48 protein-coding genes (2 of these 48 running past the window's edge) are annotated in these 57,211 nt (G+C 70.8%); 24 read left to right on the top strand and 24 right to left on the bottom strand.

Going from position 1 to position 57,211, the window contains the following annotated elements:
• On the bottom strand, positions 1–744 hold the 5' end (the start) of the coding sequence (locus ACIQLK_RS01335) for a DUF5107 domain-containing protein (RefSeq protein ID WP_400362277.1). Its footprint begins 2,478 nt before the window's first position; 744 of the gene's 3,222 nt are visible here — the first part of the coding sequence; its start codon is at positions 742–744; the stop codon falls past the left edge of the window.
• Positions 745–837: 93 nt separating this feature from the next.
• Here ACIQLK_RS01335 and ACIQLK_RS01330 point away from each other — a divergent pair, with 93 nt between their 5' ends.
• On the top strand, positions 838–1,701 hold the full coding sequence (locus ACIQLK_RS01330; RefSeq protein ID WP_400362276.1) for a helix-turn-helix domain-containing protein: 864 nt from the start codon (positions 838–840) through the stop codon (positions 1,699–1,701).
• Between the two features lie 47 nt (positions 1,702–1,748).
• Here ACIQLK_RS01330 and ACIQLK_RS01325 read toward each other — a convergent pair whose 3' ends face one another.
• Positions 1,749–2,531 carry an alpha/beta fold hydrolase gene (locus tag ACIQLK_RS01325; RefSeq protein ID WP_400362275.1) on the bottom strand — a complete coding sequence of 261 codons (783 nt, stop codon included), beginning with the start codon at positions 2,529–2,531 and terminating at the stop codon, positions 1,749–1,751.
• A 177-nt stretch (positions 2,532–2,708) separates the two neighbouring features.
• On the opposite strand from ACIQLK_RS01325, the gene ACIQLK_RS01320 reads away from it, so the two are divergent.
• The gene (locus tag ACIQLK_RS01320) at positions 2,709–4,841 is read left to right on the top strand and encodes a beta-galactosidase (RefSeq protein WP_400362273.1); all 2,133 of its coding nucleotides are present in this window, start codon (positions 2,709–2,711) and stop codon (positions 4,839–4,841) included.
• A 187-nt stretch (positions 4,842–5,028) separates the two neighbouring features.
• On the opposite strand, the gene ACIQLK_RS01315 is transcribed toward ACIQLK_RS01320, so the two are convergent.
• From ACIQLK_RS01315 to ACIQLK_RS01285, 7 genes are all read right to left on the bottom strand, one after another.
• Positions 5,029–5,988 (bottom strand): serine hydrolase domain-containing protein, encoded by a 960-nt coding sequence (locus ACIQLK_RS01315; protein WP_400362272.1) that lies wholly within the window; start codon positions 5,986–5,988, stop codon positions 5,029–5,031.
• Positions 5,985–7,433 carry an aldehyde dehydrogenase (NADP(+)) gene (locus ACIQLK_RS01310; RefSeq protein ID WP_400362270.1) on the bottom strand — a complete coding sequence of 483 codons (1,449 nt, stop codon included), beginning with the start codon at positions 7,431–7,433 and terminating at the stop codon, positions 5,985–5,987. The genes ACIQLK_RS01315 and ACIQLK_RS01310 overlap by 4 nt, the downstream gene beginning before the upstream one ends.
• The gene (locus ACIQLK_RS01305) at positions 7,430–8,521 is read right to left on the bottom strand and encodes a mandelate racemase/muconate lactonizing enzyme family protein (RefSeq protein WP_400362269.1); all 1,092 of its coding nucleotides are present in this window, start codon (positions 8,519–8,521) and stop codon (positions 7,430–7,432) included. Before ACIQLK_RS01305 ends, ACIQLK_RS01310 begins: the two co-directional genes overlap by 4 nt.
• Positions 8,518–9,417, bottom strand: a complete 900-nt coding sequence (locus ACIQLK_RS01300) for a 5-dehydro-4-deoxyglucarate dehydratase (RefSeq protein WP_400362267.1) — start codon at positions 9,415–9,417, stop codon at positions 8,518–8,520. Before ACIQLK_RS01300 ends, ACIQLK_RS01305 begins: the two co-directional genes overlap by 4 nt.
• Positions 9,414–10,346 (bottom strand): NAD-dependent epimerase/dehydratase family protein, encoded by a 933-nt coding sequence (locus ACIQLK_RS01295; RefSeq protein WP_400362265.1) that lies wholly within the window; start codon positions 10,344–10,346, stop codon positions 9,414–9,416. The genes ACIQLK_RS01300 and ACIQLK_RS01295 overlap by 4 nt, the downstream gene beginning before the upstream one ends.
• On the bottom strand, positions 10,343–11,704 hold the full coding sequence (locus ACIQLK_RS01290) for a Gfo/Idh/MocA family protein (protein ID WP_400362264.1): 1,362 nt from the start codon (positions 11,702–11,704) through the stop codon (positions 10,343–10,345). The genes ACIQLK_RS01295 and ACIQLK_RS01290 overlap by 4 nt, the downstream gene beginning before the upstream one ends.
• A 133-nt stretch (positions 11,705–11,837) precedes the next feature.
• Positions 11,838–12,830, bottom strand: a complete 993-nt coding sequence (locus tag ACIQLK_RS01285; RefSeq protein WP_400362262.1) for a LacI family DNA-binding transcriptional regulator — start codon at positions 12,828–12,830, stop codon at positions 11,838–11,840.
• A gap of 171 nt (positions 12,831–13,001) precedes the next feature.
• Between ACIQLK_RS01285 and ACIQLK_RS01280 the strand changes: the two genes are divergently transcribed.
• On the top strand, positions 13,002–13,958 hold the full coding sequence (locus ACIQLK_RS01280; RefSeq protein WP_400363838.1) for a M24 family metallopeptidase: 957 nt from the start codon (positions 13,002–13,004) through the stop codon (positions 13,956–13,958).
• Between the two features lie 128 nt (positions 13,959–14,086).
• Here the strand turns inward: ACIQLK_RS01280 and ACIQLK_RS01275 are convergent, their stop codons facing one another.
• The 3 genes from ACIQLK_RS01275 to ACIQLK_RS01265 all read right to left on the bottom strand — a co-directional run bounded on the left by ACIQLK_RS01275 (position 14,087) and on the right by ACIQLK_RS01265 (position 17,495).
• Positions 14,087–14,761: a rhamnogalacturonan acetylesterase gene (locus ACIQLK_RS01275; RefSeq protein ID WP_400362261.1), complete on the bottom strand. Its 675-nt coding sequence runs from the start codon at positions 14,759–14,761 to the stop codon at positions 14,087–14,089.
• 69 nt (positions 14,762–14,830) lie between these two features.
• On the bottom strand, positions 14,831–16,114 hold the full coding sequence (locus tag ACIQLK_RS01270) for an ABC transporter substrate-binding protein (RefSeq protein WP_400362259.1): 1,284 nt from the start codon (positions 16,112–16,114) through the stop codon (positions 14,831–14,833).
• 250 nt (positions 16,115–16,364) lie between these two features.
• Positions 16,365–17,495, bottom strand: coding sequence for a hypothetical protein (locus ACIQLK_RS01265; RefSeq protein WP_400362258.1), 1,131 nt, complete (start codon positions 17,493–17,495; stop codon positions 16,365–16,367).
• A 125-nt stretch (positions 17,496–17,620) separates the two neighbouring features.
• On the opposite strand from ACIQLK_RS01265, the gene ACIQLK_RS01260 reads away from it, so the two are divergent.
• A complete protein-coding gene (locus ACIQLK_RS01260; RefSeq protein ID WP_400362256.1) occupies positions 17,621–18,556 on the top strand; it encodes a carbohydrate ABC transporter permease in 936 nt (311 codons plus the stop codon).
• Entirely contained in the window at positions 18,546–19,463 is a 918-nt protein-coding gene (locus tag ACIQLK_RS01255) for a carbohydrate ABC transporter permease (protein WP_400362254.1), read from the top strand. The genes ACIQLK_RS01260 and ACIQLK_RS01255 overlap by 11 nt, the downstream gene beginning before the upstream one ends.
• A 272-nt stretch (positions 19,464–19,735) precedes the next feature.
• On the opposite strand, the gene ACIQLK_RS01250 is transcribed toward ACIQLK_RS01255, so the two are convergent.
• From ACIQLK_RS01250 to ACIQLK_RS01240, 3 genes are all read right to left on the bottom strand, one after another.
• Positions 19,736–21,694, bottom strand: coding sequence for a DUF6807 family protein (locus ACIQLK_RS01250; RefSeq protein WP_400362252.1), 1,959 nt, complete (start codon positions 21,692–21,694; stop codon positions 19,736–19,738).
• Between the two features lie 64 nt (positions 21,695–21,758).
• Positions 21,759–22,142, bottom strand: coding sequence for a fluoride efflux transporter CrcB (gene crcB / locus ACIQLK_RS01245; protein ID WP_400362250.1), 384 nt, complete (start codon positions 22,140–22,142; stop codon positions 21,759–21,761).
• Positions 22,139–22,624 carry a fluoride efflux transporter FluC gene (locus ACIQLK_RS01240; RefSeq protein ID WP_400362248.1) on the bottom strand — a complete coding sequence of 162 codons (486 nt, stop codon included), beginning with the start codon at positions 22,622–22,624 and terminating at the stop codon, positions 22,139–22,141. The genes crcB and ACIQLK_RS01240 overlap by 4 nt, the downstream gene beginning before the upstream one ends.
• A 193-nt stretch (positions 22,625–22,817) precedes the next feature.
• Here ACIQLK_RS01240 and ACIQLK_RS01235 point away from each other — a divergent pair, with 193 nt between their 5' ends.
• The 6 genes from ACIQLK_RS01235 (at position 22,818) to ACIQLK_RS01210 (ending at position 29,671) form a co-directional block, all read left to right on the top strand.
• Positions 22,818–24,593: an ABC transporter ATP-binding protein gene (locus ACIQLK_RS01235; RefSeq protein WP_400362246.1), complete on the top strand. Its 1,776-nt coding sequence runs from the start codon at positions 22,818–22,820 to the stop codon at positions 24,591–24,593.
• Positions 24,590–25,483, top strand: a complete 894-nt coding sequence (locus tag ACIQLK_RS01230; RefSeq protein ID WP_400362244.1) for a hypothetical protein — start codon at positions 24,590–24,592, stop codon at positions 25,481–25,483. The genes ACIQLK_RS01235 and ACIQLK_RS01230 overlap by 4 nt, the downstream gene beginning before the upstream one ends.
• A 223-nt stretch (positions 25,484–25,706) precedes the next feature.
• A complete protein-coding gene (locus ACIQLK_RS01225) occupies positions 25,707–26,993 on the top strand; it encodes an ABC transporter substrate-binding protein (RefSeq protein ID WP_400362242.1) in 1,287 nt (428 codons plus the stop codon).
• 70 nt (positions 26,994–27,063) lie between these two features.
• Complete coding sequence (locus ACIQLK_RS01220; RefSeq protein ID WP_400362241.1) at positions 27,064–28,056, top strand: carbohydrate ABC transporter permease; 993 nt, start codon at positions 27,064–27,066, stop codon at positions 28,054–28,056.
• Entirely contained in the window at positions 28,053–28,988 is a 936-nt protein-coding gene (locus ACIQLK_RS01215) for a carbohydrate ABC transporter permease (RefSeq protein ID WP_018187507.1), read from the top strand. Before ACIQLK_RS01220 ends, ACIQLK_RS01215 begins: the two co-directional genes overlap by 4 nt.
• Before the next feature lie 2 nt (positions 28,989–28,990).
• The gene (locus ACIQLK_RS01210; RefSeq protein WP_400362239.1) at positions 28,991–29,671 is read left to right on the top strand and encodes a hypothetical protein; all 681 of its coding nucleotides are present in this window, start codon (positions 28,991–28,993) and stop codon (positions 29,669–29,671) included.
• Here ACIQLK_RS01210 and ACIQLK_RS01205 read toward each other — a convergent pair.
• From ACIQLK_RS01205 to ACIQLK_RS01185, 5 genes are read right to left on the bottom strand one after another with little or no spacing between them, the layout of a single operon-like run.
• On the bottom strand, positions 29,649–31,352 hold the full coding sequence (locus ACIQLK_RS01205) for a hypothetical protein (protein WP_400362238.1): 1,704 nt from the start codon (positions 31,350–31,352) through the stop codon (positions 29,649–29,651). The genes ACIQLK_RS01210 and ACIQLK_RS01205 overlap by 23 nt on opposite strands.
• Positions 31,349–34,408: an alpha-mannosidase gene (locus tag ACIQLK_RS01200; RefSeq protein WP_400362237.1), complete on the bottom strand. Its 3,060-nt coding sequence runs from the start codon at positions 34,406–34,408 to the stop codon at positions 31,349–31,351. Before ACIQLK_RS01200 ends, ACIQLK_RS01205 begins: the two co-directional genes overlap by 4 nt.
• Entirely contained in the window at positions 34,408–35,301 is an 894-nt protein-coding gene (locus ACIQLK_RS01195; RefSeq protein WP_400362234.1) for a carbohydrate ABC transporter permease, read from the bottom strand. The genes ACIQLK_RS01200 and ACIQLK_RS01195 overlap by 1 nt, the downstream gene beginning before the upstream one ends.
• Positions 35,295–36,245: a carbohydrate ABC transporter permease gene (locus ACIQLK_RS01190; protein ID WP_400362232.1), complete on the bottom strand. Its 951-nt coding sequence runs from the start codon at positions 36,243–36,245 to the stop codon at positions 35,295–35,297. Before ACIQLK_RS01190 ends, ACIQLK_RS01195 begins: the two co-directional genes overlap by 7 nt.
• A 22-nt stretch (positions 36,246–36,267) precedes the next feature.
• Positions 36,268–37,533, bottom strand: a complete 1,266-nt coding sequence (locus ACIQLK_RS01185; protein WP_400362230.1) for an ABC transporter substrate-binding protein — start codon at positions 37,531–37,533, stop codon at positions 36,268–36,270.
• Between the two features lie 408 nt (positions 37,534–37,941).
• Here ACIQLK_RS01185 and ACIQLK_RS01180 point away from each other — a divergent pair, with 408 nt between their 5' ends.
• The 11 genes from ACIQLK_RS01180 (at position 37,942) to ACIQLK_RS01130 (ending at position 49,212) form a co-directional block, all read left to right on the top strand.
• Positions 37,942–39,069 (top strand): Gfo/Idh/MocA family protein, encoded by a 1,128-nt coding sequence (locus ACIQLK_RS01180; protein WP_400363836.1) that lies wholly within the window; start codon positions 37,942–37,944, stop codon positions 39,067–39,069.
• A 3-nt stretch (positions 39,070–39,072) separates the two neighbouring features.
• A complete protein-coding gene (locus tag ACIQLK_RS01175; RefSeq protein ID WP_400362228.1) occupies positions 39,073–40,275 on the top strand; it encodes a dihydrodipicolinate synthase family protein in 1,203 nt (400 codons plus the stop codon).
• Positions 40,272–41,141, top strand: a complete 870-nt coding sequence (locus ACIQLK_RS01170) for a sugar phosphate isomerase/epimerase family protein (protein WP_400362226.1) — start codon at positions 40,272–40,274, stop codon at positions 41,139–41,141. Before ACIQLK_RS01175 ends, ACIQLK_RS01170 begins: the two co-directional genes overlap by 4 nt.
• 98 nt (positions 41,142–41,239) lie before the next feature.
• Entirely contained in the window at positions 41,240–42,091 is an 852-nt protein-coding gene (locus tag ACIQLK_RS01165; protein ID WP_400362224.1) for an ABC transporter permease, read from the top strand.
• 26 nt (positions 42,092–42,117) lie between these two features.
• The gene (locus tag ACIQLK_RS01160) at positions 42,118–43,137 is read left to right on the top strand and encodes an ABC transporter substrate-binding protein (protein ID WP_400362222.1); all 1,020 of its coding nucleotides are present in this window, start codon (positions 42,118–42,120) and stop codon (positions 43,135–43,137) included.
• 6 nt (positions 43,138–43,143) lie between these two features.
• Positions 43,144–43,965 (top strand): ABC transporter ATP-binding protein, encoded by an 822-nt coding sequence (locus tag ACIQLK_RS01155; RefSeq protein ID WP_400362221.1) that lies wholly within the window; start codon positions 43,144–43,146, stop codon positions 43,963–43,965.
• A gap of 74 nt (positions 43,966–44,039) precedes the next feature.
• A complete protein-coding gene (locus tag ACIQLK_RS01150) occupies positions 44,040–45,083 on the top strand; it encodes a LacI family DNA-binding transcriptional regulator (protein WP_400362219.1) in 1,044 nt (347 codons plus the stop codon).
• Positions 45,080–46,186: a glycerate kinase gene (locus ACIQLK_RS01145; protein WP_400362217.1), complete on the top strand. Its 1,107-nt coding sequence runs from the start codon at positions 45,080–45,082 to the stop codon at positions 46,184–46,186. Before ACIQLK_RS01150 ends, ACIQLK_RS01145 begins: the two co-directional genes overlap by 4 nt.
• Positions 46,187–46,196: 10 nt before the next feature.
• Positions 46,197–48,086 carry a DUF2264 domain-containing protein gene (locus tag ACIQLK_RS01140; RefSeq protein ID WP_400362216.1) on the top strand — a complete coding sequence of 630 codons (1,890 nt, stop codon included), beginning with the start codon at positions 46,197–46,199 and terminating at the stop codon, positions 48,084–48,086.
• A gap of 176 nt (positions 48,087–48,262) precedes the next feature.
• Positions 48,263–48,673, top strand: coding sequence for a DUF4383 domain-containing protein (locus ACIQLK_RS01135; RefSeq protein WP_400362214.1), 411 nt, complete (start codon positions 48,263–48,265; stop codon positions 48,671–48,673).
• Positions 48,673–49,212, top strand: coding sequence for a hypothetical protein (locus tag ACIQLK_RS01130; RefSeq protein ID WP_400362212.1), 540 nt, complete (start codon positions 48,673–48,675; stop codon positions 49,210–49,212). The genes ACIQLK_RS01135 and ACIQLK_RS01130 overlap by 1 nt, the downstream gene beginning before the upstream one ends.
• A gap of 174 nt (positions 49,213–49,386) precedes the next feature.
• Here the strand turns inward: ACIQLK_RS01130 and araA are convergent, their stop codons facing one another.
• The 4 genes from araA to ACIQLK_RS01110 form a co-directional block, all read right to left on the bottom strand.
• Positions 49,387–50,889: an L-arabinose isomerase gene (araA, locus tag ACIQLK_RS01125; RefSeq protein WP_400362210.1), complete on the bottom strand. Its 1,503-nt coding sequence runs from the start codon at positions 50,887–50,889 to the stop codon at positions 49,387–49,389.
• Positions 50,886–52,553: a xylulokinase gene (locus ACIQLK_RS01120; RefSeq protein WP_400362207.1), complete on the bottom strand. Its 1,668-nt coding sequence runs from the start codon at positions 52,551–52,553 to the stop codon at positions 50,886–50,888. Before ACIQLK_RS01120 ends, araA begins: the two co-directional genes overlap by 4 nt.
• Entirely contained in the window at positions 52,550–53,260 is a 711-nt protein-coding gene (locus ACIQLK_RS01115) for an L-ribulose-5-phosphate 4-epimerase (RefSeq protein WP_400362205.1), read from the bottom strand. The genes ACIQLK_RS01120 and ACIQLK_RS01115 overlap by 4 nt, the downstream gene beginning before the upstream one ends.
• A 221-nt stretch (positions 53,261–53,481) precedes the next feature.
• Positions 53,482–54,474, bottom strand: a complete 993-nt coding sequence (locus ACIQLK_RS01110) for a LacI family DNA-binding transcriptional regulator (RefSeq protein WP_400362204.1) — start codon at positions 54,472–54,474, stop codon at positions 53,482–53,484.
• Positions 54,475–54,602: 128 nt separating this feature from the next.
• On the opposite strand from ACIQLK_RS01110, the gene ACIQLK_RS01105 reads away from it, so the two are divergent.
• Positions 54,603–56,393: an alpha/beta fold hydrolase gene (locus ACIQLK_RS01105; RefSeq protein WP_400362202.1), complete on the top strand. Its 1,791-nt coding sequence runs from the start codon at positions 54,603–54,605 to the stop codon at positions 56,391–56,393.
• A gap of 36 nt (positions 56,394–56,429) precedes the next feature.
• Positions 56,430–57,211, top strand: partial view of a M13 family metallopeptidase gene (locus ACIQLK_RS01100; protein ID WP_400362200.1) — the beginning only. Its footprint extends 1,201 nt past the window's final position; 782 of the gene's 1,983 nt are visible here — the first part of the coding sequence; its start codon is at positions 56,430–56,432; its stop codon lies beyond the right edge, outside the window.

Genomic DNA, 57,211 nt, shown 5'->3' with positions numbered 1-57,211 from the left:
GCGGGGGAACGCGGTGATGGCGCGGCGGGCGTGATCGGCGACGTAGCTCACATCGTCGGGGAAGAACGACTGGTACCGGTCATGCGACCGGGCGGCGACGTTCGCCCACCACAGGAAGGTCTGCGGCACGTCGGTGCGGTTGTGCAGGCGCACGTCGAGCTCGATCAGCGAGGAACCCGGACGCAGTCGCACGCCGTGGACGCCCCGCATCCGCTGCAGCGGGTCGAGGTCGCTGTGCCAGACGATCGCCGCGCCGTCGTCCTCACGCTCGATGCGGCTGTCGACCGGCAGGAACGTCGCCGGGCGGTGGTGCTGCGGCCAGTTGAACTCGACGCCGCCCGAAATCCACGGGCCGGCCAGCCCGACGAGGGCCGGTTTGATGACGTTGTTCCGGTAGAAGAAGTCGTAGCCGGCGATCTTGTCGTACCCGATGTGGATGCGTCCGCCGAGCTCGGGCAGCAGCATCAGCCGGACGTAGGCGTTCTCGAGGTGGATCGCCCGCCACGCGCGGGGCCGCTTCTCGTGCGAGATCGACTCGATCATGGGCAGCGGATAGACCCGTCCGCTCGAGCCCTGGTACACGCGCCGGTCCAGGAACGCCGGGTACGGGTCGGGGTCGCCGGGCTCGTACGTGTCGATGACGACGTCCTCGGACCAGCACGCGACCCCGCCGTCGTCAAGCAGCGCCTGCTGGTCGGCGGGTGCGTCGGGGAGCAGGATGCGGCTGGGCGCGGCGTCGGGCATGGGGCGAATCTATGCGGGGCGGCGAGTTCGGGCCATGGGTTCGCGTGCGGTCGACATGGACGATTCGACGATGCGGTGCGGCAGGATGAAGGGATGCAGCGCGCGGAGGGGTTCGAGCGGCAGCGGCTGAGCGTCGTGCCGCGTCCCGTCGTCGAGGCAGCCCTCGCCAAGCCGGTGACCCGGCGGATCGTGGTGACGGATGCCGGCTACTTCCCACGCGCGGTGGGCCACGGCCGGCATCGCCCCACGGGTGCTCCCGAGACGATCGTCATCGTCTGCGTGTCGGGTGCCGGATGGGTTGAGACGGCCGGCCAACGGACGCGCGTCGGGTCGGCGACGGCGATCGTCATCCCGGGCGGTCTGCCGCACTCCTATGGGGCGGATGCCGGGGATCCCTGGACGATCTGGTGGTGCCACGTGCGCGGCTCAGATGTGCCGGAGCTGGTCGAGGCTGTGGGCGTGTTGGCGGACCGCGTGGTGCTGCCGCTGCGCGCCGTCGAGCGGGCGACCGCCCTGCTCGACGAGATCTCGACCTCGCTGGCGCGAGACACGACGCCGGCGCGGATGGTCGCGGCATCCGGGATGGCGTGGCGGTTGTTCACGCAGCTCGCCGTCGACCGACTGCTACCGGAGCACGGGACGCCCGTCGAGCGGGCGCTGCGGTACCTCGAGGAGCGCGTCGACGGCATCGTGCACGTGGGTGAGCTCGCGGCGATGGTCGGGGTGTCGCCCTCGCACCTCGCCGCCTTGTTCCGCGATGCGACCGGCGGCGGGATCATCGCGCACCACCTCGCATTGAAGATGGCGCACGCCCGGCACCTGCTCGACACGACCGACCTTCCTGTCGCGGAGATCGCGCGCCGCGTCGGCATGGACGATGCGTTCTACTTCTCGCGGAGGTTCCGCGTCGCCCACGGGGTGTCGCCGACGGCGTACCGCGGGCAGGGGAAGGGGTGATCGGTCCATTTCGCGAGCGCAGTCGTCGTCTGAGCAGGCCGCCGATGCTAGTGGGTGCCGTCGAGAATGAGTCGGGTTGCTTCATCCGCTGCGTCCCATTGAGGGAAGTGGCCGCAGCGGTCGAACCAGTGCAGGACGGCGTCCGGGAACAGTTCTGTGGCTCGAGAGGCCTGACGGGGTACCGTCACCAGATCACGCCGCCCCCACCCGATCGTGACCCGGCCAGGTACCGAACCGGCCGGGGCGCCCTGTTGCTTGGGTCCTTTTGTGAGGGCGTTCATGGCGGCCCCGGTCGACGGCGAATCGGCCAGTCCGCGCACGTCCGGCAGCACGGTCTCGGGCGAGAGGGCCCAGGGCCGCGCCGACAACTGCGCGAGCAGCACAGTCCTTCCGACAGCGTTGCCCAGCAGGGCCGGCAGCATGCCTCGCAGCGCTCTGACCAGAGCAATCGAGGGCCGCAGCGTTGCGCCGAAGACGACGAGCTCGCGGTGACTCCAGAAGCCGCCCGGGTCCAACGCCACAGCGTCACCGCCGACCCCTCGCCGCGCGAGCTCGAGCACGATTCGGCCGCCCATCGACTGGCCTGCGGTCGAGACCCCGTCCAGCCCCTGCTCGCGGATGAAGTCCGCGACAGAGTCGGCCAACGTGGCGATCGAGACCTCACCGGCCAAGGGCGGAGTCTCACCGAACCCGGGTAGGTCGACGGCGATGACCTCACGGTGTTCCGCCAGTCGGTCGAGGATCGGGGTCCAAGACCGCAACCCTGCGCCCAGACCGTGTACGAGCAGCAGAGGGCTGCCGTTCCCGCGTCGAATGTGGTTCAGCGTCACCCACGCAACGCTATCCCGCGTGGATCCAGGGAGGGCCGGATCGCCTCGGGCATCCGCCGACGGGGCGTGGAGGACGACCGCCGCCGACGGCATGCCTGGACGATCCGACGACCTCGACTCGCCGCGTCCGCATGGGCTCATAGGCTCGGACCCGTCCCCGCCCCCGTTGGAGTCTCGATGACGCGCGTCCACGCCCTCACCGTCCACCCGCCCGCCACGACCGAGCTCGCGGGCATCCGCCCATCGGCGGGTGATGACTCCGGCGTCGACGTCACCGCGCAGTCGGTGCGCCGCGACGGCGCTCCGGTGTTCCCGATCTCGGGCGAGATCCACTACTCCCGCATCCCCCGCGAGAAGTGGATGCCGGTGCTCACCGCCGCCCGCGCCGGCGGCCTGACCCACGTGTCCACCTACGTCCTCTGGAACCACCACGAGCCCGAGCGCGGGCGGCCGGACTTCACCGGCGGACTCGACGTGGGCGCCTTCCTCGAGACGGCGCGCGGGGTCGGGCTCGGGCTCATCCTGCGGATCGGCCCGTATGCCCACGCCGAGGCGCGCAACGGCGGTCTGCCCGACTGGCTCGTGAACTCGGGACTTCCCCTCCGCACGAACGATGCGGCCTATCTCGCCGAGGTCGAGCGGTGGTACACCGAGCTCGCACGGCAGGTCCGCGGCATCCCCTTCTTCTCGATCCAGGTCGACAACGAGCTGTACGACGGTGCCGACCACCTCACCCGGCTGCGCGAGATGGCGGAGGGGCTCGGCCTGCACGCGCCGATGTGGACCGCGACCGGGTGGGGCGGCGCGCAGCTGCCGGACGGTTTCCTGCCGGTCTACGGCGGATACCCCGAGTCGTTCTGGGTCGACGCCGACGTCGAGCCCGACCTGCGCAGCCACGCCAACTTCTACCCCTCGCCCCGCCGCGACGACGACTCGATCGGCGCCGACCACCGTGCCGGTGCGGCGGTGGTCGAAGCGGTGCGGCCACCGCATCCGTTCACGACCTGCGAGCTCGGGTCGGGCATGACCTCGGCCTACCATCGCCGTCTCGACGTGCCCGCCGGGGACGTCGCCGCTCTCGCGATGGCCAAGCTCGCCTCGGGAAGCGTCTGGCAGGGGTACTACATGTACGCCGACGGCCGGAATCCGCGGCGCGGGCTGCAGGAGTCGCACGCCGCGGCCGGACCGAACGACTTTCCGGAGATCGCCTACGACTTCGGCGCGCCCGTGCAGGTCGATGGTGCCGTCCGGCCGAGCTGGGCGGCGCTGCGGCGCCAGCATCTGATGCTCGCGCAGTGGGGGTCGGCGCTCGCCGCCATGCCTGCCTTCTTCGCAGACGACGCCGTCGACTCGCCCGACCTCACGGGGTTGCGCTGGTCGGTCCGATCCGACGGGCACCGCGGGTTCGTGTTCGTCGTGAATCGGCATCCCGGGGTCGACCTCCCGCGGCACGAGGGCGTGCGGTTCGAGGTCGGCGACGTCGCCCTTCCCGAGGTGGACATCCCGAGCGGTGCAGTTTTCGCGTGGCCGTTCGGGATGCCGCTCGGCGACGCGACCGTGCACTGGCTCACGGCGCAGCCGGTGACCGAGGTGACGTGGCGCGGGACGCCGCTGCTGGTCGCGGCGGCGACCGACGGCATCCCGCCGCAGGTCTCGGCCGACGCGGACGTCACGGAGATCGCCGCGGACCGTGGGCGCATGTGGGAGCTGACGCGTGACGGTGGGGTGGTCGCGCGGGTGCTCGTGCTCGACGAAGCGGATGCCGGTGCGATCGCGGTCGCCAGCGGGCGGCTCGTCTGGGCTCCGGGCGCAGTCGTCGCGGCGGACGGCGAGGTGACCTTCGCGGGGGATGCCGCGGTGACGCCGCGCGTCGAGGTGCTCGGCGAGGACGGGTGGTCGGCGGTCGACGTCGCGCCCGGACATGCGACGGAGGTCGCGGTGACGCTCGAGCGGTCTGCCGGGGCGCCGCCGGCCGGTGCTGCGCAGGGCGGTCGCGCGTCGATCCCGACGGAGTGGGGTGCCGCGGCGGTCGTGACGGTCGCGGTCGACCCGGCCGACGAGCGCACCCTGCGCCTGGAGTGGACCGGCGATGTCGCCCGCGCGTGGGTCGGCGATCGGCTCGTCTCCGACGCACTCTGGACGGGGCGTCCCTGGCGCATCCCCGCCGACGCGCGTGGCGACGCAAGCGCGCTGCGCATCGAGATCCTGCCCGGGCCGCCGTCTTCGCGCGTGCGGTTCCCGAGCGCGGCGCCTGACGGCGCCACGCTCACGCGCGCGGAGTTCGAGCCGCGGACGGGCGCGCACATCTGACGCGCGCGCGAGAGCGCCGTCGGCGTCTGCCCCCCCGGCATCCACATCATGTGCTCCGGTCGAGAACACACGCTGTGGACGGTTCACGACGTGTGACCTCGGTGGGAGCACATGATGTGGACGGGGGAGGACGCCGGCACGCGCCGGACGCCGACGCGCGCGCGGACCCCGACACGCGGCCCGCGCCTCAGCGCCCGGACACTACCGCGTTGTCGATCGCGTCGAGGTCGACGCCGGGGCGCGAGACGGCGTTCGTGAGCAGGACCCAGGCGATGCGGGCGCCCGGGTGCACCCAGAACTCGGTGCCTGCCCAGCCGCCGTGGCCGTAGACGTCCTGGTCGATGAGGCCGGGCGCGCGCGAGCGGAGGTTCCACGTGAACCCCCAGTCCTGCCCGCGCTCGGCGATGTACGGCTCGAGTCGCGGGATGTCGCCCGTCAGCGGTCGCCGCATCATCGCGAGCGTCGCCGGCTGCAGGATGCCGCCGGTCGCCCCGCCCTCGATGCGCAGCAGTTCCGAGCCCAGCCGCAGCAGGTCCTCGGCGCGGCCGACGAGCCCGGCACCCGGATGCCGCAGCGCGGCGAACCGGGCCATGTCGACGCCCGACGCCGCAGCGTCGACGACCTCGACCGAGCCGGCGTGGTCGAGGCTCAGCCCGTCGGCGCCGATCTCGCCCGCCCACTGGCCGACGGCATCCGCCCAGTCGTGGCCGGTCGCGTGCTCGACGAGCGCCGCGATGCCCTCGAACGCGAGCGACGAGTAGCGCGAGGCGCTGCCGGCGACGAAGTCCCGACCGCGGCTGACGAGCTCGGTCCGCAGCGGCGTCACGGGATCCAGCGGCGGCTCCGCGATCCCGGACGTGTGCGATGCGAGATGCCGCAGCAGCACGACGTCGTCGCGCCCCGCGCCGAATTCCGGCACAGCGTCCCGAAGCGGCGTCTCGGTCGTCAGCAGCCCGCGCTCGATCGCCCGCGCCGCGGCGATCCCCAGCAGGGGCTTGGTGATCGAAAAGAGCGGGTATCGATCGGATGCCGCGGCCCCGAACCCCTCGAGCGCGACCGTGCCGTCGGCCGTGGCCACGCCGAGCACGGCCGACGGCAGACGGCCCGCCTCGACGTGCCCGCGGGCGAGGTCGAACGCCGCGCTCATACGGTGGGCACCTGCAGCACGCCGTTGCGGCGGTGCGGCAGCCGCGCCAGCGATGCGTCGCGCAGCGGCTCGGGCAGCAGGGCGTCGGGAGCATCCTGGAAGGCGACCGGGCGGAGGAACCGGCGGATCGCCGTCGCGCCGACGGAGGTGTGCAGCGACGTCGTCGCGGGCCACGGTCCGCCGTGCTGCTGCGACCACGTCACGGCGACGCCGGTCGGCCACCCCGCGAACAGCACGCGCCCGGCGCGCAGCTGCAGCAGCTCGAGCACCTCGGCGACGTCCTCGCCGGACTCGCTGTGCAGCGTCGCCGTGAGGCTTCCCGGCACCGCGCGCAGGGCGCGGACCAGCTCGGCCTGGTCGCTGTAGCGGACCAGCAGGGTGACCGGCCCGAAGACCTCTGCGATGAGCGTCCCGGGACGCTCGGCGACGGCCGCGGCATCCGTCGTCAGCACGACGGGGCGGGCGCCGTCCGGCGTCTCGGCGCCCTGGGCGAGAACCTCGACCGACGGGTCGGCCTCGAGGTCGCGGATGCCGTCGGGGAAAGCGGTCGTGATGCGCTCGGTGAGGAGCGGTCCGCCCGCGGCGCCGGCGACGGCGTCGGCGACGAGCTGCTCGACGCCGGCATCGCGCGGAATGAAGACGACGCCGGGCTTCGTGCAGAACTGACCGGCGCCGAGGGTGAACGAGCCGACGAGACCCGTCGCGAGCGCCGAACCGCGTGCGGCGGCCGCGCCGGTCGTGACGACGACGGGGTTCACGCTTCCGAGCTCGCCGTAGAACGGGATGGGGTCGGGCCGTCCGTTCGCGAGATCGAACAGTGCGCGGCCTCCCGAGAGCGACCCGGTGAAGCCGGCCGCCTGGACGACGGGGTGCTGCACGAGCGCGTTCCCCGCCTCGCGGCCCTCGATCAGCGCCAGTGATCCGTCGGGCGCGCCGGCCGCCGCCAGGGCCTCGATCGCGATCGCGGCGGTGCGCTCCGACAGCTCGGGGTGCCCGGAGTGCGCCTTCACGATGACGGGGTTGCCCGCCGCCCACGCCGAGGCGGTGTCGCCGCCGCAGACCGAGAACGCGAACGGGAAGTTGGATGCCGAGAACACGGCGACCGGGCCGACGCCGACGAGCAGGCGACGCAGCTCCGGGCGGGGCGGGGTGGCCGCGGCATCCGCGTCGTCGACCGTCAGCTCGAGGTACGAGCCCTCGCGGACGACCGAGGCGAACAGGCGCAGCTGTCCGGTCGTGCGACCGACCTCGCCGCGCAGGCGCGCGGCGCCGAGGCGCGTCTCGCGGTCGGCGATCGCGACGAGCTCGTCGGCGTTCGCATCGAGCGCGTCCGCGACGGCGCTCAGCCAGCGGGCGCGGTCGTCGGCGGACGACGTGCGCCAGATCGGCGCGGCCGCCGCGGCGGCGTCGGTGAGGCGGGTGAGCTCTTCGGGCGAGGTGGTCATCGCTGTCCTTCCGGGTGGGTGAAGCGCAGTCCGAGGCCCTCGTGGGTCACCTCGGTCAGGGTCCCGTCGACGATGGCGACGGGGGAGGGGCCTTCGAGCGCACCGAGGGCGCCGAACGCGGCATCCTCGATGTCCTCGACGAGGACCTCCTGGGGCAGGACCAGCGCGAGCTGGCCCGACAGTTCGGGCAACAGGTGCGGGTGCAGGGCTGTGCCCGCGGCGTCGGCGTCGCCCGCGATCTCGAGGAACGGCGTGATCCCACCGACGCGGACGATGTTCGGCTGTACGACCTGCGCCGCGCCCGAGCTCACGAAGTCGTCGAAGCGGTAGCGGTTGTGGACGTTCTCGCCGAGAGCGATCGGCACGCCCGATCCGGCCCGCAGGCGCCTCGCCAGCTCGATGTGGCCGGCGAGGTCGTCGGCGCGCAGCGGCTCTTCGATCCAGGCGATGCCGGATGCCGCGAGGGCCTCGACGGCGGTCGTCGCCCGATCGAGGTCCCACCGCTGGTTCGCGTCGACCATGAGCGCGCGATCCGGCCCGATCACGTCTCGCACCGCCGCGACGCGCTCGACGTCGCGGGCGAGGTCGGGGCTGCCGACCTTCATCTTCACGGCGCCGAAGCCGGCATCGACCCAGCGCTGCGCCTGGGCGAGCAGGTCGTCGAGCTCGTAATGGAGGTTGATGCCGCTGCCGTAGGAGCCCACCGATTCGCGGCGGCGACCGATCGAGGTCGATACCGAGACGCCGGCGGAGCGGGCCGCGGCATCCCACAGCGCGAGGTCGAGGCCCGCGATGGCGATCGTCGTGAGACCGCCGCCACCCGCTTCGTGCAGGTGGCGCCACAGCTCGGGCCAGATCTCCGCCGCCTCGGCCGAGCGGCCGACGGTGAAGGCCGGGATGTCGTGCTGGAGCAGCGCGAGCACCGCCTCCGCGCCGATCTGCGGGGTCCATGAGAAGCCCCACCCCTCGGCGCCGTCCGACCGCACGACGTGCGTCGCGATGACGCCGACCGAGGTGACGTCCGCAGCCCACGGGCGCGTCAGCGGCACCCGGATCAGCTGGGCGTCGAACGAGGCGATCGTGGTCACAGCAGTGCGCGACCGGCGGCGAGGATCTCGGTCAGCCGGGCCTCCTGCGCCGGGGTCGGGTCGGCCAGCGGAGCGCGGACCGAGCCGACCGGCAGACCCTCGAGACGCAGGCCCGCCTTGATGAGCGAGACGCCGAAGCCGGGCGTCTCGTCGCGGAGCGCGACGAGCGGTGCGTAGAAGCCGTCGAGGATCGCCAGGCGCCGTGCCTCATCGCCGTCGACGTACGCGCGGTAGTACGCGTTCGCGACGTCGGGGATCATGGCGAAGGCGGCCGACGAGTACAGCGGCACCCCGATGCCCCGGTACGCGCCCTGTGTCAGTTCGGCGGTCAGCAGACCGTTGAAGAACGCGAAGTCCTCACGCCCGGCATCCGCAACCGCACGGACGATCAGCTGCGTCGCGCCGATGTCGCCGACGCCGTCCTTGAAGCCGACGACCTTCGGGTTCGTCGCGAGCGTGCGGATCGACTCGGCCGTGAACGCCGCGTTGCCGCGGTGGTAGATGATGACGGGCAGATCGGATGCCGCGGCGATCGCCTCGACATAGGCGATGAGCCCGCGCTGCGGAGCGCCCACGAGATAGGGCGGCAGGACCAGCAGGGCGTCGGCGCCGGCATCGGAGGCCGAGCGGGCGACCTCGATCGCGTGGCCGAGCGGGCCACCGGCTCCCGCGACGACGGGGACGCGGCCGGCGACGGCCTCGACCGCCGTGCGGACGATGAGTTCCGACTCGCTCGCGGACAGGGCGTGGAACTCGCCCGTGCCGCATGCGGGGAAGACACCGCCCGCACCGGCATCCACTCCTGCGGTGACGTGCTGTGTCAGAAGGTCGGTCTCGACGCGGTCGGCGGAGTCGAACGGGGTGACGGGGAAGAAGAGGATGCCGCTGAAGTTCATACCGGCACGTCCTTTCGGTCGAGGGTGGACGGCGCTGCGGCGAGCTCGCCGCGCCAGGAGTGCTGCGGCCGCCAGCCGAGCACCCGCGCCGCCTTGGCGTTGGAGAAGGCGGGCGAGGTGCCCGTTAGTGCGCGGGCAAGGTCATCGGTGCCGGGCACGAAGCGCGGCAGGAGGTCGGCCAGCGGGGCGTCGGCGAGGGCGTCGTCGGCGCCGACGAAGAACACCTCGGCGTTCGGGATGTCGGGCAGGGCGCCCAGCAGAAGGTCGGCGAACGACGCGACGTCGCGCGCGTCGACGTAGTTGAACAGCGCTGGAGCCGACAGCGCCGGGTCGGCGATGCGCTCGGCGACCGTGTGGCCCTGCTGGGTCGGGGCGCCGCGCCACTCCTCGGGCGCGATGACGTAGCAGGGGCGGAACGTCGCGTAGCGGACGTCGTCTCCCGTGCGGCGATGCAGCATCGACACGGTCTGCTCGATCATGAGCTTCGACAGCGCGTACGCGTTCCACGGCCGCGGGGCGGACGTCTCGTCGAGCGGCAGGGACTCGGGCAGCCAGCCCGACGGGTTGCCGTAGCCGAGGACGGTGGGGCTGGATGCCGCGACGATGCGCCCGATACCGGCCTCCACCGCTCCGCCGAGCACCGAGACGGCGAGCCCGGTGTTCGTGCGCATGATGACGTCCTCCGGGGCGCTGAACGGCACGGCGATCGCGGCGAGGTGGACGATCGAGTCCGCCTTCGCTCGGGTGAGCACGTCGCGGGTCGCCGCGGCGTCGAGGAGGTCGATCGAGATCTGCTCGACCCCGTCCATGCGCAGGTCGTCGGAGGGGGCGCGGTCGAGCGAGACGACCTCGTGCCCGCGCGCGGCGAGCCCGGCGACGAGGTTGCGCCCGAGCCGGCCGGAACCGCCGGTGACGACGACGCGGCTCACCGGGAGTCCCCGGGGGTCTGATCGGCGGGGGTCTGATCGCGCAGGATCGCGACGCCCAGGTCTGCGACCTGCACGGGCATGCCCGTCTCGAGCGAGCGGTTGCCCGCGATGCCGACGGCGATCGAGCGGACCCCGTCGGTCCAGTCGGCCGGGCGGCCCAGCGGATCGTCGACCGGGCCGGCGAAGACGTCGGCGAGCAGCAGGGCGTCGCCGCCGCCGTGAGCGGATTCGCCCGAGACGATCGGGACCAGGGCGGCCTCCTCCCAGTGACGCTGCACCAGCAGGCGCTCGCCCATCGGGCGCAGGCTCGAGTGGGCGGCATCCTGCACCGCGCTCGGGTCGACGACCGGGTGCAGCCCGTCGCCGACGAGGACGGCGCCCCGCTCGACGACCTCGAGCTCGGCGCGGCCCTCGGTGCCGTTGATCGCGACGCGGTACCCCTCCCAGGGGGCGTGAGCGTTGAGGGAGTACGACAGGGTCGCGCCGCCCGAGTAGTCGACGACGAGGGCGAGGTTGTCCTCGATCGTGATGCCGGGACCGAACACGTCGCGGTCGCGGACGTAGCCGTCGTGCTGCTCGGCGTCGAGGTACAGCGCGCGCAGGCGCTCGTCGCCGCGCAGGTCGAGCTCGAATGGGTCGCGGTCGCCGTCGTGCGTGCCGCGGTCAGGGCGGTCGCCGAGACCGCGGGCGGCGGCGTTCTCGGCGCCGTAGAAGCGGAGGGCTCCCGAGGCGAAGACCCGCCGCGGGCGCTGCCCGATCCACCAGTTGACGAGGTCGAAGTGGTGGCTGGACTTGTGGACGAGGAGCCCGCCGGAGTGCTCCTTCTCGCGGTGCCAGCGGCGGAAGTAGTCCGCGCCGTGCTGCGTGTCGAGCATCCAGGAGAAGTCGATGGAGGTGACGCGACCGATCCGGCCCTCGGCGATGACCTGGCGGAGGGCGGTGTTGCGCGGCGCGTACCGGTAGTTGAAGGTCAGGACGACCGATCGCCCCGTGCGTTCGGCGGCCGCCTCGATCGCGGCGGCGCTCGCCGCGTCGATGGTGAGGGGCTTCTCGACGACGACGTCGGCCCCGGCATCCATCGATCGGACGATCAGTTCGGCGTGCAGGTCGTCGCGCGCCGTCACGATGACCCGCTCGATGCGCTCGGCGCGGATCATCTCCTCGAGCTGGTCGGGGTGCCAGGTGCTCGGAGCGGCGAGGCCGTGGTCGACGAGGCGGTCGACGTAGAACTGCGCGCGGGTCGGGTTCGGCTCGCAGATCGCGACGAGGTCGGCGCGGTCACGGTAGTCGTCGGCGACGGCGTCCACGTACATCTGTGCGCGGTGGCCTGCGCCGACGAGGGCGTACCGGGTGGTCATGGCTCTCCTTCGTGCCGGACTCCTCCGAGCCGGGAAACAGGCTCAGGAAACGTTTTCTCAGACGGTAGCACGGATGCCACCGGCTCCGCGAGGAATGTTCTCCAGCGGGAGTGGATCGTTTCAGCCGCGCGGCTCAGCGCCTGGGCGCGGCGGTGGTACCGCGGAGGATGACCTCGGGGACGACGGTGTGCGTCGCGTCGGGCGACTCGCCCTGCAACAGGGCGCGCAGCGCCCCCCAGGCGAGGGCGCCGAGCTCCGCCGTGGGAACGGCGGCGGTCGTCAGGGCGGGGGAGGTGTACCGCGCGAACGGGATGTCGTCGAAGCCCGCGATCGATAGATCGCCCGGCACCGACAGGCCGCGCTCGGTGGCCGCGCTCAGCAGCCCCATCGCGGAGAGGTCGTTGAACGCGAGGACGGCAGTAGCGCCGGAGTCGAGCACGGCGTCGAGGGAGCCGGCGCCGGCCGCGAAGTCGACGCCCGCGGGGATCTCGACGATCTCGCAGCCGTCGAGCGTCGCGCGGGCGTCGTCGAGGGCGGCGAGACGCTGCGCGTTCGACGCGCTGCGCTTGGCTCCGGCGAGGTAGGCGATGCGGCGGTGCCCGAGTCCGTAGAGGTGGTCGATGACCTCCCGCAGCGGCGTGCGGTAATCGGCGGCGACGCTCGGGGCGTCACCGGCGCGGTTCACGAGCACGACGGGGGCGACGTCGGCGAGGACCTCGGCGAGAGCGGCATCCGACATGCGCGGAGCGCAGAGCACGAGGCCGTCGGACCGGCGACGGGACTCGAGGGCCAGCAGGCGTTCCTGCTCCTCGTGCTCATCGGAATCGGCGACGAGCACGTGATAGCCGTCGGCGACGGCGGCTCTGCTGAGCCCGCGGAGCATGCCCTGGAACGTCGGGTTCGAGAGGTCGGGGACGACGACCGAGATCGTCTGGGTCCTGCCGAGGACGAGGCTGCGGGCGAGCGGATTCGCGGAGTAGCCGAGTTCGGCGGCCGAGGCGCGGACCCGTTCGGCGAGTGCGGGGTCGACGGTCGCGTTGCCGTTCATCACGCGGGAGACGGTGGCCAGCGAGACACCAGCGTGCTTGGCCACGTCGGTGATCGTGGTCTGTTTGGCTCCTGCCATCGGCTCCCCCTCGCGCCTGACCGGCGTGCGCATCGCGCGTGTCGGTGTGGCCATACTATGCGAGGAAACGTTTTATGACGGGAGACGACGATGTCCGGATCTGCTGCTGACCGAGCCGCGAAACGTGAGCGACTGACCGGTGTGCGGCGGGATGCCGGCGGTCGCCCGCTCGTGCTCTCGTCGCACGAAGCGCTCGCCTGGTACCTCGAGGGCGCCCGCACGCACGTCTCGCTCGCGGGACCTCCGGTGCTGGCCGTGCGCGTCGACGATGACGGCGACACCCTGTTCGTGAGCGCCAACGAGGCCGAGCGTCTCATCGCCGAGGAGCTGCTGCCGGAGGATGCCGACCGCGTCGTCCGGGTGCCGTGGCACCAGCCCGTGCTCGACGCCGCCGGTGACGCGCTGACCGAGGCGGAGGTCGCTCCGGCGCTGCGCGCGGCGCGGGCGTCGCTGCTTCCCGCCGAGGCGGATCGCTACCGGGCGCTCGGGCGCGAGACGGCGGAGGTGCTGACGGCGGTCGCCCGAGGTCTGCGTTCGTCGACGACCGAGCGGTCGGCCGCCGCTGGGCTCGCCGAGGGTCTCGCCGGGCGGGGCATCGACCCGCTCGTGATCCTGGTCGCGGGGGAGGAGCGGGTGCCGCACCGGCATCCGCTTCCGACTGACGAGCCGCTCGGGCGTCGGGCGATGCTCGTCGTGTGCGGCCGGCGACACGGGCTCATCGCCAACGCGACCCGGTGGGTCGGCGAGGCGGGCGCCGACGACGACCGGATCCTCGACGTCGAGGCGGCGTTCTTCGCCGCGACCCGCCCCGGTGCCCGGCTGAACGACGTCTTCGCGGCCGGGGCGGCCGGGTACGCGGCATCCGGTTTCGACGCGGACGAGTGGACGAAGCATCACCAGGGCGGACCGACCGGGTACGCGGGACGCGACCCCCGCGCGACGACGCTGACGACGGATGCCGTCGTGTCGAATCACGCGTTCGCCTGGAATCCGAGCGCCCTGGGAGCAAAGGTCGAAGACACGGTGCTCGTGACCGAGTCGGGTATCGAGGTGCTGACGGTCGACCCGTCGTGGCCGACGGTGGAGTTCGCCGGGCTGGCGCGGCCAGTGGCGCGCGCCTTCGGCTGACGCGCGGGCTCGGATTCGGAGGAGGACGTCGGGTTCGGATCAGAACCGGCCCGGCCGTCCGGATCCGAGCCACATCTCCGAGTCCGACGCGTGGGCCGTCAGGCCGGCACCTCGGGCGCGCGCCCGAGTCAGGCCGTGAACGTCGACCCCTTCGGCGGCTGATCGCCGTCGCAACGCTCGATCGCCCGCAGGCTCTTCGCCACGAATCGTGCGATCCGCCGTGCGCCCTCGAGGCGGAAGTGCGTGTCGTCGACGAGACCCTCCGGCCACGCGGCGGTCTCGCCCGGCGCGTAATGCGACAGCAGACGAGCGGATGCCTCGTCCCCGAGGTCCTCGTAGAGCCAGGTCGTGAATGACGTGAGGTCGATCAGATCGACGCCGTCGGCGACGGCGAGGTCGCGCACGGCATTGGGGTAGTCGCCGTGCGTCGGCGTAACGCGCTCGCCGTCGAACCACCGCCGCTCGCACGAGGTGCACAGCACCGGGCGGGCACCATGGTCGCGCACATCCGCGACCATCCGCCGCAGCCGATCGGTGTACCCGCCGCGCGAGGCGAGCACCTCCGGCTGCTTCTGGTCGTTGTGCCCGAACTGGATGACGATGATGTCGCCGGCGACGACACCGGACAGCAGCGCATCCCACGTCCCGGTGGCGAAGAACGATTCGGTCGTCGCCCCGCCGAACGCGTGGTTCCGCACCGGATCGGGCATGAAGTCCGAGAGGCACTCGCCCCAGCCCGCCATCGGCTCCTCACCCGCCCTCATGGGCGCGACGGTCGAGTCTCCTGCCAGATGATAGGTCATCCGCATCCTCCGATGGTCCGGGACATGGCGATGCGGCGGTCGGGAGATCCCGACCGCCGCATCCGTCTGTCAGCTCGCGGCGAGTGCCGTCTCGACCTGCGAGACGAGCTCCTTCGCGGCATCCGCGGGGGTCGTCTTGTCGAACGTGACGTCGTCGAGCAGCTTCGTGATGATCGGGCCGAGCTGCGAGGTCGGCAGCGCGATCGGGTTCTGCGGCGTGCCACCGGCCTTCGACAGGCGGTCGATGAAGGCCACCTGCTCCTTCTCAGAGTCGGTCAGGTCGGGCGTGATGGCGTCGAGCACCGTCGGGTCGGCGGGGATGCCGAGCGTCAGCTTGTTGAGCGGACCGGCCTGCTCGCTGTTGAGGAGGAAGTCGATCAGCTTCGCAGCCTCCTTGGGGTGCTTCGACTTCGAGTAAACCGCGTACTGCACGGTCGGCTGGATCACGAGACCCACCTTGCCGGCGCTGTCACCGGGCACGTTGAGGATCTTCAGCTCCTGACCCGAGGCGCCGGCGTAGATGCCGATGAAGTTCAGCGGCGCGAACGTCATGCCGACCTTGCCCTGGCCCATGAGGCTCTGCTCGAGCGACGCCGATGCGTCCTCAGCAGCGGTCGACGCGTCGGGCGAGCCGCCGGAGTCCTGCAGGTCCTTCGAGAACTCGAAGAACTTCTGCGCCGTGGCCTCGCTGACGCCGAACTCACCGTCGGCGGTGTAGAGGTCCTCGCCGTTCTGACGCGCGAAGGCCATGAGCGACTGGTCGTTCGAGATCGCCGACGAGCCGTAGGTGCCCTTGCCCGCCTTCTCGGAGATCTCCTTCGCGACCTCGATGTAGTCGTCCCACGTCCACGTCGTGTCGTCGGGGATGGCGACGCCCGCCTTCTCGAAAACGGCGGGGTTGATGATGATTCCGCGCGAGCCGACGCCGGTCGGCAGGGCGTAGAGCTTGCCGTCGATGATCCCGGCATCCAGCGAACCCGCCTGGAACTTCGATTGGTCGATGTCGCCCGTGATGTCGGCGATCGCGTTCTTGCTCTTGTAGAGAGGCAGAGCGTCGTACGTGATCTGCAGCGCGTCGGGTGCGCCGCCGCCGGCGACCTGGGTGGCGAGCTTGTCGTAGTAGCCGTTGTACTCGCTGGGCTCGCCCTCGACCTTGATGCCCGGGTTCGCCTTCTCGAACAGCTTGATCTGCTCGGCCTTGATGGCGTTCAGTTCATCGCTGCCCCACCAGGCGAACCGAAGGGTGATCTCGCCGTCGCCGTTGCCGGCTCCGGATCCACCGCCGCAACCGGTCAGCGTGACGGCCAGCGCTACGCCGGCAGCGGCGAAGGCGAGGAGGCGTCGGTTCTTCATGGGGTTCCTCTCAGACGGTGCGGCGGCGAAGGGCGCGCAGCAGGACAGGGATGATCCGGGCGGAGTGGAGGGTCGATCGACCGGCAGCCGTGCGTGCGTGTCGGGTAGGGCCGGGGGTGATCGAGGTCATGCCGCTCCTTCGCGGATCAAACGTTTTCTCGGGCGTTCCCTCACCACTGAGAAAACGCTTACTGACGGACCGTAGCGCCGCGGCCGCGAGGTTGTCAACGACCGCCTGGTCTCGCTTGGGTCACGCCGTCAGCGTCGCGGCGAAGAACGCCCGTGCCTCGTCCTGCATCGCGCGACTCGAGACGTGGCCGTCCTCGAAGAAGGTTCCGCGGTACCCCGGAGTCCCCGTCAGGGCCTGGTCGGCGTCGCGCATGCCCTCGAGTGGGAACAGCGGATCCTGCGTTCCGTACTGCACCAGAAGCTCACGAGGAGCAGCGGATGCCGCGATCTCGGGCAGGTCTCCCGCGGTGCGGATGCCGGGGCTGTTCAGCAGCCACGAATGCGTGTCGAGCTCACGCGGCACCAGCGAGGCGAACGTCGCCATCATGCACGTGACGACCGTCGCCCGGACCCGGTCGTCGAGCGCGCGGAGGAGCGCGGCGCGCCCGCCGCCGCCCGACAGTCCGAACGTGCCGAGACGATCGGCATCCACTCCGTCGAATCCGGCGAGGACGTCGAGGGCCGCGATGTCCTCGGTCATCACGGCACCCGCGAGCGACGTGCCGAGCATGCCGGCGGCCTTCGCGAGCGAGTCCTCGTGCAGCGACGAGACGGCGTCGAACCGCTCGGCATCCGTCGGGGTCACGCCCTCCTCGCGCCAGAGCGCCTCGCGGGCGGCGATCAATCCCGCGAGCCGAGGCGTCGGATGCGACAGGTCGAAGGCCCGGCTCCCCCACGAGAACGTGTCGTGGGCGAGGACGACGAAGCCGTCGCGCGCCAGGTCGTTCGCGGGAGCGAGGCCGCCGTAGACGTGCTCGCGCAGGCGGGATGCCGAGGGGTGCGGCGCCTCGTCCGTCTCGAGCAGCTGCTCCGCTCCCACCGACCGGACGCCGCCGTGGCAGTGCAGTCCGAGCAGGCCCGGGAGTTCCTGCCGGTCGTCGTCGGGGCGCAGCACCCAGGCGCGGGTGCGGGGGCCGTAGGGCAGCTGCCATGAGAGCGCGCGGCCGTGCACGCCGTCGGCGCGCCACTCACGCTCGACGCGGATGTCGCCCGCGACGGCGCGGCGCAGGCCCAGCGCCGAAGCCAGGCTCCGACGGAGGGCGGGCCCGGCCTGCGGCACGCTCTCGCGCTCGAGGAAGGCCGGCCAGTCGGGGTATCCCGCGATCGGGCCGAGGCTGTGCGGCTGCTCGTCGGCGCGGGCGGAATCGGCCATGGCGGCTCCTCGTCGTCGGGGACCGCTTGTGCGCTCCGTTCGATAGTGTATCGTCACAGAAAGCGCTTTCTGAGCGTGGTCACGACGGTCGCGGATGACCGTCGGAAGTGTCGAGGAGGACCCGGATGAGCGCGATCAGTGAGCTGTCGCAGATTCGCCGAGGCGGCGGCAAACGCGGCCCGCGCGAGCGACCGAAGGACACGAAGGCGGCCCTCGTCTTCCTGGCCCCGTGGCTGCTCGGGCTGATCCTCGTCACGGTCCTGCCGATCCTCGCGTCGCTGTACCTGTCGTTCACGAAGTACGACCTCTTCAACGCCCCCGAGTGGATCGGGCTCGACAACTACGTGCGCATGTCGCAGGATCCCCGACTCGGGGCATCCCTCGGCGTGACCTTCGTCTACGTCCTCGTCGGGGTCCCGCTCGCGATGGCCGCGGCACTCGGCGTCGCGCTGCTGCTCGACAAGGGCCTGCGCGGACTCGCGTTCTACCGGTCGATGTTCTACCTGCCGTCGCTGCTGGGGTCCTCGGTCGCTGTGGCGATCCTGTGGAAGCAGATCTTCGGCGTCGACGGCATCGTCAACCAGTTCCTCGCGGTCTTCGGCATCGAAGGGCCCGGCTGGATCTCGAACCCCGACACGGCCCTGTCGACCATCATCCTGCTGAGCGTCTGGGGCTTCGGCGCTCCGATGGTGATCTTCCTCGCGGGACTGCGGCAGATCCCGGTCATGTACTACGAGGCGGCCTCGGTCGACGGTGCCGGTCCCGTGCGGCAGTTCTTCTCGATCACGCTGCCGCTGCTGAGCCCCATCGTCTTCTTCAACCTCGTGCTCTCGATGATCGGCGCGTTCCAGGCGTTCACGCAGGCCTTCATCATCTCCGGCGGCTCCGGCGGCCCGTCGGACTCGACCCTCTTCTACACGCTGTACCTCTACCAGAAGGGGTTCACGGCGTTCGACATGGGCTACGCCTCGGCCATGGCCTGGCTGCTGGTCGCCATCATCGCGGGCTTCACGGCCGTGAACTTCGCTCTCTCCAAGCTGTGGGTGTTCTATGACGACTGAACTGATCACGACCCGCGACCGGCGCTTCGCCCAGGAGCGGCAGCGCATCCGGCGGCGTCAGAACGCCGGCCTCGGCGGACGCTCGAAGGTGAGCGTCGTCGCGCGTCACATCTTCCTCATCGCGACGTCCGCGCTGATGCTCTACCCGCTGCTGTGGATGGTCGTCAGCTCGCTGCGTCCGAACGACGAGATCTTCCGTCTGCCGGGCCTGTGGCCGCTGTCGTTCGAGGTCTCGAACTACACCGAGGGCTGGAACGCCCTGTCGCCCTCGTTCGGCACCTACCTGTGGAACTCGATCGTCGTGGTCGCCGGCTCGATCATCGGCAACCTGATCTCGTGCTCGATGGCGGCGTACGCCTTCGCGCGGCTCAACTTCCACTTCAAGCGCACGATGTTCGCGATCATGCTCGTCACGATCATGCTCCCCGTGCACATCGTGATCGTGCCGCAGTACATCATGTTCAGTCAGCTCGGCATGGTGAACACGTTCTGGCCGCTCATCCTCCCGAAGGCGCTCGCGACCGACGCGTTCTTCATCTTCCTGATGGTGCAGTTCATCCGCGGCATCCCTCGCGACCTCGATGAGGCCGCGCGCATCGACGGCGCCGGCCATGCGCGCATCTTCTTGCAGATCCTGCTGCCGATGATGACCCCCGCCCTCGCGACGACCGCGATCTTCACCTTCGTGTGGGTGTGGAACGACTTCTTCGGCGCCCTCATCTACCTGAACAACCCCGACCTTTTCACCGTGCCGCTGGCGCTCCGGCAGTTCATGTCGGCGCAGGGTGCCTCGAACTTCGGCGGGATGTTCGCGATGTCGGTCGTGTCGCTCGTCCCGGTGTTCCTGGCCTTCCTGTTCGGTCAGCGCTTCCTCATCCGCGGCATCGCCACCACCGGCATCAAATAAGCCCGAACGCGACGGCGGCGCCCCCTCGGGGTCGCCGCCGTCGTCGTGCGCGGGTGCCGGGCGCGCTGCGGGGTGCGGGGTGTGCGGTGTGCGCGGCATCCTGCTGGCCACATCATGTCCTCTCAACGAGAGCACACGTCGTGCGCGTGCCGGAACGTGTGTTCTCGGTGGGAGCACATGATGTGGACAGCGGAAGGCCGGGCGCGCGCCGCCCCGGCCCGCGCCGCCCCCGCCGCGCGCGCCGGTCCCGGCACGCACCCTCGCTGCGCGGTTCAGGCGAGACGCAGGGCGGCGACGACCTCGGCGTCCGGCAGGCGGCCGTCGGCCACGAGCAGGCGGTACGAGCGCGAGACGGGGATGCCGGGCGCCAGGGTGACCGCTCGGTCCCAGGCGAGGGCGGCGCCGATTCCCGGGTAGCCCGCGACCCGGACGAACCAGGGATCCGCGGCCGAGGCTTCGTCGAGCGGTGCCATCGCGACGGTCGCCGTGCCGGTCGGGAACTCCGCCGACCAGGCGAGCCAGGGAGCGACGGTGCCGTGCACGGCGTCCTCGCCCCGCGCCGTCGCGGTCCGGACGTCGACGTCGGTGGCGGCGGGCAGCCGCCAGGCGAGTCCGCCGTAGCCGCCGCCGACCCGGCCGTTGCTGCCCGGTCCGCCGAGGTGCAGCGTGCCGGCCCGCGTCGCGAGCGAGAACGTGAGATCGATCGCGGTAGCGGCGGGCCCGGCATCCGCCACCGTCATCCGGCGCTCCTCGGTCAGCATGTGCGCGCCGTCGCGGCCGATCCACGCGAACTCGGCGTCGAGAGCGGATGCCGCCCCCTCGACGCGCGTCGCGACGATGCGTCCGTGGTCGTCGCGCCATACGTAGTCCCGCCCGGGGGTGTAGGTGCGGCCGCCCCAGAAGTTCACGCCCGAGACGTCCTGCAGCGTGACGCTGATGCCGAGGTGCCAGTCGTGGTCGGCGGGATGCGTGTCCGACACGACCACACCGCCGGGAGTGCGCACCGGGTGCAGGTAGGGGCGCGGGCTCGACGAGCGGGTCACGTCCGCGCCGTCGACGAGGGCGGCGACCGGATGCCGCGGCTCACCGGGCGTCGCCAGGTCGGCCAGCACGGCGGGCTCGGTCCTCGCCGCCCACGGCAGGTGCAGCTCGGAGAAGGTCGCCTCGGCATCCACCGCCCGCTCGACCGCGTCGCGCACGTCCCTGATGACGGCGCGCGGCGACGGGCCCGCGTCGTTCCAGGTCACGTGGGTCGCGTCGATCGCGACGGGCTCGGTGTCGGCGACGGCATCCATCACACGGACGAACGCACCCGTCTCGTGCAGCGGCGCGAGCAGCGGCGTGCCGTGGTCGCGATGGTCGAGCAGGTTCTCCACGAGGTCGATCCGGCCGAACTCGACGCGGCGATCGGCGGTTTCGACGACGTCCTCCGTGTAGAAGAACTTCGCCGATCCGCGGGTGCCGCGGATGAGGACGTACGGGTCCTCATCCTGCTCGGCGCACAGGGTCAGGGCGGAGGTGACGCGGATGCCGCGCCCGGTCGACAGGCGGATGACGCTCGTGTCGTCGCCCTCGATCGCATTGGCGCGGTACAGGTCGGCGGTGACCTGGTTCACGTCCGATGCGGAGGTCGACTGTGCGACGGCGAGAGCCGTGGCGGTGGCGTGAGCGAGCGGGTTCGCCACGACGCCGTCGAGAACCGGGAAGCCGTCGAGGGTGCGGTGGCCCGCCCAGCGGCTGCGCGACCAGTAGGCGAGGTCGCGGCACCAGAGCCCCGCGGCGCCGATCGCCTGGATCGGTCCGAGGCCGAACTCGTCGGCGACGAGGGCGGGGATCGCGAGCGATCCGAGGCTCTGGAACCCGACCTGGACGCGCGCGCCGGTCGCCGCGGCGGCATCCGCCAACACGGCGAAGTCGGCCGACGACAGCACGGGCGGCTTCTCGAGGTAGAGGTCGATGCCGCGCGAGACGACGAGACCCGCGAGGGCGGCATGCGTGTGCAGTGGCGTCGCGACGATCACGACGTGGATGTCGTCGGAGGCGTCGAGCGCGTCGGCGAGCGAGGCGAAGGCCTGCGTGCCCGACGGCAGGTTCTCGGGCGGCACGGGGGTCGGGTCGGCGACGGCCACCAGCTCGACCCGGTCGCCGAGGCGGCGCAGGTTCTCGAGGTGGACGGTGCCGAAGCCCTGGGCTCCGGCGAGGACGATGCGGGTTCGTCGGGGGACGGTCACGGGGACTCCTTCGTCGGCTGCTTCGAGTATGCCAGCAAGCGCTTTCCCGTGCGCGGTCCCGTCGTCATCCACCGACGACTCGGCCGAGAAGCATGCCGAGCAGCCCCGCCCCGACGGCGGCCACCAGCATCCCCACCGCGTTCACCGCAGCCAGCGTGTACCGGCGCTCCTGAACGAGGCGCACCGTCTCGAAGCTGGCCGTGCTGAAGGTCGTGAAGCCGCCGCAGAGCCCGGTCCCGACGACGAGTCGCCAGGCATCGTCGAGGATGCCGCCGAGGGCGAGCTGCGTCACGAAGCCCAGCGCGAGCGAGCCCGACACGTTGATGAGGAGCGTCCCGATCGGGAAGGTCGTGCGTGCGCGGGCTCTCACGGCGCCGTCGACGACGAGGCGGAGCGCGGCGCCGATCCCGCCCGCGACGGAGAGCACCACGAAGAGCAACGGCGTCATCGACCGGCCGATTCTCGACAGCGCGCGGCGGCGAGGGCGATGCCCGCCACCGTCGCGAGCGCGCCGACGACGAGGGTCGCGACCCCGTAGGCGATGCCGGCCAGCGCGTCGCCGCTGGTCGACAACAGGCCGGTGTCGACCGCGAGGGCACTGTAGGTCGTGAAGCCGCCTGCGAAGCCGGTCCCGAGCAGCAGCCGAAGCCCGCGCCGACGGCCGGTGTCGGGGCCGCGACGGGCGAGCCCCTCGAGGAGAGCGCCGAGGAAGAGGGCGCCCCCGATGTTGATCGCGAAGATCGCGACGGGGATGCCGCCGATCGCCGGGATCGCGAGCGAGAGCGCTTCGCGGGCTGCGGTCCCGACGGTCCCGCCGACGAGGACGAGCAGGATCGACGACCAGGCGAGGTGTGCAGGCGGCCTGGGCGCCGCGTCGCCGTCGACCGGGAGTTCGCCGTGCGGGTCGTGCGCGGGTGCTGGCGTGGTCATCGGTTCCCGGGGTCGTGGGCGTACGGGCGGTTCCACGATAGACCCGGGCGTGCGCGGCATCCGTTCGCGGTCTGTGCGGCGCGGGGTTCCGGGGACGCGTCCGGTCGCTGGGATCGCGGGTGGCGGCATCCCGGGTCCCCGGAACCGGCGCGAGGGGGTTCCGGCTCAGAACCCTCGCGCCTACGATGGACACATGACGCGGAAAACGCTTTCCCATCTGGACGGCCTCATCGATGGCGACCGTCCCGCCCGGTCGGTGCTGCGTCTGCTCGCTCGTCGGCCGGGACGGATGACGGTTGCCGTCCTCGCGTTCGCGGCGAAGGAGATCCCGCTCTGGTTCCTGCCGGTCATCACGGCCGCGGTCATCGATGTCGTGGCCGGCCGCGGCGACGTGGCTCAGGTCATGTGGTGGTTCGTGCTCGCGGCGGTCCTCCTGCTGCAGAACTATCCGAACCACATCCTCTATACGCGCAGCTTCATGACCGTCGTCCGCGACACCGGCGCAGACCTCCGCAACGCCCTTGCCGAGCGGCTGCAGAGCCTGTCGATCGGCTATCACACGCGCATCAGTTCGTCGATCGTCCAGACGAAGGTCGTCCGCGACGTCGAGAACGTCGAGCTCATGCTGCAGCAGGTCACGCATCCGCTCCTGTCCGCGACCATGGTCATGATCGGCGCGATCTCGATGACGGCGATCGCCGTCCCCGCGTTCCTGCCGGTGTACGCACTCGCCGTGCCGATCGCCATCGGCATCCGCTACGCGATGCGCCGCCGGTCGCACGCGCGCAACGCGTCGTTCCGCCGCGAGGTCGAGACCCTGTCGGCCCGCGTCGGCGAGATGGCCTCGCTGATCCCGGTGACCCGCGCGCACGGTCTCGAGCAGACCGCCGTCACGCGCGTCGCGACCGGCGCCGACGGCGTCCGTCGCGCGGGACTGCACCTCGACATGCTCAACGGCCACGTCGCATCCGTGTCCTGGGTCGCGATGCAGCTCCTGGGAGTGGGATGCCTCGTGCTCGCCGCGACGTTCTCGCTCACCGGCATCCTGCCGATCACCCCGGGTGAAGTGGTGCTGCTGTCGACGTACTTCACGCTGCTCACCCAGGGGCTCACGCAGCTGCTCATGCTCATCCCGGTCGGCGCCCGTGGACTGGAGTCGGTCCGTTCGATCGCCGAGGTGCTGCAGGACCCCGACCTCGAGCAGAACGCCGGCAAGCGCCGCGTCGACGCCGTCACGGGAGACCTGGTGCTCGCGCGCGCCTCGCACCGCTACGCCGGTGCCGGCGAGGACGCCCTCCACGAGATCGACCTGCGCATCCCCGCCGGCGCGACCGTCGCTTTCGTCGGGTCGTCCGGCTCGGGCAAGTCAACGATGCTCAACCTGATCCTCGGCTTCCTCCGTCCCACCGGAGGGCGCATCCTCCTCGACGGCCACGACATGCAGGAGCTCGACCTGCGCACCGTCCGCAGATTCGTCTCGGTCGTGCCCCAGGAGTCCGTCCTGTTCGAGGGGACCATCCGCGAGAACGTCGCGTACGGCCTCGGTGACATCGACGACGCCCGCATCGAGCGGGCACTCCGCGACGCGAACGCGTGGGCGTTCGTGCAGGACCAGCCGCAGGGGTGGGACACCGTCGTCGGCGAACGCGGCGCGCGTCTGTCGGGCGGTCAGCGCCAGCGGCTCGCGATCGCCCGGGCGCTCATCCGCGATCCGCGCATCCTGCTGCTCGATGAGGCGACCAGCGCCCTCGACCCCGAATCGGAGGAACTCGTGAAGGATGCCCTCGGTCGCCTCATGACGGGGCGCACGACCCTCGTCGTCGCGCACCGGCTCTCGACCGTCCGGCAGGCCGACGTCATCGTCGTCCTCGAGCGCGGCGAGATCGTCGAACGTGGATCGCACGAGGAACTCCTCGAGCACGGCGGCCGGTATGCGCAGCTGCACCTCACGCAGGCGGGTCTCGCATGATCGAGGTCTACCGCGACCCCGTGTACGACGGCGCGACCGATCCGCTCGTCGTCATCAGCGGTCCCGGCGACTGGTGGATGTTCTACACCCAGCGCCGCGCGACCCACCCCGACCCGGGGCCGGGCGTCGCCTGGGTGCACGGGAGCCGCATCGGCGTCGCACGTTCGTCCGACGGCATCCGCTGGTCGTACGTCGGAACCCTCGAGCCGGCCGCCGACGGACTGCAGGTGGATGCCGCGGGCCCGCCCGCGCGCACGGATCGCACGCACTGGGCGCCCGAGGTCGTCTTCGACGGGCACCTCTGGCGGATGTACCTGACCGAGATCGACGGGATCCCCGACCGGTGGCCGGGGCACGCGCGCCACATCGTCGAGTATCGCTCCGCCGACCTGAGCCGGTGGCACCGGATCGGTCCGCTCGCCCTCGACAGCGATCGGGTCATCGACGCGGGAGTCGCCCGCACTCCCGACGGGCGGTGGCGGCTCTGGTACAAGGATGAAGCCGCCGATTCGGTCACGAAGGTCGCGGTCTCGCAGGACCTGGCCTCATGGGAATCGGCCGGCACTGCGATCGGCGGACGGCCGCACGAAGGTCCGACGGTGTTCGAGCTCGGCGGTTACTGGTGGATGATCGTCGACGAGTGGCGCGGCATGGGCGTCTACCGCTCGAGCGATGCGATCGCGTGGCATCGCCAGGGCGGAGCGGATGCCGTCATCCTGGGCGCGGGCACGGGTCCGATCCGGGGGTTCGGCCACCACGGGGCGCCGGTCCGCGACGCGGAACGCGTGTGGTTCTACTTCTTCACCCACCCGGGTGTGCCCGACGAACGTCGCTGCGCCGTCCTGCGTGTCGAGCTGGTCGTCCGGGACGGCGAGCTCGTCGTCGCCTGATCCGGCCAGCACCCGCGCGCACAGCCTGATTCCGGGACCCCGTGGACCCGTACGATGGAGCCTGGGACCGGTAACAGGTACCTCTTGAAAAACGTTTCAATTCTCGCTACTGTCATGGCAAGCGCTTTCCTGTGGGCATCGCCCACGGCACCGATGGAAGCCGCAATCACGGGCCACCGCGTCCGACAGCACTCGCAACACGGACGTTCGAGAGAGGACAAAGATGTTCAGCAAACGAGCACTCGCCGCCGTCGCACTCGCGACGGGGTCGGTCATCGCCCTGGCCGGCTGCGCCGGCTCGCCGGAACCGGCAGGTACCTACGACCCCGACGAGAAGGTGTCGCTCGACCTCGCCTTCTGGGGCAACGACGTCCGCGCCGATCTCTACAACAAGGCGATCGACGCGTTCAACGAGAAGTACCCCAACATCGAGGTGAGCACGAGCTTCCTCGCCTTCCCCGAGTTCTGGGAGAAGCGGCAGACCGAGGCGGCGGGCAAGAACCTGCCCGACGTCATGCAGTTCGACTACTCCTACCTGCGTCAGTACTCCGAGAACGGGCTGCTTCTCGACCTCGACCCGTACCTGGGCGGCATCATCGAGACCGACCCGCTGCCGCAGAACATCCTCGACGTCGGCAAGGTCAACGACACGACCTACGGCATCGCGACCTCCACCAACGCGTGGGGCCTGTTCACCAACCCGGTCCTGCTCGAGAAGGCCGGCGCCGACGAGTTCCCCGGCGGGTCCTGGGACGACTACACCGCGTGGATGAAGACCATCACCGATGCGGGTGGCGGAGAGTACTGGGGTGGCGGCGACTACACCGGCCGCATCCAGAACTTCGAACTCCAGCTCCGCTCCGAGGGTGGCAACCTCTTCACCGAGGACGGCAAGCCCGGCTTCGACGAGGCGCGCCTGAAGGCGTTCTGGGAAGAGGGTCAGTCGATCCGTGACGGTATCGGCATCCCGCAGCAGGACGTCGAAGAGGTTCTGCCTCTCGGCGGCTTCGACACGGCCCTGACGGCCAGCGAGCTCACGTGGGACAACTTCGGCGCCGGCTACCTCGGCAACCTGGGCGAGGGCTACACGGAGCTCGGCCTGGTCGCACCCCCGGTCACCAAGGAAGGCGCCAAGGACCTCTACCTGAAGCCCTCGATGCTGCACTCGATCGCGGCCAACACCGACCACCCCGAGGCGGCGGCAACGCTCGTGAACTTCCTGGTCAACTCTCCCGAGGCCGGTGAGATCTTCGGCACCAACCGCGGCCTCCCCGCGTCCGAGACGGCGCTTGCCGCCGCCGACCTCGACCCGCTCAGCGAGCAGGTCAAGGCCTACGAGGAGTCCATCGCCGATCGTCTCGGCGACGCACCTCCCGTCCCGATCGTCGGCTATGGCACCCTCGAAGAGAAGTTCCGCCAGCTCGGTGTCGAGCTCAACTTCGGCACCATGACCGTCGATGACGCCGTCTCGCAGTTCTTCACCGAGATGGACGTCGCCCTCAACTCGTGACCGATCGCGGGGTCCGGATGCTGCGGCATCCGGACCCCGCACCGTCCCCCCCCGACACCTGGAGCAGCCCGTGAGCACCACCGCGACGAGAGTCATCGTCACCGGCGACAAGCGGCGTCGCGCACTCGCGAACACGCGCAAGCCCGAGAATCTCAGCCGTCCGACCCAGCGCTCACGCGCCCGAAAAGAGACGCTCGCGGGCTACGGGTTCCTCGTCCCGTGGCTGCTCGGCTTCTTCGGGCTCACGATCATCCCGATGGGGTATTCGCTGTACCTGTCGTTCACGCGGTACAACATCTTCACGCCTCCCCGTTGGATCGGGCTCGACAACTACATCCGCCTGTTCACCAACGACCCGCAGTTCATCCAGTCGGCGCAGATCACGCTGATCTACGTCTTCGTCGGAACGCCGATCACCCTGATCGCGGCGCTGCTCGTGGCGATGCTGCTCAACTACCGCGACAAGGGCGCCGGCTTCTTCCGCTCGGCGTTCTACGCGCCGTCGCTCATCGGCGGATCGGTGTCGGTCGCGATCGTCTGGCGCGCGATGTTCGGCTCGGAGGGGCCCGTCGACTCGTCGCTCTCAGCCATCGGCATCGACCTCGGCGGATGGATCGGAAACCCGAGCCTCGTCCTGCCCGCCATGATCATCCTGTCGATCTGGCAGTTCGGCGCGACGATGGTCATCTTCCTCGCCGGGCTCAAGCAGGTGCCCAAGGAGCTCTACGAAGCGGCCGAGATGGACGGCGCCGGGCCCTGGTACCGCTTCCGTGCGGTCACCCTGCCGATGCTGTCGCCGGTCATCTTCTTCAACCTGCTGCTCGGCCTCATCGGCGCCTTCCAGGTGTTCGCCTCGGCGTACATCATCTCCAACGGCTCCGGCGGGCCCGCCGGTATGACGAACTTCGTCACGATCTACCTCTACAAGCGGGGCTTCAGCGACGGCCAGATGGGCTACGCCGCCGCCATCGCCTGGGTCCTGCTGGTGGTCGTCGCGATCATCGCCTTCATCCTCTTCCGCACCCAGCGCTCCTGGGTGCACTACGCCGGAGACAACCGATGAGCACCTCCAACGTCGCCACGACCTCGGGCGCGGCATCCACCCCGGTCTTCGCCGCGCAGCAGACGATCGCCGCCCCGCCCCGTCGTCGGCGCGTGAAGCGCAAGACCTGGCAGACGGTCATCTGGCTCGTCGTGCTGATCGCGCTGACCGCCCTCGTCCTGTACCCGCTGGTGTGGCTCGGCATCTCGACGCTGAAGCCGAACTCGGAGTTCGGTCAGAACCCCGGACTCATCCCGCAGCAGCCGACGTTCGACAACTATCTGAAGGTCTTCGACGGCATCGCCGGCGTGCCGCTGTGGCAGTTCTTCGGCAACTCGCTGATCCTCGCGGTCCTCGCCGTCGTCGGGACCGTGTTCTCCAGCGCGCTCGCTGCCTACGCGTTCGCCCGCATCCAGTTCAAGGGACTCGGCATCCTCTTCGCCGCGATGATCGGCACGCTGCTGCTGCCGTTCCACGTCGTGATCATCCCGCAGTACATCCTGTTCAACAATCTTGGCCTGGTCGACACGTTCTGGCCGCTCGTGCTGCCGAAGTTCCTCGCCACCGAGGCGTTCTTCGTCTTCCTGCTCGTGCAGTTCATGCGCCAGATGCCGCGCGACATGGACGAGGCGGCCCGCATCGACGGCGCCGGGCACGTTCGGATCTTCTGGGCGATCATCCTGCCGCTCGTGAAGCCCGCGCTGATCACCTGCGCGATCTTCGCCTTCATCTGGTCGTGGAACGACTTCCTCGGGCCGCTCCTCTACCTGACGAGCCCGGAGAACTATCCGCTCCCGATCGCCCTGCGCCTCTACAACGACCAGTCGTCGACGAGCGACTTCGGCGCGACGGTGACGGCCTCCTTCCTCGCGCTCGTCCCGGTGCTGCTGTTCTTCCTGGTGTTCCAGCGGTTCCTCGTGGACGGCGTCGCGACGCAAGGGCTCAAGGGCTGACGATGGTCACGACGCGAGCGGATCGGCGGGCGGCGCGTGCCGCGGTGCGCGCCGACCGTTCCGGCAGCGGCCCGGTCCTCGAGGAACGGGCTCCGTCCCGCTTCCCCGGCGCGGCCGCGAAATTCGCGCTCTTCGGCGAGGTGCTGCTCGTAGGGCTGCTCGTCGTGCTCGTGGGTGTTCTGGTCGCGACCCTGCCCATCGCGCTGGCGGCCGGCATCCGTCACCTGGCCCGGTACATCGCAGCGGAGGACTCACGGCTCGGCCTGTTCTGGCGCGATGTGCGCGCCGGGATCGCGGGCGGCAGCGTCGTCGGGCTCATCGCCGCGGTGATCGCCGTCGTCCTGATGATCGACATCGATCTCGCGCGATCCGGATTCCTGCCCGGCGGTGCCGTCATCGAGGCCGTCGGCTGGACCGGCCTCGCGGTCCTCGCCGTCGGGCTGCTGATCGCGGCGGGCGCGTGGGACCCGCGACGCGGTTGGCGCGGCGCGGTGCGCAGCGTGCCCGCGATCGTCCGCAGCGACCTGCGAGGGCTCGTCTTCTACGTCGCGGCCGTCGCGCTCGTCGTGATCCTGACGTGGATGCTGCCGCCCCTGCTGCCGGCTGCGCTCGGCTGCGCGGTGCTCGCCGTCGTCGCGGTCCCGGAGCGGCAGCGCCGCGTCAGCGCACGCGACGAACGGTGACCGTGGCCCGACCGGGTGTCGTCCCGGTCACGTAGAGACGCGGACCGCCGAGGGCGTCGGTGCCGCCCAGGTAGTCGTAGTCCTCGCCGGGGAGGTACGCCGCCGGTGCGGACGAGCCCGTTCCCGGGCCGATCTCGAGGACGTCGTCGCCGACGACGTACCGTGCGGTCCCGTCGGTGAGGAGAGCCGTGCCGTCCGCTTTCGTGTCGACGCCGTCGAACGCGCCGCCGGGGCGGAACGCGAGCTCGAGGCTCCACGCGCAGATCGGGCCGTCGGTCTCGATCGTCAGTCCCACGCCGTCCTCCGTCGGAACGACGTCGATGCGGGTGTGGAGCGACACCTCGTGGCGCGGGCGCTCGTCGAACGACATCGCGGCCGAGAAGCGACCCTCGTCGACGACGCGGTAGTCGCCGTCCGGACGGCGACGCGCGGCATCCAGGGGTCCGAAGTAGGCGGGGGAGAGCCGTTCCTCGAGCACGATCCGATCGTCCCGGACGGTCATCTCGTCGGCGCGGAACGGACCGAGGCCGAAGAAGTGCCGTGAGAGGCGGACCGAGTCGAGAATGGCGTCGCCGGCGAACAGGCGAAGGAACGTCGGGTTGCTCGCCAGGCCCGAGCGGATGCGCCCCGCGACGGCGTAGTCCGACCCGCCGAACACGACGAGCGAGCGTTCGGGGGTGCGGTCGACGACGAGTCCCGAGACCGGCCACGCGAGGCGCGCACGCTCGGCCGGAGCCTCGGCCGCGGGAAGGGGGTCGCGCAGCGCGGGGTGCAGGATCATGTCGGCGAGGGCCGTCTGCGGGTCGATGACGGGAGCGGATGCGGCGACCCGCGCCGCCCACGCGAAGTCAGCGCGTCCCGTCTCGAGGGCGAGACGCCGGTAGTGCAGGGCGTACGGCGCGAGCGGGAACCGTGTCTCGCGCTGATCCTGACGACGCGAGTGGACGGTCTCGAGCGAGCCGTCAGGATGGACGAGCCCGAGGGTGGCGGCGAGGTTCCGCTCGACGACCCGGTGCAACTCGGGGAGGCCGAGGACGTCCCCGATGACCAGGAGCGACGGGTTCGAGACGTAGACGGCGTAGTTTACGCTCCGTTCGGAGTACAGGCCGTCGGCGTCGATGTCGATGCCCTCCGCGAGCCACTCGCGCGCCCGCGCCTCGAGCCGCGGGTCGGGGCTGTGCCGGTGCAGGCGGACGAGCGCCGCACTGAGCTCCCAGCGGTGGTTGGGGGTGTGGACACCGCCCGCGAGCAGGGCGGGCGCGGCGCGGTCGGCGATGCCACCGAGCACCTCGGCGACACGGTCGAGTCGGGAGTCGCCGGAGCGGCGGGCGAGCTCGAGGATGTCGCCCACGTCATTGATCGTGAAGCCGGTGTCGGGCGGGGATTCGACGTTGTCGCCGCCGAGGAACAGGCCCGTCGGCGACTGCAGGTCGTGCAGGATCGCCGCGTACTCCTCGGCGAGGGCCACGACGGCGGAGTCGCCCGCGAACGCGGAGGCCTGCTCGAGGAAGACGGCGACCAGCAGCTTCGCGCGCCGCATCGACTCGCGGTGCGGTCCGAGCGGGGCGAGCGACACGTCGGTCGACGCCTGCAGGAGGGCGGCGGCCTCGGCGTCCGCCGCGGCGATCACCTCCGCGACGAACGTGTCGGTGTCGTCGGTGGCGGTGCCGGACGGGGTCATGACTGCTCCGGATTCTGCAGGCGGACGCGCAGGGTGACGACCTCGAAGGCGCGCAGGTCGAGGGCGACGGCGCGGTCGTCGATCAGCGACGCGGCGTCGGTGCGGCCGCGCCCCGGGGTCTCCACGAGATCGCAGACCTCGAGCGACGAGGTGGGGATGTCAAGGTGCAGGATGCCGCCGGTGCGGGCACCGCGCTGCTCGAACACCCGCACGACGAGGTCGCCGCTGCCGTCGGCCGCGAGCTTGACCGCCGAGACCACGATGCCCTCGTGAGAGCTCGTCACGAGCGGCTCGACCGGCTCCGCGCCGGTGACCTCGCGCAGGGGCGAGCCCACGATCGTGCCCCAGCGTGCGGCATCCGTCGTCGTCTCGGCCGGCGCGAAGACCGACGTGAACTCGTGAACGCCCTGATCCGCGTCGGGGTCGGGGAACATCGGCGCGCGCAGCAGCGACTGCCGCACGGTCGTGACGGTGCCGCTGTCGTCGCTCGAACGCGTCGCGTCGTGACCGTACATGCCGTCGTTCACGATCGCGGCACCGGTCCCGGGCTCGCCGACGTGCACCCAGCGGTGCGCGCAGACCTCGTAGCGCGCCGCGTCCCACGACGTATTCGTGTGCAGGGGACGGCGGACGTGCCCGAACTGGGTCTCATAGGCCGCGTCCTGGGCGTGGACGGCGACGGGGAAGGCGAGCTTGAGCAGGCGGTGCCGCTCGTGCCAGTCCACGCGGGTTCGGATGCGCACGGCGCCGCCCTCGGGATGGATGTCGATCCACTGCTCGACGGTCCCGTTCGGCAGCGGATGGACGACGTGGACGACGCCGTCGACCAGCTCCGCGGTGCCGCCGTCGACGTCGGTCGTCGCCAGCCGGTACGAGGCGTCGAGCTCCCACGCATCCCACTTCGAGGGTGCATCGACGTGCAGCTGCAGAAGGCCGCCGCGGTGACCGGCGGGGATGAGGTCGCGCCCCGTGGCGAGCTCGACGACGCTCCGGAGGGTGCCGTCGGGGCCGACGTGCACGTCGATGAGGTCGGACCGCAGCCGGAATCCGTCGTCGACCGGCTCGGCCGAGACCGCGGCGGGAACGGGCGCGGGCCCCGAACCGCCGGCGGGGATCGCAGCGACGGGTGCCGAGCCGGGGTTGAGCGCCAGACGCTGCGAACCGTCGCCCGCGAGGGCGGCGACGGCATCCGCGACGATGCGCTCCAGCCGCGCCGTCGTCTCTGCATGCGAGCGCTCGGCTTCGCGGTGCACCCAGGCGATCGCGCTGCCCGGGAGGATGTCGTGGAACTGCAGCAGCAGGACCTCGCGCCAGAGCTCCTCGAGCTCGGCCGCGGGATAAGGGATGCCGCGTCGCACCGTGGCCGCCGCGCTCCAGTGCTCCGCTTCGACGAGGAGTGCCTCGTTGCGGCGGTTGCCGCGTTTGGTCCGCATCTGCGACGTGAAGATGCCGCGGTGGAACTGCAGATACATCTCGCCCGACCAGACCGGCGGGTCGGTGGGTTCGGCGGCCGCGTCGAGGAAGAACTCGCGAGGCGTGCCGAAGGCGACCGCGGGGGAGCCCTCGAGGTCGGCCTGCAGGCGGGCGTCGGCCATCATCTCGCGCGTGGGTCCGCCGCCGCCGTCGCCGAAGCCGAAGGGCATGAGGGATCGGGTGCTCGCGGCGTGGTCGGCGAAGTTGCGCACGCTCCGCGCGAGCTCGGTGGGCCGCATATCGCCGCTGTACGTGTTGTTCGGCGGGAAGTGCGTGAAGATCCGGGAGCCGTCCAGGCCCTCCCACACGAAGGAGTGGTGGGGCATCGTGTCGAGGTCGTTCCAGCACATCTTCTGCGTGAAGAACCACTCGAGTCCGGCACCGCGGAGCAGCTGGGGAAGGCCGGCGGGGAACCCGAACGAGTCCGGCAGCCAACCGACGTCGCTGCGCGCGCCGAAGTGCTCCTCGAAGAAGCGCGTGCCGGTCAGCAGCTGACGTGCGAGCGATTCACCCGAGGGCATGTTGACGTCGGATTCGACCCACATGTTGCCCACGGGGATGAACCGGCCCTCGGCCACGCGTGCCTTCACGCGCTCGAAAAGAGCGGGGTCGCTGCGGCGGACCCACTCGAAGTGCTGGGCGGCGGAGCTGACGAACACGGCGTCGGGGTCGGCATCCATGAGCTCGAGCACGTTCGCGAACGTGCGGGTGACCTTGCGCACGGTCTCGCGGCTCGGCCACAGCCACGCCGAGTCGATGTGCGCGTGGCCCGTCGCGACGATGCGATGAGCGGATGCCGCAGCGGGTGCGGCGAGCAGCGGTGCGAGGATGCCACGGGCCGCATTCGCGCCGTCCGCGGGCGAGTCGGGGTCGACCGCGTACAGCGCGCGCTCGAGACCGTCGAGGATTCGCGCCCGGCGCGGGTCGGAGTCGACGAGTTCGCGGGCGAGGCCGACGAGGACGATGACCTCGCGGCGGAGGCGTTCCACGGTCTCGTCGACGAGGCGCAGCTCCATCCGTCCGAGGCGGTACAGCGAATCCGCGCCCGCCGTCGCCGGGTCTCCGAGGGGGGTGGGGCCGAAGGCGAGCGGGCTCCTGAAGTCGTCGCCGCCGGAGAGGTCCGGGTTGGCGGCAGCCTCGACCGTGAACGAGAACTGCTCGCCGGGCCCACTCGTCACGGGGACGTGGTGGTTCCGCGGCTCGAGGCCCTTCACGACGGCGCCGTCGGGCGTCCGCACGAGGCCCTCGCACTGGAACCCGGGTTTGGCCTGCGAGAAGCCGAGGTCCAGCGACAGCTCGATGCGTCCCGGGCGGCGCGCCCACTCCGAGGGCACCGCGCCCTCGACGGTGAACCACGTCGTCCCCCACGCGCGTCCCCAGCGGTGGCCGGGGTCGACCGGAGCGAACGCGGCGCTCTGCCGCATCCGTTCCACAGACACGGGCTCGCCCGGCAGGTCGCCCTCGTCGGGGACCTGCCAGGCGGAGACCTGAAGAGGGGTGCGGTCGGCGACGACGGCGCGGTCGAGGTATTCCCCGACGAAGCGGTCGACGCGTTCCAGGACGAGGTGGTCCCGAGAGTGCATCAGTCCTTCAGCCCCGCGTTGATGTTCGATGAGGTCACGTACTTCTGGAACACGAGGTACAGCGCGACCAGCGGGATCATCGACAGCACGGATGCCGCCAACAGGATGGTCCACTCGATGTTCTCCGCGCCGACCAGCGCACGCAGTGCGATCTGCAGCGTGAACTGGTCGGGGTCGCCGAGGATGATGAGCGGGAAGATGTAGTCGTTCCAGCGCCACTGGAAGGACATGATCGCCAGCGTCAGCGCGATGGGGCGCGCCAGCGGAAGCATGATCCGGAAGAAGATGCCGTACTCGCTGGCGCCGTCGATGCGCGCCGCCTGCATCAGTTCGTCGGGGATCGTGATGAAGAACTGGCGGAACATGAACACGCCGGTCGGGGTGACGATCGAGGGGATGATCACACCGGCGAGCTGGTTGTAGAGCCCCAGGTCGCGGATGACGATGAACATGGGGTTGAGGATGACCTCGCCCGGCAGCATCGTCATCGAGAGGATGAAGAGCCCCAGGACGCTCAGCCAGGGGTTCTTGTACTTCGCGAGGGCGTAGCCCGTCGTCGCGCACAGGAAGACCGTCAGGACGGTCGTGACCGTCGCGACGATCGCCGTGTTCAGGAAGTAGCGCGCGAAGTCGATGCGCTCGAGCGCCGCCTCGTAGCCGCCGAGCGTCCACTCCTTGGGGAAGAACGACAGCGGGTAGCTGAAGAGCTCGCTGCCCGGCTTGAAGGACGAGAGCAGGAACCACGCCAGGGGGAACAGCATGAGCAGCGCGAGCACCCACAGCATGGTGGTGGGAACGACTGCGCGGCGACGAAGGTTCTTCGACCGGCGGCGACGCTCGAAGCGCTCTCGCTTCTTCTCGTCGGGGACGGTGATGGCGTAGGTGGTCACCATGAGTTGTTGCTCCTCCGGCTGATGCGCAGCTGAATGATCGCGATGATCATGAGGATCACCAGGAGGACCATCGATGCCGCGCTCGCGTAGCCGATCTCGGACTGCTTGAAGCCGGTCTCGTAGATGTACTGGACGATCAGACGGTTCTGCGTTCCGGGGCCACCGCCGTTGAGCGACTGGATGAGCGCGAACTCCTTCATGTGCCCGAGCGTCGACAGGAGGATCACGAGAACCGACGTGGGGGCGATGGAGGGCAGCGTGATGCTGCGGAAGCGCTGCCAGCCGTTGGCGCCGTCGAGCTCAGCCGCTTCGTAGTACGACTTCGGGACGTTGTTCAGCGCGGCGACGAACAGCAGCATGTTGAACGCCGCGCCGCCCCATGACGACGCCACGATGACGACGAACAGCGACAGGTCGGCGTTCGAGGACCAGGGCACCCGGTCGCCGCCGAGCATGCCGATCACGAAGTTCACGAATCCGAAGCTCTCGCCGAACATCCAGCGCCAGATGACGCCGGTGACGATGGGGGAGACGAGCCAGGGGAGGAAGAAGATGATGCGCGCGCCGGTCTTGCCGCGGGCGTGCGTCGCGTTGATCGCGACGGCCATCGCGAGCGAGAGCGCGTAGCTGAGGGGCACCGAGAACAGTGCGAAGACGAACGTGCGGCCGAGGGCCGAGTAGAAGCTCGGGTCGCTGAGGAGCTTGCCGTAGTTGTCGAGACCGACGAAGTTGGCGTCGCCCCAGCCGCGGAAGTCCGTCAGCGAGTACGACAGTCCGAGGACGCCCGGCCACAGGAAGAACAGGGCGAACAGGGCGGCGGTGACGACCGTGAAGAGGAACGGCGCCATCCGGTACCGGCCGAAGGCGCGCTTGCGGCGGGGGGAGGGCGCGCCGGGCGCCCCCGCCGTGGGGGCGGAGGCGTCCGGCGTGATGGTTGCAGTCATGCGTGTGTGGTTCCCTGCGGGGTTACTTCATCTGTTCAGTGGAGACCGTGTCGATGGCCTTCACCGTCTGGTCGATGTCCTGCTCGCCGTTGAGGTACTTGATCGTCTCGTCCTTCAGCGGCTCGCTGTCGATCGCGAGACCGGTGTAGCTGTTCTTCAGGCCGTCGACGGTCTGACGTGCCGCGATCTCGGGCGACTCGGCGATCTCGCCGTTGTACAGGTCGAACGCGTAGGCGTCCTTCGCGTACGTGATGTCGACATCCTCGACCGCCGGCAGGCAGCCCGAGATCTCGCAGTACTCCTTGTAGTTCTCCGGCTGGTACATCCACTTCACGAAGTCGAGGGTCTGCTTCTCGACGCCCGTGCCGTCGTATGCGACGATCCAGGACGCGGCACCGTAGTTGGTGGAGCGCACCGGCTGCTGCGGGAGCGGGACCGAGATCCACTCGAAGTCCTTGATGTTGGCCTGGAAGTCGGCGATCTGCCAGACGCCCGACATGTAGCCGGCGACGCGGCCGCTCTTGAAGGTGGCGCTGGGGTCGTCACCGGCAGCCCAGACAGCCTTCGGCATGAAGCCGTCGTCGTTCATCTTCTTGAAGTACTCGAGGGCCTTCTTGCCGGCCTCGTCGAGGGCCCAGGTGCCGTCGGCCTGCTTCGTGACGCCCTGGCTGCCGAACTCGAACATGAACGCGCGCAGGCGGTGCGCCGAGCTGTCCATGACAGCACCGAACTCGGCATCCGTCTTGTCGACGACCTCGGTGGCCTTCTGCACGTACTCGTCCCAGGTCCACTTCTGGTCGAGCGAGGTCGGGTACTCGACGCCGGCTTCGTCCCAGAGGGTCTTGTTCAGGAACATGCCGACGCCCGTGAGGGTCGTCGGGAGCGCCTTGACCTTGCCGTCCTCGGGGTCCTCGACGCGCAGTGCCGGAAGCACCTTGGCCTCCTCGGCGATGTCGGTGAGGTCGAGCATGCGCTGGGTCCACGCCGGGTCGGCGTCGGGCGCCGCGGCGAGGGCAGGGAGGTCGTTGGCCTGCGAGGCGGTCCGGAGGCGCGTGCGGAGGTCGTCGCTCGGAACCTCGACGATCTTGACCTTGACGCCGGTCTCCTCCTCGTACTTCTTGGCGAGCATGGCGTAGCCGCCGCCCTGGGCGGCGTCACCGGACTGCACGAACTCGAGGGTGACGTCCTTGCTGTCGCCGCCGGGCGATGACGAGCAGCCGGCCAGGACGAGTGCGCCCACCGCGGCGGCGATGACGGCGGCGGACCGGATGGTGCGGGAACTCTTCACTGCTTCTCCTTCGCATGCGCTCCTCGATGAGCGCGGGGTGAGTCATGAGCGGGTGGTGCCGAGCATTTGTCGGCATGTCATGACAAGGGGTGCTCATAAGGTAACCGGGGACACCCGCCACGGCAAGCGCTTACCTGTGTCGGGTATGTAACGTCTTTGCGACAACCGCCTGATCCATGATCGCCCGGACCGCCTCGATCGCACGAATCATGCGGCTGTTGCGCAATCGGGTCCTCGATGCCACACTGGGGGAAAGCGCTTACCCATCGCCGTCGGCGCTATCCGACGGCCGCGCCGGCACTGCACGCCAGAACAGACAAGGACCACACCGTGTCAGAGACGACCATCACCGCACCCGCTCCGGCAGCGGCTCCCGCCGCCCCCGCCGTCCGCGAGATCGGCATCATCATGAACGGCGTCTCGGGCCGCATGGGCTACCGCCAGCACCTCGTGCGCTCGATCCTCGCGATCCGCGAACAGGGCGGCATCGAACTGCCCGACGGGTCGAAGGTCACCGTCAAGCCGCTCCTCGTCGGCCGCAGCGAGGCGAAGCTCGCCGAGCTCGCCGCGAAGCACGGCATCGAGGACTACACGACCGATCTGGACGCCGCGCTCGCAGACCCCCGCTGGGAGATCTACGCGGACTTTCTCGTCACGAAGGCGCGCGCGACGGCCCTCCGCAAGGCCATCGCCGCAGGCAAGACCATCTACACCGAGAAGCCGACGGCCGAGTCGCTCGAAGAGGCGCTCGAGCTCGCGAAGCTCGCCTCCGAGGCCGGGGTCAAGACCGGCGTCGTCCACGACAAGCTGTACCTGCCGGGCCTCCAGAAGCTCAAGCGGCTCATCGACTCCGGCTTCTTCGGTCGCATCCTCTCCGTCCGCGGCGAGTTCGGCTACTGGGTCTTCGAGGGCGACTGGCAGCCCGCGCAGCGTCCCTCATGGAACTACCGTGCCGAGGACGGCGGCGGCATCATCGTCGACATGTTCCCGCACTGGAACTACGTGCTCGAGAACCTCTTCGGCAAGGTCGATTCGGTCTACGCGCAGGCGGCGGTGCACATCGCCGACCGCTGGGACGAGAAGGGCGAGCACTACACCGCGACCGCCGAAGACGCCGCATACGGCGTGTTCGAGCTCGAGGGCGGGGTCGTCGCTCAGATCAACTCGTCGTGGACCGTCCGCGTGAACCGCGACGAGCTCGTCGAGTTCCACGTGGACGGCACGCACGGCTCCGCCGTCGTGGGCCTGTTCGGCGCCAAGATCCAGCCCCGCAACGCGACGCCCAAGCCGGTGTGGAACCCCGACCTGGAGGACACCCACGACTACGACGCCGACTGGCAGAACGTCCCGGTGAACGACGTCTTCATGAACGGCTTCCGTCAGCAGTGGGAGGAGTTCCTCGTCTCGTACGCTCTGGGCACCGACTACGAGTTCGACCTCCTCGCCGGCGCCCGCGGCGTGCAGCTCGCCGAGGCGGGGCTTCGCTCCAGCCGCGAGGGCCGCAAGATCGAGCTCGACGCGCTGTCGCTGGACTGACCGATGACCGACCTCACCCTGCTCTCGGGCGACGGCGCGCTGCGCCGCGTCCCGCTCGTCGACACCTCGGGGTACACGCGCCCCGAGGGGCCGCTGCGCAGCCGCGTGGCCTACGCGGCCGCGCACGTCGTGCCCAAGACGCACGCCGACAACACCCCGGGCCAGCCGGCCGACATCGACTGGGACGCGACCCTCGACTTCCGCCGCAACGTGTACTCGTGGGGTCTCGGCGTCGCCGACGCCATGGACACCGCACAGCGGAACATGGGACTGGACGCCGCGGCCACACGCGAGCTGATCTCGCGCTCCGCCGAGGTCGCCCGTGAGGAGGGCGGCTCCGTCGCCGTCGGCGTGAACACCGACCACGTCGACGAGGAGCGGATCACGCTCGACGAGGTCGTCTCCGCCTACCTCGAGCAGCTCCACTTCACCGAGGAGCAGGGTGCTGGTCCGGTCCTGATGGCCTCCCGTCACCTGGCTCGGGTCGCCGAGAGCGCCGATGACTACCGCCGCGTCTACGACGCGGTGCTGTCGCGGGCGTCGACGCCCGTGGTTCTGCACTGGCTCGGCACGGCCTTCGACCCGCAGCTCGCCGGCTACTTCGGCGCCGCCGACTGGCAGACGGCCTCCGCCGTGCTGCTGGAGGTCATCGAGGCGAACGTCGACAAGGTCGCGGGCGTCAAGATGAGCCTGCTCGACGCAGCATCCGAGGTCTCCGTCCGCGAGCGTCTGCCGGAGTCGGTGCGCATGTTCACGGGCGACGACTTCAACTACGTCGGCCTCATCGGGGGCGCGGACGTGCCAGACGCGCCGCAGCCGCCGCGGGACCCGGCATCCGCTCGGCAGCACTCCGATGCTCTGCTCGGCGCGTTCGCCGCGCTGACGCCGGTCGCCTCCGCCGCGATACAGGCGCTCGACGCGAACGACCCGGCGCGGTACCTCGAGGTGCTCGGACCCACTGAGGCGCTGTCGCGGCAGATCTTCGCGGCGCCGACCTTCTATTACAAGACGGGCGTCGCGTTCCTCGCCTGGCTGAACGGGCACCAGCCCGCGTTCCAGATGGTGGGCGGTCTGCACTCCGCGCGCAGCCTTCCGCACCTCTCGCGCATCGTCGAGCTGGCGAACGACGCGAAGGCCTTCGAGCGCCCCGAGCTCGCCGCGCAGCGGTGGAACGGGATGCTGCGACTGAACGGTCTCGACGCGTGAGCGCCGTCGACCCGCGCCTGTCGATCAATCAGGGCACGATCAAGCACGCCGACCTCGCGACGGCTCTCCGCGTGACGGCCGAGGCGGGCGTGGAGTCGATCGGTCTGTGGCGTGAGCCGGTGCAGGAGGTCGGTCTCGCGACCGCGGCGTCGATGCTGACCGATTCGGGCCTGCGATTCTCGACGCACTGCCGATCGGGCTTCTTCACCATGCCCGAGGGCCCCGAGCGACGCGCCTCGATCGACGACAACCTCGTCGCCATCGACGAGGCGGCGACGCTCGCGGCCGCCGGCGCTCCCGGCTCGGAGGCCGTGCTCGTGCTTGTGGCCGGCGGCCTGCCGGCTGGCTCCCGCGACCTCGTCGGCGCCCGCGAGCGGGTGCGCGACGCCCTCGGCGAGCTCGCGCCGCACGCCGCTGAGGCCGGTGTCACGCTCGCGATCGAACCGCTGCACCCGATGTACGCCACCGACCGGTGCGTCGTGTCGACCCTCGGGCAGGCGCTCGACCTCGCATCGGACTTCGATCCGTCCGTCGTGGGCGTCGCCGTCGACACCTTCCACATCTTCTGGGACCCCGACGTCCTCGACTCGATCGAGCGCGCCGGCCGCGAGGGCCGCATCGCGACGTACCAGGTGTGCGACTGGAAGACGCCGCTCCCCGCGGACGTCCTGCTCGGTCGTCACTACCCCGGCGACGGCGTCATCGACCTGGCGGGCCTCACCCGCGCGGTCGCCGACACCGGCTACACGGGCGACGTCGAGGTCGAGATCTTCAACGCCGACGTGTGGGCCACCGAGCCGCTCGAGGCGGTGCGACGGACGGCCGAGGGATTCGCGGCATCCGTGTCGCCGTTCCTCGGCGGCTGAGGCTCTTTCCGCGTTGACAGGGGGATGAGGCGCCCATAGGCTTCTCGCGGGAAGGCGCTTTCCCATCCGTTTAACGATGACGTTAAGGATGTACCAGCATGAGTGCACAGGCGACGGCGACGATGACAATCGCGAACGCCGATGAGCGTGGCGAGTCGAACTCGATCGTGCGATGGTTCGGGCGGAACTGGCATCCCCTCGCCTTCGTCGTTGCGGTCCTCGCGCTCTGGTGGGTCGCGACGTCGCTCGAATGGGTGCCGCCGTTCATCATCCCCTCCCCGGCCGACACGCTGGCGGCGTTCACCGACAATGCCGCCTACCTGACTCAGCACACGTGGGTGACGACTTACGAGACCATCGTCGGGTTCGCGATCGCCGTGATCGTCGGGTTGATGGTGGCCGTTGCGATGGTCTACTCCCGTGGCACCGAGCAGACGCTGTACCCCGTCATCCTCTTCGCACAGGTGATCCCCAAAATCGCCATTGCGCCCCTCTTCGTCGTCTGGCTCGGCTTCGGCCCTCAGCCGAAGATCCTCGTCGCCGTCTTGATGGCTTTCTTCCCGGTCGTCATCTCGGGTCTTGCAGGTCTCCGCTCAGTCGACCCCGAAATCCTGCAGCTCACGTCGACGATGGGGGCGAGCAAGGCTCGCACGTTCCTGAAGGTCCGCCTGCCGGCGGCGCTCCCGGAGCTGTTGTCGGGTCTGAAGGTGGCGGCCACCCTTGCCGTCACGGGCGCCGTCGTCGGTGAGTTCGTGGGCGCCAACGAGGGGCTCGGTTACGTGATCCTCCAGGCGAACGGAAATCTCGACACAGCGATGCTCTTCGCCGCGCTCATCATCATGTCCCTCCTGGGCGTCCTCCTGTTCGCCGTCATCCAGATAGCCGAACGGTTCCTCATCCCGTGGCACGCCTCGAAGCGCACCGTCGCCGCTTCGACCGTGCGACTTTGACCACCCCCTCTAGAAGGAGAGTTTCAATGAAGAAGTCACTTCTCGGTTTCGCCGCTGCGGCCGCCGCAGCCACCCTGGCGATCTCCGGTTGCGCGAGCGGCGGTGGCCAGCCGCAGAGCGGCGGTGAGGGGCTCACCCCCGTCACGCTGATGCTCAACTGGTACCCGTACGGTGAGCACGCTCCCTTCTACTACGGCGTCGAGAAGGGGATCTTCAAGGAGCACGGAATCGACCTGAAGATCCAAGCCGGTCAGGGATCGACGAAGACGGCGCAGGCTGTGGGCCAGGGGCAGGTCGATTTCGGTTGGGCGGACACTCCGGCCGTCCTGGCGAACATCGAAAGCGGTGTGTCCATCAAGAGCGTCGGCGTGTTCCTTCAGACCACCCCCTCTGCTGTGCAGGTGTTCGCCGACTCCGGCATTGAGACTCCCGCCGACCTCGTCGGCAAGACGATCGCCGTGTCCGCAGGTGACGCGCCCACGACGACTTTCCCGCTCTACCTCGAGGCCGAGGGGCTCTCCGAAGCAGATGTGAAAGAGCAGAACCTCGACGCTGCGGGCAAAGTCGCCGCCATGCTGTCGGGCCGGGTCGACGGTCTCATCGGCTTCGCCCACGATCAGGGTCCGACCATCGCCGCCCGCAGCGGGAAGGAAGTGCGTTACCTGCGCTACTCGGATGCCGGCCTCAACTTCTACAGCAATGGCCTCGTCGCCAACACGTCGACCATCGCTGACGACCCGGACCTCGTGAAAGAGATGGCCGAAGCGACATCGGAGGCCTTCGCCGCCGCCGTGGCGGACCCTGAGGCTGCCGTCGGTGCGATGGACGGCAAGGACCCGCAGATGCCCGACGCAGACGTTCTCCTCCACCAGTGGCAGGAGACGACAGAACTCCTCAACACCGACGCGTCGAAGGGCCGGGCACCCGGGGTCGACGCGGAGGAGGACTGGACCGCGACGCTGAAGGTTCTTTCCTCTGCGGGCCTCATCGACGGCGGCAAGCCTCTCGGCGACTACTTCGACGCTGACGTCGCTCCGAAGGGCTGAGGCGCCATGACGCATGAAGCGACACCCGCCGCGGCGACGCGGACCGTCGGGGAGGGGCGTGCGGTGCTCGACGTCGCGGACCTCGCCATCACGTTCGCCTCGAAGCGAGGACAGGTCTCGGCGCTCGAGGATGTCAGCCTGACCGTCTCGGAAGGCGAATTCATCTCCATCGCCGGTCCCTCGGGATGCGGCAAGTCGACGCTCTTGAAGGCCGTCGCCGGCCTGGCGACCCCGAGTCGAGGCTCCATCAAGCTCAACGGTGACGAGGTCCGGGGTCCGCGCCAGGACATCGGTTACGTCTTCCAGCGTGCAGCCCTGCTCGAGTGGCGGAGCGTGCGCGGGAACATCCTGCTGCAGGCCGAGATGCGCGGCATGAACATGCGGCGCGCGGGTGAGCGCGCCGACGAGCTGATCGAGATGACGGGCCTCACGGGGTTCGAGCGAGCCCTGCCTCACGAGCTCTCCGGCGGAATGCAGCAGCGCGTCGCGCTCTGTCGAGCTCTGCTGCACCAGCCGCGGGTGCTGCTCATGGACGAGCCGTTCGGCGCGCTCGATGCGCTCACTCGTGAGCGCATGAACGTGGAGCTGAACCGGATCTGGGCGAGAACCGGCATCACGGTGCTCCTCGTGACGCACTCCGTCGCTGAGGCGGTCTACCTCGGGAGCCGCGTCGTCGTCATGAGTCCACGTCCGGGACGCATCATCGAGGAGCACGATGTACCCCTGCAGCGCGAGCGGTCATACACGGCTGTGATGGAGCATCCGGAATTCCACCGAGTCTCCTCACGGGTGCGCACGCTGCTCGGTTCGACGGTGGAGGCAGACTGACGCGTGGCTACGCCATCGGGGCCGTCGCCGGTCCGGCAGAAAGGGCCACGACCGACCCGGCCTAGGATCGCACCATGACCGACCGCACTTTGCGTCGAGTCGCGCCGGCCGGCGCGGTCACGCTCGACGACGTCGCTCGCGAGGCGGGCGTCTCGCTCGCCACAGCCTCGCGCGCCCTCAACGGCTCGACCCGCAAAGTCGCCGACTCCTACCGGGAGCGAGTAGAAGAGGCTGCCCTACGGCTCGGGTACACCGCGAACCTGTCGGCGCAGGCGACCGCTCGCGGAACGGCTGCAATCATCGCCCTGCTGGTGGCCGACATCGCTGACCCCTATTTCGGGCTCATCGCCTCGGGCGTCGCCCGCGGTGCTGATGAGGCTGGCCTCGTCGTGACGGTGGCGATCACGGAGCGCGATCCGGAGCGCGAGGTCCGACTCGTCCGTGCCCTGCGCGGTCAGCGCCCGCGGGGGCTGATCCTGGCGGCGTCGCGGTCGACGGCGGGGCCGCCGACCGAGTTGACGCGCGAACTGGATCTCCTGAGCGGAATGGGCGGTCAGGTCGTCGCTCTCGGCGAGGGCGCAGGAAACGTGCGCGCGCTGGTGATCGACAACCGCAGCGGTGCCGAGGCGCTCGGACGCGCGCTCGTCGAGCGCGGGTACCGGGACGCCGTCGTCCTCGCCGCGGAGGAGGGGGCGGCCACGAGCGACTCCCGCGTCGACGGCTTCGCCGCCGGGTTCACCGGAGCCGGCGGCGGGCACCCGCGCGTCTACCGCGGCGGGTTCACCCGCGAAGCGGGCTATGAGGCGATGACGCGCGCGCTCGACGACGGCGTCGACACCGGCACCGTCGTCGTCGGCATCAGCGACGTCGTCGCGATCGGCGCGCTCACGGCGATCCGCGCCGCGGGCCGGACGCCGGGCGAGGACATCGCGCTCGCCGGATTCGACGACATCCCCACCAGCCGCGACGTGACCCCCGCCCTCACGACGGTGCGCGTCCCGCTCGAAGAGGTCGGCTATCAGGCGTTTCGCGCGGCGACGGATGCCGAATGGGAGTCGCACCCCGACAACCTGAGACTCGAGGTGCTGCTGCGCGAGAGCACCCCGCCGCGCGCATGAGCATCGTCGTCGCGCTCGACAGTTTCAAGGGTTCCGTCGCCGCGACCGCCGCCTCGGCCGCGGTCGCCGCCGGCTGGCGTGACGCCGACCCCGGGGCGGACATCGTGCTGCGCCCGATGGCCGACGGGGGTGAGGGGACGCTCGACGCGTTCGCCGCAGCCGTGCCCGGCGCCGAGCGACGCCCGGTGCGCGTCCGCGGTCCCCGCGGCACCGCCGTCGACGCGTCGTGGCTCCTGTTGCCGGACGGCACCGGTGTGGTCGAGCTCGCGTCGACGAGCGGGATCGAGCTCCTCGGCGAGGACCGACTGCCGTGGGATGCCGACACGACGGGGTTCGGGCAGGCGATCGCCGCGGCGCTCGACGCCGGTGTCGCCCGACTCGTCCTCGGCATCGGTTCGTCGGCCTCGACCGACGGCGGCAGCGGGATGCTGCGCGCCCTGGGCGCACGCATGGTCGACGCCGACGGACGCGATGTCCCCGCGGGAGCCCGCGGACTCGCCGCCGTCTCGGCGATCGATCTCACCCGCCTGCGCGCCCTCCCGCCCGGCGGGGTGACGGTCCTCAGCGATGTCACGAATCCGCTGACCGGGCCGTCGGGCGCAGCAGCTGTGTTCGGGCCGCAGAAGGGGCTCACTGCTGCCGACGTCGAACTCGTCGACGGTGTTCTCGAACGGTACGCCGCGTGCATCGCGCGTCACGCCGGTGCCGCCGATCCGCTCCTCCCCGGTGCGGGCGCGGCAGGCGGGACGGGATTCGCGCTCGCCGCCTGGGGCGCGGATCTCGTCCCGGGGGCGGAACGGGTCGCCGAGCTCGTCGATCTCGCCGGAGCGGTGGGGGCGGCATCCCTCGTCATCACGGGGGAGGGGTCGTTCGACGGCCAGTCGGCGGCGGGGAAGGTTCCCGCATTCGTCGGCGGACTGGCGGCGTCGCGGTCGGTACCGGTGGCGGTCGTCGCGGGTCGGATCGGAGCGGATGCCGACTCATCGGGCTTCGCGCACGCGATCTCGCTGACCGAGCTGGCCGGGAGCGCCGCGGCGTCGATGGCCGACCCGGAGCGGTGGCTGCGGGACGCCGGTCGGACCCTCGCGAGCCGGCGAGCCTGACGCGGCGCTCATGATCGGAGGGGAGTGGTCGCGGGCCGACTGGGTCGCTCACGCCGACCGCCTGCTCGCGGCCGCCCGCCGATACGCGTCGCCGGGTGGCGGCCGGATCCATTTCCCCGGGTCCGAGGGTGGGTACGGACGTGACATCGACGGCCTCGAGGGGTTCGCCCGCACGCTCCTGCTGGCGGGCTTCCGCATCGCGGGGGAGCGCGGCGTCGGCGTCGATGACCTGATCACGTTCGCGCGACGCGGCATCGCCTCGGGTGTGGATCCCGGAGCGGCCGACCGCTGGGTGCGACCGGACGAGCACGGGCAGGCGAAGGTCGAAGCGGCATCCATCGCCCTCGTCCTCGACCTCACCCGGCCCTGGGTGTGGGACGCCCTCGACCCCGTGACGCAGCAGCGGGCGATCGACTGGTTCGCGCCCGTCGTGGGCGACGTCACGTACCCGCGCACCAACTGGGTCTGGTTCCGCATCGTCGTCGAGACGTTCCTGCGCTCGGTGGGCGGTCGGTGGTCGGAGGCCGACATCGCGGCCGACCTGGCGTGCCACGACTCGTTCGTGCGCGAGGACGGCTGGCTCTCCGACGGCGACGAGCGCTCCTACGACCACTACGTCGGATGGGCGCTGCACGTGTATCCCGTCCTGTGGTCGCGGATGTCGGGGGCGACCGACCTCGCCGGCGACCGGACGGCGGCCGACGTCGCCCGTCTGGACCGCTTCCTGGCCGACGCGCTCGCCCTGGTGGGGGCGGACGGCTCGCCGCTCATCCAGGGGCGGAGCCTCATCTACCGGTTCGCGGCGGCCGCTGTCTTCTGGGTCGGCGTCATCGCCGAGGTCCCGTCGCACTCGCTCGGCCGGCTGCGTCACGCGGCCGAGCTCGTCGTCCGCCACTTCGCCGACCGCGGGGCGCCGGCCGCCGACGGCGTCCTCACGATGGGATGGCACGGCGGATGGCGCACCCTGGCGCAGTCGTACTCAGGGCCGGGGTCGCCGTACTGGGCGGTCAAGGGGCTCATGGGCATCCTGCTGCCCGCAGACCACCCGGTCTGGATGGCAGAGTCGGAGCCGCTGCCGATCGAGTCGGGCGACGTTCTGCGGGCCGTGAGGTCACCGGGCTGGATCGTCTCCGGCACCCGCGACGACGGGATCGTCCGTGTGATCAGCCACGGCACGGACCACTCGCGTGTCGGGGTCGTCTCGACGGACTCGCCCCTGTATGCACGCATCGGCTACTCGACCGCCGCCGCGCCTCTCCTGGACGCGCAGGCGTGGCTCGAGCCTCTCGAGCAGGCGGTCGCGCTGCGGGATGCCGAGGGACGCGCGACGCACCGGAGCGGGATGCGGCTGCTCGGAGCCCGTGTCGAGGACGGGGTCGGCGTGGCGGCGGCGATATGGGACGCCCACTGGGTCGAGCCGACGCCGACCACGCACGCGCACGGATCGGGGCTCGCAGGGGACGCACGCCGTGCCGGCCGCATCCGGGTGGACTCGCTCGTCCACGGAGGCGTGGAGGTGCGGGTCGTGCGGGTCCAGGATGTCGCGGCCGATGCCGTCCAGCTCCGCATCGGAGGCTGGGCCGTCGCCGGCAGCGAGTCCGAATCGCACGTGCACGGCGCGGTCGCCGAGGTGTCGGCGAACGGGGTGACCAGCGGCATCCGTTCCCTGTCGGGAGGGGTCGCGGGCGCGGTGCACCGGCAGGATGCCAGTCCGCTGGGCGCGAGTGCTGTCGTTCCGTTCGTGGACCTCGGCCCCACCGGCGAGGCGATCGTGATTCTGGGCCTGCGAGGTTCCGGCGCGCCCGTGCGGACGGAGGTCGTCGCGGCGCTCGAGGACGACGACGTGTCGGTCACCTGGGCGGACGGTCACCGGTCGCGGATACGGCTGCCCTCGTCATAGCCGTCACATAGCAGGGGCCAGGCAGGCGTCACAACCCCTGGGCGAAGCCATAGGCGCCTCCCTACAGTCGCGACAACGGCTCGGACCGCAATCCGTTCCGAGCCGCGCACCGAATGCTGTGCAGCACCTGAAAGCACGGCTTGCGGCATCCGTCGCACCAATGGAGGGACAATCTCATGACCAGCTCACCCAACCGCCTCGTCGCCGTCATCTTCGGCGCCGTCTACATCCTCGTCGGCCTGCTCGGCTTCACCGTGACAGCGGGCGTCGACTTCCTCGCCACCGAGGGCGGCGAACTCCTCGGCATCTTCATGGTCAACCCGCTGCACAACGTCGCGCACCTCCTCATCGGTGCCGCCCTGCTGATCGGTGGCCTGTCGAACGTTCGTGCCGCCAAGGGCGTGAACATCGTCGTCGGTGCGGCCTACCTGCTGCTCGGCATCGTCGGCTTCTTCATCGTGGGCAGCGCGGCGAACATCCTCGCGCTGAACACGGCGGACCACTTCCTGCACCTGGCGAGCGCGATCGTGCTGCTCGGCGTCGGCATCGCCGCTGACAAGCAGGTCTCCACCCGCGCGGCCGTCTGATGTCGCCGTCCGTCCTGGTTCGCTCCTGGCCGGCGCTCGCCGCGTGGGGAGCGGGGCTGCTGCAGCTCGGACTGGGCGCGGGCGCGATCGTGAAGGGTGCCGATGCCGCCGACCGCGGCATCGGCATCCTGCTGGCCACCGTCGGAGCGGGAACGCTCGCGTGGGGCGTGATGACGCTGGCGAAGAGCCGGCTCACGGCGCCTCGTGCCGGCGTGGCCGTCTCGTTGGCCGGCCTCGTCCTGCTCGTCGCGCTGCTGCTCGTCGGGCCGGCGCAGGTGAGCGTCTACCCGGTGGCTGTCTCGGCCGGCCTGTCGCTGGCTCTCGGCATCGTGTCGGCGATCACGCTTCGCAGACGTGGACGCTCGACCCGACCGGTTGTGCGGACCGCAGCGCGCACCAGCATCGGCGGTCTGATCGTCGGCGCGTTCCTGCTCGCGGGCCTCGTGACGCCGGCACTGGCCGCGACCCCCATCGGCAGCGACGCTCCCGGCGCCTCGGTGAACGAGGTCTTCATGCCGGGCCACGGGCACGGTCACTGACCGATCCGCCCACCGGCGTCAGCGGATGCAACAGATCCGCGACGACACGCCGGCACCCGGACGGATGCCGCGGCGCGCGGCCCGGCATCCTTTGCATCGCGTGACACCCACTACATCCCGAACACGACGACGCCCCGACATCCGCGAGGATGCCGGGGCGTTCCCGTATGCGCCTTACAGCCCGCGCGCGAGGCGGTAGTAGGCCTGGTTCCAGCGGAGCTCCTTCTGGAACCCGCGGACGGTCGTGTCCTCGTCGATGACGAGCAGCTCGGTGCCGGCGATCTCGGCGAAGTCGCGGAAGACCTCGATGCCCACGGCGGTCGTCATGACGGTGTGGTGCGCGGCGCCCGCCGCGAGCCAGCAGGATGCCGAGGTCGCGAAGTCAGGGGACGGCTTCCACACGGCGCGGCCGACCGGCAGCTTCGGCAGGTCGGGGGCGTCGACGTTCTCGACGACGTTGGCGACGAGGCGGAACCGGTCGCGCATGTCGCTCATCGCGACGACGAGGGCGGGACCGGCGTCCGCCGTGAAGACGAGTCGGACGGGGTCGGCCTTGCCGCCGATCCCGAGCTCGTGCACCTCGAGACGCGGCTTCGACGTCGTGAGCGACGGCGAGACCTCGAGCATGTGCGCGCCGAGGATCCGCTCGTTCCCGGGCACGAGATCGTAGGTGTAGTCCTCCATGAGGCTCGCGCCGCCGGGCAGGCCCGAGCCCATGACGTTGGCGACGCGCACCAGGATCGCCGTCTTCCAGTCGCCCTCGGCGCCGAAGCCGTAGCCCTCGGCCATCAGGCGCTGCACCGCGAGACCGGGCAGTTGCGTCAGCTCGCCCAGGTCCTCGAACGATGTCGTGAACGCCCCGAAGCCGCCCGCCTCGAGGAACGAGCGCAGCCCGATCTCGATCGCCGCGCCGTCGCGCAGTGACTGATGACGCTCCGCGCCCGGCAGCAGTTCGTCGGCCACGTCGTACGAGGCGACGTACTCCTCGACGAGAGCGTCGATCTGCGCTTCCGATGCCTGGGCCACGGCATCCGCCAACTCGTTCACGCCCCACGTGTTGACCTGCACGCCGAACTGGAGCTCGGCCTCGGTCTTGTCGCCCTCGGTGACGGCGACGAAGCGCATGTTGTCGCCGAAGCGGGCGAGCTTGAGCGTCTTCACGGCCTGCCAGCCGGCGGCGGCGCGCTCCCAGTCCTCGATCTGCTGGACGACGACGGGGTTCGAGACGTGACCGACCACGGTCTTGCGGGGAACACCGAGGCGCGTCTGGATGTATCCGAACTCGCGGTCGCCGTGCGCGGCCTGATTGAGGTTCATGAAGTCGAAGTCGATGTCGTTCCAGGGCAGTTCGACATTCGCCTGCGTGTGCAGGTGCAGCAGCGGCTTGCGGAGCGCATCGAGGCCCGAGATCCACATCTTCGCGGGGCTGAAGGTGTGCATCCACGCGATCACGCCGATGACGGAGTCGTCCGCGTTCGCGTCGAGCGCGAGCCGCTTGATCGAGTCGGAGTCCTTCAGGACGGGCTTCCACTCCACCTTCACCGGCAGGCCGCCGAGGCCCTCGGCAACGGCCCGCGACTGCTCGGCGACCTGGCGCAGCGTCTCCTCTCCGTAGAGGTTCTGGCTGCCGGTGACGAACCAGACGGTGTACTGCTCGAGGCTGGTGGAGAGGGTCATGCTGTTCCTTCGTTCGATGAGCGGATGCCGCGCAGCGGCAGTGCGGTGACGGCGGCGGCCTCGGCGGCGAGACCGGCGCGGTAGCGGGCGAGGTAGTCGGCGAATCCGGCGACGTCCGCCGGATCCGGATCGGCGGTGACGGCGGCCGCACGGGTGAAGACGTGGTCGGAGAGGTAGGACGACAGGTCGACGACCTGCGGTGCCGCGGCATCCCGGTTCGGGATCAGCGAACCTGCCCCGCGCGGCGCGACCGCGAAAGCCGCGAGCACCGCCATGCCCCACGCGCCGCCCTCGGCAGCCGTGTCGCCGACCGTGACGGGCGCGTCGAGCGCGCCGGCGAGGAACCGCTGCGCGACCCCGGCGGTGCGGAAGACCCCGCCGTGCGCGAACATCTGGTCGAGCCCGACGCCCTCCTCGGCGAGGGTCTGCATGCCGACCGCGAGCGTCGCGAACACGCCGTACACCTGTGCGCGCATGACGTTCGCGAGCGAGAAGTCCGCGTCGGGCGTGCGCACGACGAGCGGGCGACCCTCGTCCAGTCCGGCGATCGGCTCACCGCTCAGGTGGTTGTACGCGAGGACCCCACCGGCATCCGCGGCGCCTTCGAGGGCTTCGCGCAGGAGCGTCTCGTAGACGGCATCCGTCGTCATCGACTGACCGGATGCCGCGGCGAATCGCGCGAACAGCGCCGCGAACGACGCCAGCTCGCTCGCGCCGTTGTTGCAGTGCACCATCGCGACGGGGTCTCCGGCGGGAGTCGTCACGAGGTCGATCTCGGTGTGGACGCGCGCCAACGGGCGCTCGAGAACGACCATCGCGAAGATGCTCGTTCCGGCGCTGACGTTGCCGGTGCGCGGTGATACCGCGTTGGTCGCGACCATGCCGGTGCCGGCGTCGCCCTCGGCGGGAGCGGCGACCGCGCCCGGGCGGAGGGTGCCGGTCGGGTCGAGCAGCGCAGCGCCGTCGGCGGTGAGAGTCCCGGCATCCGCTCCGGCGGGGAGCACCTCGGGTAGCAGGTCCGTGAGGCTGCGGCCGGCGAGGAACCCGGCGGCGTGCGCATCGTAGGCGGCGACGCGGTCGCGGTCGTAGCCGCCGTCGGTGCCGATCGGGAACATGCCCGACGCGTCGCCGACGCCCAGTGCGAACCGGCCCGTGAGCTTCTCGTGCACCCAGCCGGCGAGGGTGTTGATCTTCGCGAGCGAAGCGAGGTGGGCCTCGTCGTCGAGGACCGCCTGATGCAGGTGCGCGATCGACCAGCGCAGCGGGATGTTGACGCCCAGCAGGTCGGTGAGCTCGGCCGCAGCGGCACCGGTGGAGGTGTTGCGCCACGTGCGGAAGGGAACGAGGAGTGTGCCGTCCTGGTCGAACGCGAGGTAGCCGTGCATCATCGCCGAGACCCCGATGCCGGCGAGGTCCGTGAGCTCGGCGCCCTGGCGGCGCACGTCGGCGACGAGGTCGGCGTAGGCGGCCTGCAGTGCCGACCAGATCGTGTCTTCGGGGTAGGTCCAGATGCCCTCCTCGAAGGTGTTCTCCCACTCGTGGCTGCCGACGGCCAGCACCGTCGCGGGGTTCGCGGCGTCGACGAGGCAGGCCTTGATGCGGGTCGAGCCGAGCTCGATGCCCAGCACTGCACCGCCGGCGGTGATGACGGATGCGGCGCTCATCGACGGGCGTCCGTGCTCTGGCCGTACACGTTCTGGTAGCGGTTGTAGAGCGCGTCGATCTTGTCCTGCGGGATCGGGATCAGCTCGCCGCCCTGCCGGGCGACGTGCACCGTGCGGGCGGCGTCCTCGCACATGACGGCCGCCTTCACGGCATCCTTCGCGCTGACGCCGATCGTGAACGGACCGTGGTTCTGCATGAGCACGGCGCGGGAGCGGTGGCCCGTCAGCGTCTCGACGATGCCGCGGCCGATCGAGTCGTCGCCGATGATCGCGAACGGCCCGACCGGGATCGGCCCGCCGAACTCGTCGGCCATGCCGGTGATGACGCAGGGGATCTCCTCGCCGCGCGCGGCCCAGGCCACGGCGTAGGGGGAGTGGGTGTGCACGACGCCGCCGACGTCGGGCATGTTCCGGTAGACGTAGGCGTGCGCGGCGGTGTCGCTCGAGGGTGAGCGGTCGCTGCCCGGGCTGCCGGGCACGACGTTGCCGTCGAGGTCGCAGAGGATCATGTTCTCGGGCGCCAGGTCGTCGTACGAGACGCCGGACGGCTTGATGACGAACAGGTCCGCACTGCGATCGTCGCCGGTGCGCACGCGGCCCGAGACGTTGCCGCCGGTCCAGACGACGAGGCCGTAGCGGACGAGTTCGGCGTGCAGGGCGGCGACGTCCGCGCGGACAGCCGCGATCGCCTCATCGAGATCGGTCATACGTCGATGTTATCGGTAACATCACTGTCCGGCCACGGTGGGACCCGAACATGCGCCGGCGGCATCCGGGCTGGGCGGACCGAACTCCGGATGGATCGCCCGGTCGGCCCGTGCCGGCGCCGCGGACCCTGGATCCTCCAGAGAACGGCCCGCGCCCGTCCGCGCCGCGCCTGGGCGCGCCACTGTGAACCCCGGTAGGAGCGCACCCGGCGGGCGCCCCCTCACCCGCGCGGCGCTACCGTCGACGCGCGGGTGACCAGTACGGGCTCGGCCGCCGTCTCGGACTCCGGCAGCCCGAGCGCCTCGGCGACGACGCGGCGCGCCTCGCCGGCCGTGTCCACGCGCACCGTCGTGAGCGCGGGCGTGTAGAAGGCGGCATCCGCGTTGTCGTCGAAGCCGGTGACCGAGACGTCCTCGGGGATGCTCAGCCCTTCGGCGACGAGCCCCGCGATGAGCCCGAGCGCCATCTGGTCGTTCGCGGCCGCGACCGCCGTCGGCCCGTCCGCGCCCCGCACCGCGACGGCCACCTCGCGGGCGACCGAGGCTCCCGCGGCCGCGCTCCAGTCCCCCCGCCAGATCGCCGCGGGACGGATGCCGGTGGTCGCCAACGCGGTGTCGACGCCCTCGTCGCGGGCCGTGGCCTCGAGCCAGTCGGCGGGGCCGGCGAGCCGTGCGATTCGCCGGTGGCCGAGCGTCACGAGGTGGTCGATCGCGAGCGCGGCGCCCGCGCGCTGCCGTCGCGCGCCCTCGCCGGTGTGAAGGGCGGCGAGGGGGATCCGTCCGGCGACCTCCTGCAGGGCGGGGAGCGTCGCGGTGTGCGGGGCGACGACGATCAGCGCGTCGACACCCTGGGCGAGCAGCCGCTGAGCGGCGTCGGTGACGGATGCCGGGTCCGCGGCATCTGCGTAGGCCGTCGCCAGCCAGCGGTCCGCTGCCCGGGCAGCGGCGTCGAGCGCGGCGATCCCCGCGCCGGGGCCCCACAGGGTCGCGTCGGAGGCGATGATGCCGACGGTGCGGGTCGTCGAGGTCCCGAGGGAGCGTGCGGCGTTGTTGATGCGGTAGCCGAGTTCGGCGATGGCCGCTTCGACGCGGGCGCGGGTCTCGGGGCGCAGGTTGGGGCTGTCGTTGAGGACGCGCGACACGGTCTGCGCGGATACTCCGGCTCGGGCGGCGACGTCGCGCACGCTCGCACGCATCGTTCCGACCCGTCCCATGGCGCTCACTGTAGCCCCCTGCCGGTCAGGCCCCTTGCACGGGTCGTCACCCGCTGTCGAGGAGCGGCGGCTCATCCGTCCTGCCGATTAGCGTGGAGGATTCACGCCGGCGACGGAGGAGGGACCGGATGCGGCTGCTGCAGCGACTCGCGCTCGGGCGCTTCTATGCGCGCCTGCCCGAGTGGGTGCGCATCGTCGTCGCGGTGGCGGCCGTGGTGCTCGGGGTGGTCATCGTCATCCGTCCGACCACTGCGCTCGGCGTACTCGCCTGGCTGATCGGCGGCGGCATGGTCCTCACCGGTGTGCTCGAGCTCACCGGCCGCGACGGCGAGGGAGACCGCCCCCGCTGGCGCACCGTGACGGGCGCCGCGTGGGTGGTCGGCGGGCTCGTCGTCCTCCTCACCCCCGGCCTGACGGTCCGCGTCGTCGCGACACTCGTCGGCGTCCTGCTGTTCGCCGCGGGCGCCGCGGGACTCGTCGCCGTGTTCGCGAAGGGGCGCACGCTCGATGCCCGCATCGCGGATGCCGCCTTCTCGATCTCGGGCGTGATCTTCGGCGTCCTGGCGCTCTTCTGGCCCGACATCACCCTGCTGGTCGTCGCCGTCGTGTTCGGGGCGCGCCTCATCATGAGCGGGGTCACCGACCTGTGGACGCGCCTTCGTCGCCGCCGCGACACCGAGGCCGACCGACGCCACCAGCCCCGCCGATTCCGCCGATGGGGTCGCACCGTGACGGCCCTCGTGTCCGTCGCGCTCGCCGTGACGACGGCTCTCGTGACGGTGCCGCTGCGCGAAGGGTCGACCGTCGTCGACGACTTCTACGCCGCGCCGCGAGACATGCCGGGACAGCCCGGACGCCTCATCCGTGCAGAGCCGTTCACCGCCGGCATCCCGGTCTCGGCGACTGCCTGGCGGATCCTCTACACGACCACGGGTGTGAGGGGCGAGGTGCGCGTCGCCAGCGGCGTGGTCGTGGTTCCGAAGGAGGGCGACGGGCAGTGGCCGGTCGTCGACTGGAACCACGGCACGACGGGGTTCTCCGAGAGCTGTGCCCCCTCGCTGCAGCCGCGCGGACTCTGGTCGGGTGCGCTGTACATCCTGCCGACGATCATCCGACAGGGGTGGGCGGTCGTTGCGACCGACTACATCGGCCTCGGCACCGAGGGTCCGCATCCCTATCTGATCGGTCCTCCCAGTGCGACGGCGTCGCTCGACGCGGTCCGCGCCGCGCGGGAGCTGCAGAATGCCGATCTCGGCACGCGCACGGTCATCTGGGGGCACTCGCAGGGCGGCGCCGCGGCGCTGTGGGCGGGCTCGATGGCGCGCGAGTACGCGCCGGAACTGTATGTGCAGGGGGTCGCGGCGCTCGCGCCGGCGAGCGACCCGCCCGCGCTCGTGCAGAACATCTCGAGCGTGACCGGCGGCAGCATCTTCGCCTCGTACGCGTTCGCGGCGTTCTCGTCGATCTACGACGACGTGTCGTACGACGAGTACGTGCGCCCGGGCGCAGACACCGTCCTCCGGCAGATGTCGGAGCGATGTCTCTCCGACCCCGCGATCGTCGTGTCGGTCGCGGCATCGCTCGGCATGATCGGCGATCCGCGTCTGTTCTCCCGACCCCCGGCATCCGGTCCGCTCGGTGAGCACCTGCGTGAGAACGCGGCGCCGCTCAGGCAGAACGCGCCCGTCCTGCTGGCGCACGGTGGGGCCGACAGCGTCATCCCGGTGGCGACGCAGACCGCGTTCGTGCAGCGCATGTGCGCGGCGGGTCAGGTCGTCGACTACCGGATCTACGACGGATACGAGCATGCCGCGGTCGTCGAGCGTCCGTCGCCGCTGCTCGACGAGCTCATCGACTGGACGGCGGCGCGGTTCGCGGGAGAGCCGGGCCCGGAGAAGTGCTCGACCACGAGGGAATGAGCCGGGCCGTCCGGACGCGCCCATAGGGTGGGACGCATGACCGAGAACACCCTTCCCTCCGGCATCCAGCTCGACGAGTTGAGCTCCGACATCCGGCCGCAGGACGACCTGTTCCGCTATGTGAACGGCTCGTGGCTCGAGCGCACCGAGATCCCCGAGGACAAGGCGCGGTGGGGGTCGTTCCACCTCATCGCCGAGCAGGCCGAGCACGACGTCCGCGAAATCATCCAGGAATCCACGACGGCTGAGCCGGGCACCGAGGCCCGCAAGATCGGCGACCTGTACGCGAGCTTCATGGATACCGACGCGATCGAGGAGCGCGGCGCCGACGCCGTCGCGCCGCAGCTCGCGTTCGTCGACCGGATCACCGGCATCCCGAGCTTCCTCAGCACCGCCGGGTCGCTGGAGCGCGAGGGCGTCTCGGGTGTCTTCGGTACCTACATCGAGCCCGACCCGGGCAACCCGCAGCGCTACGTGATGTTCCTCGTGCAGGGCGGGCTGTCGCTCCCCGATGAGAGCTACTACCGACTGGACAACTTCGACAAGACGCGCACCGCGTTCCGCGCCTACGTCGCCACCGTGTTCACGCTCGCGGGCGTCGACGACGCCGAGGCGCAGGCCGACCGGGTCGTCGCGCTCGAGACCGAGCTCGCCTCGCACCACTGGGACAACGTCCGCAGCCGCGACGCCGTCGCGACCTACAACCTGATGAGCTGGGATGCCGCGGTGCAGCTCACCGGCGTCGACCTCGCCCCGTGGCGCGACGCCGTCGCCCCCGGCAAGGCCGGCGTCATCGAGGACGTCGACGTGAACCAGCC

The sequence above is a fragment of the Microbacterium sp. NPDC091382 genome (assembly GCF_044757025.1).
GTDB lineage: Bacteria > Actinomycetota > Actinomycetes > Actinomycetales > Microbacteriaceae > Microbacterium.
This window is presented reverse-complemented; position numbering and strand designations above follow the sequence as displayed.

Excerpts from the sequence above, each read along its gene's own strand:
- ACIQLK_RS01105 (WP_400362202.1), top strand. The coding sequence starts at position 54,603 with ATGCGGCTGCTGCAGCGACTCGCGCTCGGGCGCTTCTATGCGCGCCTG.
- araA (WP_400362210.1), bottom strand. The coding sequence starts at position 50,889 with ATGACCCTCTCCACCAGCCTCGAGCAGTACACCGTCTGGTTCGTCACC.
- ACIQLK_RS01150 (WP_400362219.1), top strand. The coding sequence starts at position 44,040 with ATGACCGACCGCACTTTGCGTCGAGTCGCGCCGGCCGGCGCGGTCACG.
- crcB (WP_400362250.1), bottom strand. The coding sequence starts at position 22,142 with ATGACGCCGTTGCTCTTCGTGGTGCTCTCCGTCGCGGGCGGGATCGGC.
- ACIQLK_RS01235 (WP_400362246.1), top strand. The coding sequence starts at position 22,818 with ATGACGCGGAAAACGCTTTCCCATCTGGACGGCCTCATCGATGGCGAC.
- ACIQLK_RS01140 (WP_400362216.1), top strand. The coding sequence starts at position 46,197 with ATGATCGGAGGGGAGTGGTCGCGGGCCGACTGGGTCGCTCACGCCGAC.
- ACIQLK_RS01315 (WP_400362272.1), bottom strand. The coding sequence starts at position 5,988 with ATGAGCGCGGCGTTCGACCTCGCCCGCGGGCACGTCGAGGCGGGCCGT.
- ACIQLK_RS01300 (WP_400362267.1), bottom strand. The coding sequence starts at position 9,417 with ATGAACTTCAGCGGCATCCTCTTCTTCCCCGTCACCCCGTTCGACTCC.
- ACIQLK_RS01255 (WP_400362254.1), top strand. The coding sequence starts at position 18,546 with ATGACGACTGAACTGATCACGACCCGCGACCGGCGCTTCGCCCAGGAG.
- ACIQLK_RS01285 (WP_400362262.1), bottom strand. The coding sequence starts at position 12,830 with ATGGCAGGAGCCAAACAGACCACGATCACCGACGTGGCCAAGCACGCT.
- ACIQLK_RS01270 (WP_400362259.1), bottom strand. The coding sequence starts at position 16,114 with ATGAAGAACCGACGCCTCCTCGCCTTCGCCGCTGCCGGCGTAGCGCTG.
- ACIQLK_RS01230 (WP_400362244.1), top strand. The coding sequence starts at position 24,590 with ATGATCGAGGTCTACCGCGACCCCGTGTACGACGGCGCGACCGATCCG.
- ACIQLK_RS01145 (WP_400362217.1), top strand. The coding sequence starts at position 45,080 with ATGAGCATCGTCGTCGCGCTCGACAGTTTCAAGGGTTCCGTCGCCGCG.
- ACIQLK_RS01160 (WP_400362222.1), top strand. The coding sequence starts at position 42,118 with ATGAAGAAGTCACTTCTCGGTTTCGCCGCTGCGGCCGCCGCAGCCACC.
- ACIQLK_RS01205 (WP_400362238.1), bottom strand. The coding sequence starts at position 31,352 with ATGACCCCGTCCGGCACCGCCACCGACGACACCGACACGTTCGTCGCG.
- ACIQLK_RS01175 (WP_400362228.1), top strand. The coding sequence starts at position 39,073 with ATGACCGACCTCACCCTGCTCTCGGGCGACGGCGCGCTGCGCCGCGTC.
- ACIQLK_RS01320 (WP_400362273.1), top strand. The coding sequence starts at position 2,709 with ATGACGCGCGTCCACGCCCTCACCGTCCACCCGCCCGCCACGACCGAG.
- ACIQLK_RS01210 (WP_400362239.1), top strand. The coding sequence starts at position 28,991 with ATGGTCACGACGCGAGCGGATCGGCGGGCGGCGCGTGCCGCGGTGCGC.
- ACIQLK_RS01330 (WP_400362276.1), top strand. The coding sequence starts at position 838 with ATGCAGCGCGCGGAGGGGTTCGAGCGGCAGCGGCTGAGCGTCGTGCCG.
- ACIQLK_RS01120 (WP_400362207.1), bottom strand. The coding sequence starts at position 52,553 with ATGAGCGCCGCATCCGTCATCACCGCCGGCGGTGCAGTGCTGGGCATC.
- ACIQLK_RS01290 (WP_400362264.1), bottom strand. The coding sequence starts at position 11,704 with ATGACCACCCGGTACGCCCTCGTCGGCGCAGGCCACCGCGCACAGATG.
- ACIQLK_RS01225 (WP_400362242.1), top strand. The coding sequence starts at position 25,707 with ATGTTCAGCAAACGAGCACTCGCCGCCGTCGCACTCGCGACGGGGTCG.
- ACIQLK_RS01265 (WP_400362258.1), bottom strand. The coding sequence starts at position 17,495 with ATGGCCGATTCCGCCCGCGCCGACGAGCAGCCGCACAGCCTCGGCCCG.
- ACIQLK_RS01130 (WP_400362212.1), top strand. The coding sequence starts at position 48,673 with ATGTCGCCGTCCGTCCTGGTTCGCTCCTGGCCGGCGCTCGCCGCGTGG.
- ACIQLK_RS01180 (WP_400363836.1), top strand. The coding sequence starts at position 37,942 with ATGAACGGCGTCTCGGGCCGCATGGGCTACCGCCAGCACCTCGTGCGC.
- ACIQLK_RS01110 (WP_400362204.1), bottom strand. The coding sequence starts at position 54,474 with ATGGGACGGGTCGGAACGATGCGTGCGAGCGTGCGCGACGTCGCCGCC.
- ACIQLK_RS01200 (WP_400362237.1), bottom strand. The coding sequence starts at position 34,408 with ATGCACTCTCGGGACCACCTCGTCCTGGAACGCGTCGACCGCTTCGTC.
- ACIQLK_RS01240 (WP_400362248.1), bottom strand. The coding sequence starts at position 22,624 with ATGACCACGCCAGCACCCGCGCACGACCCGCACGGCGAACTCCCGGTC.
- ACIQLK_RS01215 (WP_018187507.1), top strand. The coding sequence starts at position 28,053 with ATGAGCACCTCCAACGTCGCCACGACCTCGGGCGCGGCATCCACCCCG.
- ACIQLK_RS01115 (WP_400362205.1), bottom strand. The coding sequence starts at position 53,260 with ATGACCGATCTCGATGAGGCGATCGCGGCTGTCCGCGCGGACGTCGCC.
- ACIQLK_RS01155 (WP_400362221.1), top strand. The coding sequence starts at position 43,144 with ATGACGCATGAAGCGACACCCGCCGCGGCGACGCGGACCGTCGGGGAG.
- ACIQLK_RS01135 (WP_400362214.1), top strand. The coding sequence starts at position 48,263 with ATGACCAGCTCACCCAACCGCCTCGTCGCCGTCATCTTCGGCGCCGTC.
- ACIQLK_RS01260 (WP_400362256.1), top strand. The coding sequence starts at position 17,621 with ATGAGCGCGATCAGTGAGCTGTCGCAGATTCGCCGAGGCGGCGGCAAA.
- ACIQLK_RS01275 (WP_400362261.1), bottom strand. The coding sequence starts at position 14,761 with ATGACCTATCATCTGGCAGGAGACTCGACCGTCGCGCCCATGAGGGCG.
- ACIQLK_RS01310 (WP_400362270.1), bottom strand. The coding sequence starts at position 7,433 with ATGACCACCTCGCCCGAAGAGCTCACCCGCCTCACCGACGCCGCCGCG.
- ACIQLK_RS01190 (WP_400362232.1), bottom strand. The coding sequence starts at position 36,245 with ATGACTGCAACCATCACGCCGGACGCCTCCGCCCCCACGGCGGGGGCG.
- ACIQLK_RS01165 (WP_400362224.1), top strand. The coding sequence starts at position 41,240 with ATGAGTGCACAGGCGACGGCGACGATGACAATCGCGAACGCCGATGAG.
- ACIQLK_RS01195 (WP_400362234.1), bottom strand. The coding sequence starts at position 35,301 with ATGGTGACCACCTACGCCATCACCGTCCCCGACGAGAAGAAGCGAGAG.